44 protein-coding genes, 2 tRNA genes and 1 pseudogene are annotated in these 57,671 nt (G+C 61.0%); 17 read left to right on the top strand and 30 right to left on the bottom strand.

Annotated elements, in window-relative coordinates:
• A partial coding sequence (locus H567_RS26975; RefSeq protein ID WP_051184514.1) for a C1 family peptidase occupies positions 1 to 1,574 on the bottom strand: 1,574 nt, incomplete at its 3' end.
• 427 nt (positions 1,575 to 2,001) lie between these two features.
• Positions 2,002 to 4,059, bottom strand: coding sequence for an STT3 domain-containing protein (locus H567_RS0105575; RefSeq protein ID WP_028320645.1), 2,058 nt, complete (start codon positions 4,057 to 4,059; stop codon positions 2,002 to 2,004).
• Positions 4,060 to 4,516: 457 nt separating this feature from the next.
• On the opposite strand from H567_RS0105575, the gene H567_RS0105580 reads away from it, so the two are divergent.
• Positions 4,517 to 6,136: a hypothetical protein gene (locus H567_RS0105580; protein ID WP_153306063.1), complete on the top strand. Its 1,620-nt coding sequence runs from the start codon at positions 4,517 to 4,519 to the stop codon at positions 6,134 to 6,136.
• 38 nt (positions 6,137 to 6,174) lie between these two features.
• Here H567_RS0105580 and H567_RS0105585 read toward each other — a convergent pair whose 3' ends face one another.
• The 4 genes from H567_RS0105585 to H567_RS0105610 form a co-directional block, all read right to left on the bottom strand.
• Complete coding sequence (locus H567_RS0105585) at positions 6,175 to 6,381, bottom strand: hypothetical protein (protein WP_208598332.1); 207 nt, start codon at positions 6,379 to 6,381, stop codon at positions 6,175 to 6,177.
• 264 nt (positions 6,382 to 6,645) lie between these two features.
• Positions 6,646 to 7,377 carry a 4Fe-4S dicluster domain-containing protein gene (locus H567_RS0105595; RefSeq protein ID WP_028320648.1) on the bottom strand — a complete coding sequence of 244 codons (732 nt, stop codon included), beginning with the start codon at positions 7,375 to 7,377 and terminating at the stop codon, positions 6,646 to 6,648.
• 4 nt (positions 7,378 to 7,381) lie between these two features.
• Positions 7,382 to 10,465 carry a formate dehydrogenase-N subunit alpha gene (fdnG, locus tag H567_RS0105600; RefSeq protein WP_084516923.1) on the bottom strand — a complete coding sequence of 1,028 codons (3,084 nt, stop codon included), beginning with the start codon at positions 10,463 to 10,465 and terminating at the stop codon, positions 7,382 to 7,384.
• 299 nt (positions 10,466 to 10,764) lie between these two features.
• Positions 10,765 to 10,852 (bottom strand) — tRNA-Leu (locus tag H567_RS0105610).
• Positions 10,853 to 10,952: 100 nt separating this feature from the next.
• Here H567_RS0105610 and H567_RS0105615 point away from each other — a divergent pair.
• Positions 10,953 to 11,028: transfer RNA gene (locus tag H567_RS0105615), tRNA-Ala, on the top strand.
• Positions 11,029 to 11,294: 266 nt separating this feature from the next.
• Here the strand turns inward: H567_RS0105615 and H567_RS0105620 are convergent.
• The 4 genes from H567_RS0105620 to H567_RS0105635 all read right to left on the bottom strand — a co-directional run bounded on the left by H567_RS0105620 (position 11,295) and on the right by H567_RS0105635 (position 15,013).
• The gene (locus H567_RS0105620) at positions 11,295 to 11,867 is read right to left on the bottom strand and encodes a hypothetical protein (RefSeq protein ID WP_153306064.1); all 573 of its coding nucleotides are present in this window, start codon (positions 11,865 to 11,867) and stop codon (positions 11,295 to 11,297) included.
• Between the two features lie 212 nt (positions 11,868 to 12,079).
• Positions 12,080 to 12,463 (bottom strand): hypothetical protein, encoded by a 384-nt coding sequence (locus tag H567_RS0105625; protein WP_028320652.1) that lies wholly within the window; start codon positions 12,461 to 12,463, stop codon positions 12,080 to 12,082.
• A gap of 154 nt (positions 12,464 to 12,617) precedes the next feature.
• Positions 12,618 to 13,307 (bottom strand): response regulator transcription factor, encoded by a 690-nt coding sequence (locus H567_RS0105630; RefSeq protein ID WP_028320653.1) that lies wholly within the window; start codon positions 13,305 to 13,307, stop codon positions 12,618 to 12,620.
• Positions 13,304 to 15,013 carry a sensor histidine kinase gene (locus H567_RS0105635; RefSeq protein ID WP_028320654.1) on the bottom strand — a complete coding sequence of 570 codons (1,710 nt, stop codon included), beginning with the start codon at positions 15,011 to 15,013 and terminating at the stop codon, positions 13,304 to 13,306. The genes H567_RS0105630 and H567_RS0105635 overlap by 4 nt, the downstream gene beginning before the upstream one ends.
• 669 nt (positions 15,014 to 15,682) lie before the next feature.
• Between H567_RS0105635 and H567_RS30030 the strand changes: the two are divergent.
• Together H567_RS30030 and H567_RS0105640 are read left to right on the top strand one after the other, a co-directional pair.
• A pseudogene (locus H567_RS30030) lies at positions 15,683 to 15,960 on the top strand (type II toxin-antitoxin system RelE/ParE family toxin).
• A gap of 9 nt (positions 15,961 to 15,969) precedes the next feature.
• Positions 15,970 to 16,266: an addiction module antidote protein gene (locus tag H567_RS0105640; RefSeq protein ID WP_028320655.1), complete on the top strand. Its 297-nt coding sequence runs from the start codon at positions 15,970 to 15,972 to the stop codon at positions 16,264 to 16,266.
• A 40-nt stretch (positions 16,267 to 16,306) separates the two neighbouring features.
• Here the strand turns inward: H567_RS0105640 and H567_RS23275 are convergent, their stop codons facing one another.
• From H567_RS23275 to H567_RS0105665, 4 genes are all read right to left on the bottom strand, one after another.
• Complete coding sequence (locus H567_RS23275; protein ID WP_051184515.1) at positions 16,307 to 17,146, bottom strand: MBL fold metallo-hydrolase; 840 nt, start codon at positions 17,144 to 17,146, stop codon at positions 16,307 to 16,309.
• Positions 17,147 to 17,579: 433 nt separating this feature from the next.
• Positions 17,580 to 20,780 (bottom strand): efflux RND transporter permease subunit, encoded by a 3,201-nt coding sequence (locus tag H567_RS23280; protein WP_244155428.1) that lies wholly within the window; start codon positions 20,778 to 20,780, stop codon positions 17,580 to 17,582.
• 7 nt (positions 20,781 to 20,787) lie between these two features.
• On the bottom strand, positions 20,788 to 22,059 hold the full coding sequence (locus H567_RS0105660; protein ID WP_051184516.1) for an efflux RND transporter periplasmic adaptor subunit: 1,272 nt from the start codon (positions 22,057 to 22,059) through the stop codon (positions 20,788 to 20,790).
• Positions 22,049 to 23,701 (bottom strand): efflux transporter outer membrane subunit, encoded by a 1,653-nt coding sequence (locus tag H567_RS0105665; RefSeq protein WP_153306065.1) that lies wholly within the window; start codon positions 23,699 to 23,701, stop codon positions 22,049 to 22,051. The genes H567_RS0105660 and H567_RS0105665 overlap by 11 nt, the downstream gene beginning before the upstream one ends.
• A 299-nt stretch (positions 23,702 to 24,000) precedes the next feature.
• Here H567_RS0105665 and H567_RS0105675 point away from each other — a divergent pair, with 299 nt between their 5' ends.
• A complete protein-coding gene (locus H567_RS0105675) occupies positions 24,001 to 24,684 on the top strand; it encodes a metal-dependent hydrolase (RefSeq protein WP_028320659.1) in 684 nt (227 codons plus the stop codon).
• An 83-nt stretch (positions 24,685 to 24,767) separates the two neighbouring features.
• Here the strand turns inward: H567_RS0105675 and msrB are convergent, their stop codons facing one another.
• From msrB to H567_RS0105710, 5 genes are all read right to left on the bottom strand, one after another.
• Positions 24,768 to 25,769 carry a peptide-methionine (R)-S-oxide reductase MsrB gene (gene msrB, locus H567_RS0105680; protein ID WP_051184549.1) on the bottom strand — a complete coding sequence of 334 codons (1,002 nt, stop codon included), beginning with the start codon at positions 25,767 to 25,769 and terminating at the stop codon, positions 24,768 to 24,770.
• 447 nt (positions 25,770 to 26,216) lie between these two features.
• Positions 26,217 to 26,654 (bottom strand): hypothetical protein, encoded by a 438-nt coding sequence (locus tag H567_RS0105690; RefSeq protein ID WP_028320661.1) that lies wholly within the window; start codon positions 26,652 to 26,654, stop codon positions 26,217 to 26,219.
• A gap of 209 nt (positions 26,655 to 26,863) precedes the next feature.
• The gene (gene cobU, locus H567_RS0105695; protein ID WP_028320662.1) at positions 26,864 to 27,442 is read right to left on the bottom strand and encodes a bifunctional adenosylcobinamide kinase/adenosylcobinamide-phosphate guanylyltransferase; all 579 of its coding nucleotides are present in this window, start codon (positions 27,440 to 27,442) and stop codon (positions 26,864 to 26,866) included.
• A 130-nt stretch (positions 27,443 to 27,572) separates the two neighbouring features.
• A complete protein-coding gene (locus tag H567_RS0105700; RefSeq protein ID WP_028320663.1) occupies positions 27,573 to 28,424 on the bottom strand; it encodes an MBL fold metallo-hydrolase in 852 nt (283 codons plus the stop codon).
• 286 nt (positions 28,425 to 28,710) lie between these two features.
• On the bottom strand, positions 28,711 to 30,789 hold the full coding sequence (locus H567_RS0105710) for a hypothetical protein (RefSeq protein ID WP_028320664.1): 2,079 nt from the start codon (positions 30,787 to 30,789) through the stop codon (positions 28,711 to 28,713).
• A 515-nt stretch (positions 30,790 to 31,304) separates the two neighbouring features.
• Here H567_RS0105710 and H567_RS0105715 point away from each other — a divergent pair.
• The 6 genes from H567_RS0105715 to H567_RS0105745 all read left to right on the top strand — a co-directional run bounded on the left by H567_RS0105715 (position 31,305) and on the right by H567_RS0105745 (position 37,398).
• On the top strand, positions 31,305 to 31,982 hold the full coding sequence (locus H567_RS0105715; RefSeq protein WP_028320665.1) for a response regulator transcription factor: 678 nt from the start codon (positions 31,305 to 31,307) through the stop codon (positions 31,980 to 31,982).
• Complete coding sequence (locus H567_RS0105720) at positions 31,960 to 33,366, top strand: sensor histidine kinase (RefSeq protein ID WP_028320666.1); 1,407 nt, start codon at positions 31,960 to 31,962, stop codon at positions 33,364 to 33,366. The genes H567_RS0105715 and H567_RS0105720 overlap by 23 nt, the downstream gene beginning before the upstream one ends.
• Positions 33,367 to 33,531: 165 nt before the next feature.
• The gene (locus H567_RS0105725; RefSeq protein WP_028320667.1) at positions 33,532 to 33,858 is read left to right on the top strand and encodes a hypothetical protein; all 327 of its coding nucleotides are present in this window, start codon (positions 33,532 to 33,534) and stop codon (positions 33,856 to 33,858) included.
• 80 nt (positions 33,859 to 33,938) lie between these two features.
• Complete coding sequence (locus H567_RS23290; protein WP_161626570.1) at positions 33,939 to 35,384, top strand: Do family serine endopeptidase; 1,446 nt, start codon at positions 33,939 to 33,941, stop codon at positions 35,382 to 35,384.
• Between the two features lie 74 nt (positions 35,385 to 35,458).
• Positions 35,459 to 36,907, top strand: a complete 1,449-nt coding sequence (locus tag H567_RS0105735) for a DegQ family serine endoprotease (protein ID WP_028320668.1) — start codon at positions 35,459 to 35,461, stop codon at positions 36,905 to 36,907.
• Positions 36,908 to 37,035: 128 nt separating this feature from the next.
• The gene (locus H567_RS0105745) at positions 37,036 to 37,398 is read left to right on the top strand and encodes a hypothetical protein (RefSeq protein ID WP_028320669.1); all 363 of its coding nucleotides are present in this window, start codon (positions 37,036 to 37,038) and stop codon (positions 37,396 to 37,398) included.
• Between the two features lie 106 nt (positions 37,399 to 37,504).
• Here the strand turns inward: H567_RS0105745 and H567_RS0105750 are convergent, their stop codons facing one another.
• From H567_RS0105750 to H567_RS23300, 6 genes are all read right to left on the bottom strand, one after another.
• Entirely contained in the window at positions 37,505 to 37,876 is a 372-nt protein-coding gene (locus H567_RS0105750) for a DsrE family protein (protein ID WP_028320670.1), read from the bottom strand.
• A gap of 245 nt (positions 37,877 to 38,121) precedes the next feature.
• Entirely contained in the window at positions 38,122 to 38,571 is a 450-nt protein-coding gene (gene ahbA / locus H567_RS0105755) for a siroheme decarboxylase subunit alpha (RefSeq protein WP_028320671.1), read from the bottom strand.
• Positions 38,572 to 38,764: 193 nt separating this feature from the next.
• Positions 38,765 to 39,868, bottom strand: coding sequence for a heme b synthase (ahbD, locus tag H567_RS0105760; RefSeq protein WP_051184519.1), 1,104 nt, complete (start codon positions 39,866 to 39,868; stop codon positions 38,765 to 38,767).
• Between the two features lie 43 nt (positions 39,869 to 39,911).
• Positions 39,912 to 40,874, bottom strand: coding sequence for a porphobilinogen synthase (gene hemB, locus H567_RS0105765; protein ID WP_028320673.1), 963 nt, complete (start codon positions 40,872 to 40,874; stop codon positions 39,912 to 39,914).
• Positions 40,871 to 42,097, bottom strand: a complete 1,227-nt coding sequence (gene ahbC / locus H567_RS23295) for a 12,18-didecarboxysiroheme deacetylase (protein WP_051184520.1) — start codon at positions 42,095 to 42,097, stop codon at positions 40,871 to 40,873. The genes hemB and ahbC overlap by 4 nt, the downstream gene beginning before the upstream one ends.
• Positions 42,094 to 43,968, bottom strand: a complete 1,875-nt coding sequence (locus H567_RS23300; RefSeq protein ID WP_167330931.1) for an AAA family ATPase — start codon at positions 43,966 to 43,968, stop codon at positions 42,094 to 42,096. Before H567_RS23300 ends, ahbC begins: the two co-directional genes overlap by 4 nt.
• A 270-nt stretch (positions 43,969 to 44,238) precedes the next feature.
• Between H567_RS23300 and H567_RS0105780 the strand changes: the two genes are divergently transcribed.
• From H567_RS0105780 to H567_RS0105795, 4 genes are all read left to right on the top strand, one after another.
• Positions 44,239 to 47,235 (top strand): AIR synthase-related protein, encoded by a 2,997-nt coding sequence (locus tag H567_RS0105780; RefSeq protein WP_028320674.1) that lies wholly within the window; start codon positions 44,239 to 44,241, stop codon positions 47,233 to 47,235.
• On the top strand, positions 47,232 to 48,074 hold the full coding sequence (locus tag H567_RS0105785; protein ID WP_028320675.1) for a phosphoribosylformylglycinamidine synthase subunit PurQ: 843 nt from the start codon (positions 47,232 to 47,234) through the stop codon (positions 48,072 to 48,074). Before H567_RS0105780 ends, H567_RS0105785 begins: the two co-directional genes overlap by 4 nt.
• Positions 48,075 to 48,195: 121 nt before the next feature.
• Positions 48,196 to 48,333, top strand: coding sequence for a hypothetical protein (locus H567_RS28400; protein WP_153306067.1), 138 nt, complete (start codon positions 48,196 to 48,198; stop codon positions 48,331 to 48,333).
• A 465-nt stretch (positions 48,334 to 48,798) separates the two neighbouring features.
• A complete protein-coding gene (locus tag H567_RS0105795; protein ID WP_028320676.1) occupies positions 48,799 to 50,049 on the top strand; it encodes a thiolase family protein in 1,251 nt (416 codons plus the stop codon).
• A 43-nt stretch (positions 50,050 to 50,092) separates the two neighbouring features.
• On the opposite strand, the gene H567_RS0105800 is transcribed toward H567_RS0105795, so the two are convergent.
• Positions 50,093 to 50,332, bottom strand: a complete 240-nt coding sequence (locus H567_RS0105800; RefSeq protein ID WP_028320677.1) for a hypothetical protein — start codon at positions 50,330 to 50,332, stop codon at positions 50,093 to 50,095.
• A gap of 48 nt (positions 50,333 to 50,380) precedes the next feature.
• Entirely contained in the window at positions 50,381 to 52,048 is a 1,668-nt protein-coding gene (locus tag H567_RS23305; protein WP_035253511.1) for a (2,3-dihydroxybenzoyl)adenylate synthase, read from the bottom strand.
• A 724-nt stretch (positions 52,049 to 52,772) separates the two neighbouring features.
• Between H567_RS23305 and H567_RS0105815 the strand changes: the two genes are divergently transcribed.
• Positions 52,773 to 53,933: a two-component system sensor histidine kinase NtrB gene (locus H567_RS0105815; protein ID WP_244155429.1), complete on the top strand. Its 1,161-nt coding sequence runs from the start codon at positions 52,773 to 52,775 to the stop codon at positions 53,931 to 53,933.
• 1 nt (position 53,934) lies between these two features.
• Positions 53,935 to 55,296: a sigma-54-dependent transcriptional regulator gene (locus tag H567_RS0105820; protein ID WP_028320679.1), complete on the top strand. Its 1,362-nt coding sequence runs from the start codon at positions 53,935 to 53,937 to the stop codon at positions 55,294 to 55,296.
• A gap of 30 nt (positions 55,297 to 55,326) precedes the next feature.
• Here H567_RS0105820 and H567_RS0105825 read toward each other — a convergent pair whose 3' ends face one another.
• From H567_RS0105825 to H567_RS0105840, 3 genes are all read right to left on the bottom strand, one after another.
• The gene (locus H567_RS0105825; RefSeq protein WP_028320680.1) at positions 55,327 to 55,842 is read right to left on the bottom strand and encodes a response regulator; all 516 of its coding nucleotides are present in this window, start codon (positions 55,840 to 55,842) and stop codon (positions 55,327 to 55,329) included.
• Positions 55,843 to 56,165: 323 nt separating this feature from the next.
• A complete protein-coding gene (locus H567_RS0105835) occupies positions 56,166 to 56,876 on the bottom strand; it encodes an ABC transporter ATP-binding protein (RefSeq protein WP_028320682.1) in 711 nt (236 codons plus the stop codon).
• Positions 56,869 to 57,621, bottom strand: a complete 753-nt coding sequence (locus tag H567_RS0105840) for an ABC transporter ATP-binding protein (protein ID WP_028320683.1) — start codon at positions 57,619 to 57,621, stop codon at positions 56,869 to 56,871. Before H567_RS0105840 ends, H567_RS0105835 begins: the two co-directional genes overlap by 8 nt.
• Positions 57,622 to 57,671: the final 50 nt, after the last annotated feature.

Genomic DNA, 57,671 nt, shown 5'->3' on the forward strand with positions numbered 1-57,671 from the left:
AAAACCTCCGATTCCTGAATATCACGAACACCCCATATAAATGTCTGAGAATATGCGTTGCGCACCGTCAATACGTTTGCAGCACTGTCGCTCACGTAGCTATCCGGAAGCGTGATATATTTAATCCCGCTCCAGCTGTTATTTCCCGTCCGCGGTGCATACCCCACCGGTTGGCCATTGATCAGAATCTCGATCTCATCCCCGTAATCCGCATCGTAAAATTCGCATTCTATTACGACATCCCCCGTTCTGCCCCCAAACCAGAAATCCACTGATGATTGATTCGTCAACACTCCGGGGGCCTTATAGCCGTAAGATCCGGCAGCCGGCAGCTCGATCGCATCCGGGGGTACCAAAGGCGGAGGGGGAGTGGACTCGGCCACTGTAATATAATCCGTCTTGACGATTATATCCGTACTGTCCGGTCTTGAAGCTTCCAGGGAGACTGAGTAGGTTCCGGGACTCGCATAGGTATGGGATGGATTTTTGAGCGTGCTGGTCTGTCCGTCGCCAAATGTCCAAAACCATGCTGTCGGATTTCCGGTGGAATGATCTGCAAACTGGACCGTCAGCGAATCGGTTCCCGTGGTGGGATCGGCGCTGAAATCGGCCTGTACGGGGGGCGGATCATATACCACGTAGGAGGCACCGTAGCCCACCCGGGAGGCCCCGTACTCTATCTTCATGTAGCCGTTTTCACCCCATCCAGTCCCCCAGGAATTCCTGAGTATCCACACTCCATTCGCACCCTGGTTGTCATCCCAGCCGACCAAAACGATGCCGTGGTTGACGGCAGCATCTATGTTTGTGTTGAAGACACCGCTTCGATAATACTGAAAGGCGCTTCCCACGTAAACCGCTGCCGTGACCGGGCCATATGTCATGATAGCGCGCTTGATATCCTCTGTCGGAGGAATACCAAAAGGCGAGCTGACATAGGCCCAATCCGTGATTTTGTAGGGATGATCATAGGGGCTGCCGCATGCCGTATCCCGTGCGGTATAGGCAAAGTCAGCTTCCAGCACAGCACCGGCCTCAGTCTCCGATGCATTGTATTTCCACTCATGGTAATCGTGTGCCCACCAGCCGCCCCCGCAGCTCCATCTGTTCACATTGCAGGAAACCAGGTATTGCTCGGAAAGGTCTACAGATTTTCCTTCGTAAAGCAGGATGTTGCTCTCTAACGGCCCCACCGTCGCGAAGGCCCAGCAGGAACCGCAGGAGCCCTGGTCCCTGATCGGGGGGCAGGCGCCTTGTGAACACCAATTAAAAGCGGAGGGCAATGCCACCGTGCCGGAAGCGCCTCCTATCGGATCCTGTGCATGCGACCGGAGCCGGTATGCCATTTCAGGAGTCCACCGGGTGGGGGCCATCAGGCCGCACAGTTCGCGCAATGAGCGATCGGTAGCCTGGTTGGCGCCGATCTCATAGGTCGCGCCACCCGCCTGCAGTTGATGTTTTAACTGCAGGAATTCAAGCGAACCCAGCTGCGCATTCACGGTTCCGCTGAAAACCAGCAGCAGGATCAACCCATGCCCTAGAAAGGTGAGCGCCTTCCATCCGCCTTTAGACATAACCAACCCCCTTTTCAAATCATGTCTTTACAACTATTTGATTTATATTATTTTTTTAAATAGAGATTCGATTCGGCCCTTTTTGGGCACGATGTTCGTTCTAGATTTATGCAAGAATAAAACCAGGGTGACCATGGGGGAGAGTCGTGTGCCGGTTCGGCTAAGGTGGTATTCAGCGGGGAGCCTGCAATACAGGCCCGCGGGGGGTAACGGTTGGCTCCAGGGGTCTTCCGGCTCCTTTCGATCTGGCTCCATTGGCACCAGGCACCTGGTGCCAATGGAAACAACGGCCACATGTCCCTGCGGGTGAGGCCGGCTGAGGGTAGGCTCAGTTACGAGTTGAATGGATCATCTGGTGGCTTGCGTTACAGAATGGTAATTGCGAGCGGAACAGAACTAGAGCGGGGAAAAGGGGGATGCCTTTCGATCAAAGCTTCAGTTTATAGACGCGGACATCGGGTGCGCGATTCAGCACGAGCTCGAAATAGAGCTCAAAATCAGCCGGATCCCCCAGCAGCAGTTGCACCAGGTTGGATCGATACGCTCTCTCTTGCATCAGAACGGTGATCCCTTTTTGGGTGTCGATCACGGCGAAAACCCCGGAAGTGGCTCCATAATCCAGCTGCTCGATTCCATTCTCCGTGACGAGGGTGAGACCGGAGAGCCAAACGGCCTGGTTCCGCACCGTCACAGTGCCCGCCACCTTGTTGAACTCGAGGACTTCCTGGTGCAGTTCGAAGGGCGCCTGTTCACCCTCGCCCGCCGAGAAATCCCATGTGCCCAACCGCAGGATGGCCGGGGCTATCTTGACATGATCCCAGGACAGGACCAGATACTGCTCAGGCAGGGGCTTCTTCTCAGGGAGAGGAAGATCGGCGATCCCATCGAGAAAGGATTGCACCTCTGAAGGGGCTTTTTTTCGGAATATCCAGGCAAAGGAGTTCCGGTAACTGGGCAGCTCCGCACACCTGACGCGATAGGGCCGGGCCTTTTGCGCGGCGTACGCCATCAGATGAACAGCATATGCGGGGGAGTCGGACGCATAGATCCGGGCCAGGGGAACCGCATATTCCGCCCTCACATGCCCCCCGTCCGAAAACGTGCCCGCTCTCGCATAATACTGGGCCGTGTAACCATAATCCCACCAGATCCAGAACTGGGCGCCCGGGGTTATCTTGCCGCGCATGTCGTTCAGCGCTTCGATCGTCTCCGGAGCGGCGGTCGTCATGGGGGCCTTGTTTCCCAACAAGGGGACCGCTGTGACGACCAGAAACACCGCCAGCAGCAGGACTTGACACACGAAGCCGACGCGCCGCCACCCGAGCCAGCGCCGCAAAATCTGTGTGAGTCCGAACCCGAGCCCCAGCCCGATGACGACTCCGCCATACATCGTAAAGCGCTCGCCCAGGCGAAGAGAGGCCAAACCCAACAGGAGAAGGGGCAGAAAGACCCAGGCCGCCGGGCGGCGCCAGAGCAGCGCAGCGTATCCGCAAACCCCCAGCCCAAAAAGAAGCCACCCACCGGAAATGGCATGAAAAACGGAGCGTAGATCGATGTCTTTCGCTTCGACAACGGTGTCCAGGACGGCGGGATGCAGGACATCGGGCCCGCGGGCAGCCCATCCACCATACCTGGCCACCTTTCTCAAGGCTCCGCTCACCCAGCTCTCGACCCCCGAAAAGGTGAACACCGCCGCGCCTGTAACCAGCAAAGCCAGGACCAGGAACAGCGGATGCGAGGCCAACCAGTCGTAATAACGAGGCTTCAAGAACCCGACCAGACAGAGGCCCGCACCTGAGGCAAGGCCGATCCAGCCGCCGGAGGCCGCCAGGACCACGATCGCAAGACCCAGGATCACCAACAGGCGCCCGCCCCTGGATGCCGTCAACAGGCCGAGGATCCCCGCCGTGGCGAGGATGGCCAGAAGGATGGCCGAACCCTGCGGGTAGAGCAGCAGATAGAGTTTGCTGATCAACCCCATACCGAGGGGCCAGAGGAGGGTCCATCCGTGCGTGAGGCGGCGATCACTTCCCCACGGTGGCCGCATCCGGCCTTCGAGCCAGCAACAGAGAAGGACACAGATCAAAACGGGGAAAAACAGGGCAAAGAGATCGGTGTCGAAATAGCCGAGCCGGGTGCGCCACAGGAACCCGGGCGCAGCACCCGCCAACACACCGGCGGCCACCGTCCCCTCCGGGAGGCGCCAGCGGGCGCCGAGCCATGCGAGGGGCACAGCCACAAGGGGAGCCATGATCATGGGAAGCCAGAAGGCGATGTCGGCCAGGTTGAACCCCGTAGCGGTGTGCAGGAATCGCAGGAAGCCGGCGACGGGGGAGCAGCTCTTGTAATTGACGCGGTCCGCGCCCGCCAGCCAGGCGTAGGCGTCATGGGTGGCGAGGACCCTGTGGCCGTCCACCAGAAAAAACTTTTCGGGGGCGTGGATCAGGTCGACCAGGCGAAGGGCGGCGCAAACGAAGACCGCCACGGCGCACGGCACTATCCAGTCCCGGTGTCTGAAAGCAACGGGGGGCGGGGGCTCAGGCGTAGAATGGTTGTCTGGAAGATGGTCCGGTTTTCTCTTTGCTGGTCTTTTGGAACGCTTCACGATGATCGCTCGAGTTGGATGTCTATTACCGATGGGCGCCCTCTGCCCATGACGGTCAGTCAGGCGGCTTCCACCCGGATCGAACCAGGCATCACGGCGCGGCACCGAGGCCCACGAACGGGACTGCGATGCACCGCGGACCGGATCTTGCAGCCGTGAGGCAGCCGCAGGGCCAACATATAAAGAGCCGGCGCATCGAGTCAAGTGAAAGAAGGCCGGCGAAGCCGCAAATGCGCCGGAGGAGCCTTCATGGATTTTTCATTGACCCATCCAGTGATCTTTATTAAGCTCGCCTCGGTGCCACCCGGACTACATTTTTCTGCGAAGGAGTCAGCGATTGAGTACGATGGATGCACATCAGCGGCCGCAGCAGGACGAACGGTTTTACGAAGACTATGACAGCATTTCCATCAAGGAACTGATCCTCACCATCTGGGGGTTCAGACGGTGGATCGTAATCCTGGGGTTTGCAGCGACCCTGCTGGTCGTCGGGGTGGGCGCGGTCCTTTATCTCTCGCAGGAGAAGTATCCGGTCACCAAGCTGTCCTTTCAACTGGAGTTCGACAGCGCGGAAAAGGGGCAGTACCCGAACGGAACGCCGTTCAGTTCATCGGACATTCTGGTGACGCCCGTGCTGAAGGAGGTCTACCAGACCAACGGCCTCGAAAAATACATGAGCTTCTCGAACTTCAAAGGATCGCTGTCGGTCATCCAGCGAAACGACGAACTGCGGCTCCTCGAGTACCGCTATGCCGCCAAGCTGGAGGATCGCAAACTTTCCGTGGAGCAGAGGGAGCGCCTCGAGGCCGAATTCCGCGAAAAGAAGAAGAGCCTGATGACCGCCAACTACGAGCTTGTGTTCGCCGGGGATGAATCCATTACACCCTTACCGCCGACACTGCGGGCGAAGGTCCTGAACGATCTGTTGAGCACGTGGGCGGAGTACGCCCAATCGGTCAAGGGAGTCACCCAGTACGATATCGCGCTGGTCTCGAGAGACATTCTCCGCCCCGAGGACATCGAGACCGAGGATTATCCCGTGGTCATGGACATGCTCCGGTCCACACTCAAGCGTGTGCTCGACGACATCGACAAGGTCATGAAGGTCCCCGGCGCTTCGGTTTTCCGACTGCCCGAAAGCGGCCTGTCGCTGCTCGATCTGCGCTACCGCACCCTCGACATCGAAAGCTACCGGCTGAATCCGATGCTCGCCATCGTGGGGGCGGCCTGGGCAAGCGGGAACGGACGACACACCGGGGAGTATCTCCGGCACCGGATCACCGAACTCAAAATGAAGGCCCAGGGCGCCGACACGCGCATCAAGGTGTACGAGAAGGCGCTGAGGACCTACGTTCAAGGGGGCGGCATCGACGCCGTCGGCAGTGAGATCGCGGGGGCCTTGCAGGCGCCGCCTCCGGGCGCCGGCGTGCAGCCGTTCGGATCGAATGTCATGCCGCAGATCGGTGAATCCTTCCTCGACAACCTCATCAGCATAGTCAAAGCGAACCTGGACATCGAGTTTCGGCGTAGCCTGACGCAGAAGACCATCGAGGTCGGGCTTGAAAAAGCCATGGCCGACTCGGACCTGAACTATTATGCGCAGATACTGAAAAACATCGAGGAGGCGGAAAAACTCGGGCCCGGGAAGCTTGCCGCCGACGGCGCACGGCAGGAGATCCGAAGGAGCATCGCAGCGATCTACGACAACCTCATGCAGACCATCAGCCAGATCAGGGCCATCTACGAGGGGTTGAGCCAGGCCAACCTCAATGCGGCCAGCACCCTCTACGGCCTGACGAAGCCGGTCTATTTCACGGTCGAGAAGGCGCTGACGACCCAGAGGCTGATCCCCTACCTCGTGGTCGCCTGGGTGCTGCTCCAAGGCTGCATCCTGCTGGGCGTCCTGATCGCCAGCGCTTTTATGAAACCCGGGGGAAAACAGCCGGCAACTTTATAGGAGGCGCAACGTAAAAGGAAGCTCTGGTCCTTTCTTGGTTACTCATCTTGCGATCCAAACACCTCGGCAAAAAAGACCTCTTTATCTAGAGCTTTCTGCCATTTTCTATGCCTTTGCACACCTTCTTCACGCAAACCCCTCGGCATGGAAAGAAATCGGATAGCGTCAGTAGACCCAAGTTCTCTAAACAAAACTTTTAATCCTTTTTCCATAAGATCTTTATCGTTCATATCTTTTAACATCATTATTTCAAATCCTCCTTATCACAGAGTGCGATAGGATTTCCTGACCATATTTCCAAATTCATTTTTAAGCATTTTTTGATTAGTTTGTCGTCACAGCTAATAAAATCCGCGTTCACTGCTTCAGCAAATGCAACATGAGCAGCATCCGCAGGAGCCATTTTTTCATTTCAATCGAATATTCCTCCTACAAATCCTTCAGAATTCGTAGCGCAATTGTGCCTAAATTGAGAAAGGAAATACGTTTCGGCAACATAATAGCACATATCAACTCCAAAAGGACGATGAACAAATGGACCGCAGGATGCGGCGGAGGGCGAGGCTGCGGGTGAGGCCGTGGTTGACTCGGGCGACGGCGTTTTCGTGGTATCTTTGAGGGTCGTCGACGACGACGAAGATCACGCGGACGTAGTCTTCATCGAGGAGGCGGGTCTTGGGGCAAGCCGGTTTGAGGGCGTCGACGCGTGCGTGGCCCAGGCGAAGGATCTCGTCCCGGTCACCGAAGCGGATCGCGCCCGTGGGGCAGGCAACGGCGCAAGCAGGGAGCAGGCCGTTGGAGATGCGGTCGATGCAGAAGGTGCACTTGACGATGCGCCCGTCGGCGGTCCGGCGGGGGATGTCGTAGGGGCAGACGTCCCGGACATCCTGGAATGCCGCCAGACGGGCCTTTTCCGTGTAGACCACGGCGCCGGTCTCCAGGTCCTGGATCACGCCGCCCGAGACATACCCTTCAATCGCGTCCTTGCAGTCCGGTGAGAGGCAATGCCGGCACTGGTCCGAAAAGAAGTACCAGACGGGCGCGCTGTTGGGCGCCTCGGCCGGACGCTCCTTGAACCGCACCAGTTTGAAGGTCTGGCCGTCCAGGTCGCCCGGGTTTTGATGGCTGCCGCGGTTTGAGGGGCTATCGGCGCCGTTCTGGTTCCAGCTCTTGCAGGCGACCTGGCAGGCTCGGCACCCGGTGCAGCGGGTCGTATCGATCAGCATAGCCTTCCCATCCATTGCATCAACCGTCCTTTCGCTGCAGACTCACCATGAAGGCCTTGGTCTCCGGGATGCGGGTGTTCGGATCCCCGGCCGACGGGGTGAGGAGGTTGGCGCTGTCTCCGCCGGCATGGGGCCAGAGCCAGCCATAGTGCCAGGGCAGCCCCACCACATGGACCTCGGCGCCGTTCACCCTGAACGGCCGGAGGCGCGAGGTCACCATCGCGACGGCCTCGAGCGAGCCGCGGGCCGAGGCCACCACCACTTTTTCCCCATTGCGGATGCCCTTTTCCCGGGCGAGTTCCCGGCTCATCTCGACGAACATCTGCGGCTCGGCCTCGAGGAGCCAGGGCATGGAGCGGCTCATGGCGCCGCTCTGCCAGTGCTCGGCCACCCGGCAGGTGGTGGCGACGATCGGGAAGCGCGGATCGGCGGCCGGCCGCCGCAGCCCGCCGAAATCGCAGGCGCGCAGAAGAGGGTTCACCTGCTGAGTGTTTAGCAGGTTGGCCGCGGCCGGTCCTTCGACCGGTTCATAGTGCTCGGGAAAGGGCCCGTCCAGCAATCCGGGGCCGAAGATGCCCCCAAGGCCATCGGCGCGCATGATGAACGGGTAGCGGCTGTCGGCACGCGACGACCCGTCGGGGTTCTGCATGGGAAACCAGCCGCCGTCCGGCACATCCCCCTCCCATTGATTGGCGACGTAGCGGCCCCCTTCACTCGCCCCGGCAAACCGGATGACGGGCCGCTGCCGGTCCCAGGGGCGGCCCTGCAGGTCAACGGCGGCGCGGTTGTAAAGGATCCGCCGGTTCATGGGCCAGGACCAGGCCCACTGCGGATAGAGGCCGATGCCGGTTGGGTCTTCCCTGCCGCGGCGGGCCATCTGGTTGCCGTCGGCGTTGTAGCTCTGGCAGTAGAGCCAGTTGCCGCTTGCCGTCGAGCCGTCCTCCTGGAGGAGTACGAAGGAGGGCACCGGGTCGCCCTTTTGAAAGGCCTCGCCCTGGATCGTTGCATCGCTGGTGAAACAGCCGTTGATGCCGCGCGCCACCTTGTGGGCATCGAAACGGCCGTCGGTCCGGTAATCCCAGGCGAGATGGGTGATGGGCTCGGGGAAGACGCCGCCCTCGCTTTGGTAGAGCGCACGGACAGCGGCGAAGAGCTCGGTCAGGATATCCCCGTCGCTGCGGGCCTCTCCGGGCGGCTCCTGGGCCTTCCAGCGCCACTGGGCCCAGCGGCCGCTGTTGGTGATGGACCCCTCCTTCTCCATCGAGGCCGCGCAGGGGAGCAGAAACACCTCGGTTCGAATGGTGCGCGGGTCCATACCCGGACCTTTCCAGAAGGCGGCGGTCTCGGTCTCGAAGAGATTCGCCGACACCATCCAATCGAGCTTGGCCATGGCCGCGCGGGTGCGGCCGGCATCCGCCCCGCTGCAGGCCGGGTTCTGGCCCCAGGCAAAGAACCCGCGGAGTTCTCCCCGGTCCATGGCGTCGAAGAGGTCGAGCCAGGTGTATGTCCGGTTGTCGGCGAGCTTCGGAAGCCAGGCATAGCAGAAGCCGTTTTCGGGGGTGGCCGCCTCGCCGAAGAGGGCCTTCAGGAAGCTGACCACGTATTTCGGGCGGTTTTGCCACCAGTTGGCGCTGAGGGGATCGGAGGAGGACGGCGTGTTCTCCTTCAGGTAGTCGGAGAGGGTCGCCATGGTGGCCCTGGGGACCGGAAGGTATCCCGGCCAGTCGCCATAGAGCAGCCCGTGGTCCGTGGAACCCTGCACGTTCGACTCCCCGCGCAGGGCGTTCACCCCGCCGCCTGCCATCCCCATGTTGCCGAGGAGGAGCTGGATGATCGACATGGCGCGGATGTTCTGGACCCCCACCGTGTGCTGGGTCCAGCCCATGGCATAGAGGATGGTGCCGGCCCGGTCCGGCCTGCCGGTGGCGGAAACGCATTCGTAGACGCGGAGCAGATCCTCTCGGGGGGTACCGGTGACGGCGCTCACCTTCTCGGGCGTGTAGCGCGCGAAATGGGTCTTCAGGAGCTGGAAGACGGTGCGCGGATGGGATAACGAAGGGTCCTTCCGGACGGCGCCGCCCGCGTCCGTCTCGTAGGCCCAGAAGCTCCGGTCGTAGGCGCGGGCGCGGGGGTCGAAGCCGCTGAAAAGGCCGTCGTGGAACGCGAACTTTTCGCTGACGAGGCAGGCGGCATTCGTGTAGTGGGCGACGTAATCCCGGAAGCAGCGGTTTTCGGAAAGGATGAAGCGGATCATGCCGCCGAGGAAGGCGATGTCGGTCCCGGGGCGGAGCGGGGCGTAGATGTCCGCCTTGCTGGAGGTCCTGGTGAAGCGCGGGTCCACGTGGATCACCGTGGCGCCCCGTTCGCGCGCGGCCTCGACCCATTTGAAGGCGACGGGATGGTTTTCGGCCGGATTGCTCCCCATGATGAGGATGCAATCGCTGTTGCGGATGTCGATCCAGTGGTTCGTCATGGCGCCTCGTCCGAACGACTCTGCCAGAGCCGTCACCGTGGCGCTGTGTCAGATTCGGGCCTGGTGCTCGATGTAGACCAGGCCGAGGGCGCGGAGCATGGCCTGGTAGATCCAGCACTCCTCGTTGTCGAGCGCGGCGCTGCCGACCGAGGCGATCGTGGCGCAGCGGTTCACGGTCCAGCCGTCGGGGTCGACCGATTCGAAGCCGTCGTCGCGGGTCTTCTTGATCCGCCGGGCGATCGTGGAGAGCGCCCAGTCCCAGTCTTTCGTCTCCCAGTGGTCGCTGCAGGGCGCCCGATAAAGGACGCGGGTCAGGCGGCGCTCGTTCGCGGCCAACTGGTCGAGGGCGGCGCCTTTCGCGCAGAGCGCGCCCGCGTTGATCGGGTGTTCGGGGTCCCCTTCGGTGTAGACCACCCGGCCGGTTTGAGGATCCGTGTGGCAGATCACCCCGCAGCCAACGGCGCAAAAGGGGCAGATGCTGAAGGTCGCCACCGTTCCCGCAGTCCGGTCGGGCCAGTCGGCGGAGGCGGATGCGGGCTGCTGCGAACCCAAGGCCTTGCGGCCGCCCATCGCCACTCCAGCCGCCACAGTCCCGCTCAACTGCAGAAACTTGCGTCGCGTTACGTCCATAGCTCACTCAGCGATATGATTTCTTGCACACGGATGCGGCTTTGCCCAAGCCGGCAAATGCGAAAAAGGATCATCAGGGTATTTCAGATCGGGTTCACTGGTTTTAGGCCCATTCGCAACACCTTCAAACGTAGAAAATGATTTGAAAAATTTTTCGCCAAGACCGGTTGGCGTAAATGAATAACAGAAGAACCCGGGCAGAACAATAGTATATTTCAGAAGCCTATTTGCAGGGATGTCTTTGCACTTCCAAAAACACAAAAAGGGTTCAAGCACATAGCCCAAACCCTTGAGTCTACTGGTGCCGGAGGTCGGAATCGAACCGACACGGACGGGAAGTCCACTGGATTTTGAGTCCAGCGCGTCTACCAGTTTCACCACTCCGGCGTTTTGGAGGAATGATAGGGATTATAGGGAAAATGCCCCCGGCCTGTCAATATGATATTGACAGGCCTTTGCGGCCTTTGCTATAGTCTTTCAATCCTTTGGGGCTGTAGCTCAGTTGGGAGAGCGCATGACTGGCAGTCATGAGGTCGTCGGTTCGATCCCGATCAGCTCCACCAGAAGAAGATAATTATTAGAGGGGCTTACCGGTGTGCTGGGAGCCCCTCTCGCTTTTCAGGATGTCCCGGTGCGTGACTTTTCGCCATGTCGATTCCGCGCCGCCTCGTAAAAAGATTGAAAACAAAAAAGGCAGGACCATAAATGAACCTGCCGGTAAATTGCACTACGAGTGTTTATATCACTTTACCTTTTTTTCCAATTATTGTTTCGGATTGCCTGTATCTAAAGACAGGCAACCCGATTTATAAGATTTCATTTATGGTTATTATTCCGGCAATGGAGTTACGACCAAGGGAACTCTCACTTGCAAAGCACCCCCTATCTCATAGGTTGTAAATTCAGCAGTGCTCAAATTCATTGGTAAAACCTCTCCCTCCGCAATATCAAAATGGTAGTAGATGACAGCTGTGTCGCAGTTAGAGACGGTCAGGTCATCAAAATCTTTTAGCATGGCGACTCCACTAACCCTAATGGTGCATCCTATACTCCCATCAGCACGATTAATGGCATAAGCATACCATGTATAATCATAATCGCCATCACCATTCAATTGCCAGACACCATGCCCCGGAGTTAGCATATATCCAGAATTAATACTACCAATAAAACTAGATTTGATATAGGTCCAGTTCATTATCATTTCGCCCTTTGTAGGGTCCAAACTGTCTGATGTGTGAGTTGCCAACCAATGTATATCACCCCCTGCAGCACCAACCCATGTTCCTGTCAACCCAGCAGGGCAAGCCGTTTTTACCTTTTTTGCCCACGCGGTGGTACTAAATACTGCAATAGAGAGCAATGCAATTATCGCAATAGTGAAAGTTTTTTTCGTATTCATTTTTTGACCCTCCCCCATTAAGTGTTTTGTTATTACTACCTCTTCCACAATTTATTGTTCACACCAAGTTGCAATTGTTATTAAACCTCATTCGTGGACGTGACTAGCCCTGCATTCCTATTTTTTCGAGCGTTTGTGGCCACCCCCTTTTTTTTTCTTTAAATCTTAGGACGTAAATGTGCGGCTTTGGATAGATTTGCGTTGTTTGTAAACTACCTTCCACTAGGACGAACTTCATTGCCACCTGGTTCGACCGGCGAATCCTTTGCCTCGCTCGTTATCATTTTAAGCAAATCCTCCATGGACACCTCTCGCAATTCCCTGATAGACCAGACCTTAACCAGATTGATGCCCGGGCTGATGCCAATCAACTGAAGCTTGGGATTCGTTTCCAGCCATGATAAAACAGCTTCAGGATGGGTGGTTTCCAAGTCGAAGAAAAGGATATCCGTTTTGGCGGCATCAGACATTTGCGTTTCTTGCAGCGGAAGGGCCAGTTTCTTCACTTCAAACTGCGAACAGAGTCCCAGGCTGATCCCAAGCGTTCCAAGAATGACCGAATTGCCGTAAAGGAGAATCCGCTTGTTCGTTTTCATAAAATCCTTTCCCTTTTTGGAACAATTGTAGTGGGGAAAAAATCTCTGCGCAATGTCCCCAAGGACAGTTAAAGTACAGTCTATAAAAAAAATGACGGCACTGAGGGACAGTGTGGGAGACTGACCTTAGGGACAGTGCAGGTGGCAAAAAGCGTTATTCGGTGGGTTTGTAGGACGTCAATCCCATGCGCCCGGCAAAGGCCAGAACCTGCGCACGGTTTTCCAGGTGCAGCCGGTGCATGATCTCTCCCATGTGGTATTTGATCGTACGTTCGCTCAAAAACAATCGTGCCCCGACTTCTTTGTAGGAGAGCCCCTCTGAGATGAGCCTCAGCACTTGCATTTGCCGGGCGTTTAATCTGCCCCAGGATGGAGCTTCGTTCTTTTCCGCTGAACTTTTTGAGGAAAGGGGTTCATTGGTGGGATTGCTGACACGCTTGAACTCCTCCAGAAGCTTGACGGCCAGTCCGGGAGAAAAGGGAGGCGTCCCCTGCCGGGCTTCATGGAGGGCCTGCACCAGCGCATCCGTGTCAATGCTCTTGAGCAGGTAGCCGCAGGCGCCTGATTTAATCGCCTCAAACAGGTCGTCGTCCTCGGTGGAAGTGGTCAGTATGACGATCTTTGCCGCGGGGTTTTCCGCCTTGATCAGGCGGGTGGCGGTCAGGCCGTCACAGCGGGGCATGCGGATATCCATCAAAATCACGTCGGGTTCAAGCTCCCGCGCCATTTTGACGGCATCCAGGCCGTCATGGGCAACACCGGCCACTTCGATCGTGTGGGCATCGAGCAGGTTGTGCAGACCTTCCAGCATCAACCGGTTGTCATCAACCAGCAGTACTTTCATAGGGAGTCCTCCGGTTGTTTCCGGATCGGCACATCCAATTTCAGCATGGTGCCGCTTCCAGGGATCGAGTCAATCGTCAGAGAACCGCCGATCTGCTCCATTCTCTCCCGCATGAATCCCAGGCCAAAATGACCGCTCTGTCCCTGTTCAAACTGGCCGGCATCGAATCCCTGTCCATCGTCGCTTATGGTGACGAGTGCCCTGCTTCCGGCCAACGCGATGTCCACTTTCAAACTATGGGCACCGCTGTGCTTGCGGCAGTTGGTCATGGCTTCCTGGATCACGCGGAATACTTGAACTTCTGCTGCGGGAAGGAAGGTCGTGTCTCCCATCCTGTCGGAAATCGAGAGCTCGGTTCGAATGCCGTAGTTGGCCTGGAATCTGTCGATGTATTTTTTGAGAGCAGGAATCAAAGACCAGTTCTGGTCGGGGCCGATCCGCAGGCTCAGGATTGATTCCCGCACTTCGGCATGTGCATCCTTGGATACTTCCGCAATCCGTCCCAGGAGAGACTCGGCTTTTTCCTGGTTGCCGTCACGGAGCCATTTGCGAGCGGTTTGTACCTGCATGCTCACATAGCCAAGGATCTGACCGATCCCGTCATGGAGCTCGCGGGCCAGATGATCGCGCTCTTGCAGTGTGGCGACGACTCTTTGCTGGTCCAGGAGATTGGCTTGCGCTCGCTTCTGCCCGGTCACATCGCGTAACAAGAGCAACTGGCCAATGACCTCTCCCTGTCGCCCTTTCAAATTTGTCAGATTCAGGTGGTAGTGCCGCGCAGATGCATCCTTTCCCACGATTATTTCTGTCGAGCCTCCTTCCTCATTTTCCGGCTGTTTCAAAAACCCCGGATCGACCGGCATGACCTCTGTGAGGGGCTTTCCCCGCAGAGTGCGCTCAGGGGTTCCCAATATCGCTGCGGCCATGGGGTTCACGTCCACGATACGTCCGTCCAGATCGAGCACGAACAACCCTTCGTCCATCTGGTGAAGAACGGCGTTCCGCGCCGCTGCAACCGGATCGATTGCGTGGAACCTCAGAAAGGCCAGAGCATACGCCACCGACGCCACCCCCACCACGAAAAACACCGACTCTCCCGGCCCGATCAGACTAGAAGAATCAAGCTTGTCCAATGTATATGCGAGGCGTCCTATCATTTGGCCCGCGAGCATGATTGCCACCGGCCAACGGTGCCCGGGTGAACGAATGGCCAGCCAGACAAGAACCGCAACATTAAAGAGAACGATAAGAATGCCGTAACTGACAAAAATCCAGAAAACTTCGCCGGGGGACACAGTGACATAGCCGTTCAACCTGAATTCGGTCCAAATGAGGTGGTGGAGATTGTTGGTCACCATCATCAGGACACACAGCAAAGGAAACAAGAATAGAAGAATATAATTGCGACGAGTTAACCATCGTCCAAGGCCCGCATATTGCAGAACAAAACAGATGATCGTAGCTGCAACCGGAAGTTGCCAGACTGCCTGGAACTTTACCCAGAAAACCTTCGACGAAAAATCCACTGCTGAGAGTTCCAGGATTGTCCCAAAAGCCCAAAGGGCACCTAGAAAGCATGCCACGGTAAACGGCCTGGCGGCAGGTATCTCACGGCGGCGCCAACTGTACACGCCGAGATAAACCACCAGGACGAGTGTCGTCACTGCCGGCCAGATATCCGGACGGTAAGAATAGGTGCCAATCATTGTCTGGTCACCTGGATCGCCACTGAATCATTATCTGATTAGAAGTCTCTTTTTCGAGGATGAAATAAATCGAAAATCAGTCGTGTCCGGTCAAGTCCTGCCGGCGATTGATTTCGCCAGGTGTTTGCGGCCCCTTGGATATCGATGGAGCCTTCAGGAAGATTCGAATTCGGAAGACTGTGAATTTTGGCCATTTGGACCAAAGGAAATGGGCCTGAATCATCCATTTCAGGTGAGGCCAAACTCAGTTTATACGTGGGACGATCTCTGGACTATAACAGAGTTCCGACTTGTAAGGAAGTCCCGCCGATATTCCTCCGGGCACGTGGACAGGCGTTCACACGGGGATTTTTCCTGCTGCCACTCCTGGGAATCGCTGCATGCTGCCTTGTCAATGGACCGGCTTGTCATCCATCTTGCTGAAGCCCGACGGAACGGTGTCCTGGTCATCGGCCGCCGCAACAGCGGCTGCCAGGTTCGGGCCATGCTCTTCATCAACCGCATCGGACCCGCTCCTCATCAGGCTGACGAAGTCCGGCCTGTGCCAACCCGTGGCGGCAGCGGCAAACCGGCAACGGACCAGCTGTTACCCAAGTTTGCAAAAAATGAGTTCTTTAGAGGGGCAAGACCTTTGGTGCATTTTTGTATTCTATAGGATACTCTCGATTCATGATCGAAGTCCGCGAAACCGATGAGCAGGCTGAATGGTTCAAGCGCCTGCGAGATCGGCAAGCGCGGGCTCGGATCAATACGCGCATTCGTCGATTGACATCGGGCAACCCCGGTGACGTGAAACCAGTGGGAGAGGGCGTCTCGACTACGATCCCGGCTATCGAATCTATTGTACCCGGCACGGAGAGACGGTTGTGATCCTGCTCGCCGGCGGCGATAAGCACAGTCAGAATCGAGACATCAAGACAGCGTTGGAACAGGCAAGAGAACTTTAGGAGGCTGGTATGCCCAAGAAAACCAAAACGCGACCCTGGGATGCTGCAGAACATTTAGAAAGCAAAGAGGACATGGCCGCCTATCTGGAGGCTGCCCTGGAAGACGGTGACCCTGCCCTTGCTGCGGCTGCTTTGGGGGACATCGCGCGCGCCAAAGGAATGGCTGATATCGCACGTGAGACGGGACTTGGCCGCGAAAGTCTCTACAAGGCATTGTCGCCCGAAGGGAACCCCGAATTCGCCACGGTCATGAAGGTCGTCAGGGCGCTTGGCCTGAAATTGTGCGCCACGACCGGTGAACCCTGAGCCCGGCTGAACGGACCTTGCAGCCGACTTCCCTGGTTCTTTAAAAGTCGAAGACGCGCCCTACGGCGGCGATGGTGAAGCGGTCGCCGAGGAGGCGGGCCAGTTCGAGCGTTGGGCCGAGGCCGGTGCAGTGCGAGACCGCCAGAAGGGACACGGAAAACTGTCGGATCCTTTCGGCGAAGGCCGGGACCATCTCGGGCCCGTAGAACATAAGGTGGGTGCCGCCGAGAATGGCGTGGAGTTGATGGATCCCCATGTCATGCTCCAGGTAATCGAGGATGTTGAGCACCCCGGCATGGGCGCAGCCGAGCAGCAGGATCGGGCCCGTGTCCGTCTGGATCAGGAGGCTTGCATCGTCCGGGATGAGATCGGGGCCAATCCCGCCTTCCTGTTCGAGGAGGAGCCGGTCGTCCTTCGGCCGCCGCTCGACCGGCGGGTTCAGTCCGGCCAGGAACCAGATGCCGGGGGCCGCTTCCTCGGTGTGGTCCAGAAAGCGGAATCGGGCGCCTTTCGCCTCCAGGCTCTCGCGCGTGAACGGGCAGCCGATGTAGCGGGGTGCGGTGTCGCCGCGAGACGGGTCCTCCACCATGTGGCGGGCGAAGACATCGGGGTGCGCGACGATCTCGACGGGTCCGGCCTGGCCGACGGCGTATTCGAGCCCCCCCGTGTGGTCGTAGTGTCCATGGCTGATGAAGATCCTGGAGAGGCCTTTCAGGTCGGTCTTGAAGCGCTTCAGATTGAGGGGCAGCGAAAGGCCCGGCCCCGTGTCGAAGAGGGAGCGTTCCCCGTCGCGTTCGATCAGGACGCTGAACCCATGCTCCCCAATGAAGCCCGAGCCCAGGATGCAATTGTCACAGAGGATGGAGAGTCTCGTTTTCATGGCTTGTCCCTTTCTTTTCCAACCGTGTCCCTCCGGATATGTATATCGAGCATCGACAGATAATCAACCTGGAAAATGTGATTCGTGTCCATCAGCTTCCCCTCCCAGTCCCATCCTTGCGGGATAGATCCTGATCCTTTCACACGCGGCGGCTCCCGCTCCGGTCGCATTGCAGGAAATCGTCCTTCCGTGTGGAGCCAACCTCACAGACCGCCGTGCAGGCAAACGTCCAAATCCATGTCGATACCGGCTGGGAAACCTCTTGCCGGATGGAAACCGGCAACGATCGGGGGAATCCGCTGATTTATAGACCGACGCCGCGGGTCCTGTCCAGGCAAGAAATTCATCACTGGGGAACCGAACCGGCAGGATCGATGGGAACAGTGCGGCGGACCGGTGTCGTTCGGCGGCGGGCTCAATTTCGACGAATGTGCTACGCGCCCAGCCCGGGGCGTGAATCCGCAGGGGACTCGGGCTCGAGGCGCCCTTCCGGTGCCCGGCGCGCCGGGCTGAAAAGCCGGACCACATCATCGACAATCATATAGAGGCAAGGCACCAGGATGAGGGTGATGAACGTCGCGAAGACGATGCCAAACCCGAGAGAGATGGCCATCGGTATCATGAAGCGAGCCTGTCTGGAGGTCTCGAAAATCATAGGGGCCAAACCGCCGAAGGTGGTCAGCGTCGTCAGGAGGATCGGCCGGAAACGCTGGATGCCGGCCGCCTGAACCGCGTCATGGGCGGATGCCCCCGCCCGGCGCAGCCGGTTGGTGTATTCGATCAGAACGAGGGAGTCGTTCACGACGACGCCCGAGAGGGCGACGACGCCGAACATGCTCATGACGCTCAGGCTGTAGCCCATGAGCATGTGCCCCAGCACCGCCCCGACGATGCCGAAGGGGATGCTCACCATCACGATCGCCGGCTGGACATAGCTCTTGAACGGGACGGCAAGGAGGGCGTAGATCGCCAGCATGGCCAGCAGCAGACCCTGCACCAGGCTCTGCATGCTCTCGGTCATGTCCGCCTGTTTTCCCTCGAGGCTGTAGCGCAGCCCTGGATACCGGTCCATCAGCATCGGCAGCGTATCGGCCTTGACGGCGTTCAGGACCCAGCCCGCCTGGCTCTGCGGCTCCACGTCCGCCGTCACGTAGATCACACGCCTACCGGCGCGCCGGTCGATCTCCGTATAGGCCCGGCCGCGCTCGACGTCCACCGCCTGGCGAAGGGGCACCTCGGCGCCGCCGTTCGGAGTCCGCAGCATCAGTTCCTCGATGTTGTACTCCGAGACGCGCTCCTCGAGCGGCAGTCGCACCATCACCTTGACCTCGTTCCTGCCCCTCTGCTGGCGCAGGACCTCGGCCCCGTAGAAGGCGTTGCGCACCTGCCGGGCCACTTCCTGGGCCGTCAGACCGAGCGCTCTCCCTTCCGGCCGGACCGTGAAATCCAGCTGCTGCTTCCCGGGCGAAAACCCGTCATCGATGTCCTTGACGATTGCGAAACCCTGCAGGGCGTCCGCCAGGTCTTCCCCGGCCTTTTCGAGGACCCCGAGATCCGGGTGGGTCAATTCGACGGTGAGGGCCGCCCCCGAACCGGGCCCTCCCCGGTCGGACTGGAGGGACAGGCTTTCGAGCCCGGCGATCTCACCCACCTTCTTCCGCCACTCTTCGATGAACCGGGCCGTCGAGATCGGGCGGACCTCGGGGTCCGTTAGATACACGCGGACCTGGAGCGAATGTCCGCCGCCCACGCCCTCGTCGCTGCTGCCGATCTCGGCATAGATCCCTTCCACGAGCCGGTCGCCGCCATTTTCCTCCGCCACCTCGCGCGCCGCCCGAATCAGGTGGTCGCGCACGGCCTCGGTCCGCGACACCGCGGATCCGTAAGGCAGCGCCGCCTCAACAAAGGCGTAGTCCGCTTCGATCTTGGGGAAAAGGGTCATCCCCATCCGCCCGCTCATGATATAGCTGACCGTCAGCAGGAGAACCGCCGCCCCGACAGCCAGCGTCAGGTAGCGGTTTCTCAGGGCCGCGTCCACAAACGGCCCGTACCGGTCCCGCACATTCCTCGAAAACCACGCGCTGAAGCCCTGCTGCCGGTCGTGAAACCACCCGAAGAAGCCTTTCGGTGCGCGCTGACGCTGGTGGCCGAGGTGGGCCGGCAGGATCAGCAGACTCTCCACCAGGGAGACGATGAACACCGTGATGACGACAAGCGGAATCGTCATGAAGATCTTCCCGATGATACCCGGGACGAAAGCGAGCGGCAGAAAGGCCACGACGTTCGTCAGGATGCTGAACGTCACGGGCATGGACACCTCCCGCGCGCCTTGGACCGCCGCCGCCATCATGGGCATCCCTTCCTGGCGGTTATGGTAGACGTTTTCCCCGACAACGATCGCATCGTCCACCACAATGCCCAGGGCCACGATGAACGCGAACATGGACATCATGTTGATGCTTACGCCCAGGGTCGGCAGAAACAAGAGGCCCCCCAAGAATGAGATCGGGATGCCCAGCGCCACCCAGAAGGCCAGGCGCGCCTCGAGGAATACGCCCAGCAACAGGAAAACCAGGCTGAGCCCGATCAGGCCGTTGGTCAGAAGCAGTTCGAGGCGTTGACGGTAGATGTCCGAGCGGTCATTGAGGACGGCGATGGAAAGGCCGGGCGCGAGGCTGGGACGATAGCGGTCCAGAAAGCTGTTCACAGCCGAGGAGACGCTGATCGGCGTCTGGTCCCCCACGCGGTAAGCGGCCACCATGATCGCCGGTTTCCCGTCGTAGGTCGCGTAATAGTCGGTGTCCTCGAAGCCGTCGATGATCACGGCGATGTCTTCGAGCCGCACCTGCGTCCCGTCGTTGGTGGTGATCACGGGGATGCGGGCAAACTCGCGCCCCCAGTCGCGCCGCTCCTTCATCCGGACGAGGATCTCGCCCCCTTCGGTCTTGACCCCGCCGCCCGCCACCTCCACTGCGGCCGTTCGCACCCGGCGGGCCACCTCCTCCAGGGTGAGGTTGTAGTTGCGCAGGTTCTGCTGCGGGACCTCGATACTGATCTCGAGATTGCGCGCGCCCGAAAGCTCGACCTGGGTGATCCCCGGCTCCTGCAGGAGACCGTCCCGAATCTTCTCGGCCGCATCCCGAAGGACGCGCTCTTCCTGCTCGCCGTATATGATCAGGGTGACGACCTCACGGCGCCGGGTGGCGATTTCCACACGCGGCTCCTCGGCCTCCTCGGGGAACGACGTGATGCGGTCGACCTCGTTCTGGACGTCCTGGGCAAGTTTCTGGATGTCGGCACCCACGAGGACCTCGATGGTCACCGTGCCGACGCCCTCCCGGGCCGTGGCCGTCACCTTGTCGACCCCGTCGAGCCCGAGGACCGCCTCTTCGACTGCAAGAACGATCCCCTGTTCGACCTCCTCGGGGCTCGCACCGGGATAGAGCACGCTCACGGTCACGATGTCCAGATCGAAGTCCGGGAAGACCTCCTGCTTGATTTGGCGGCCCCAGATCAGGCCGCCCACGAGGAAGACCACCATCAGCAGGTTGGCGGCGACATGGTTGTGCGCCATGTAGGCGATCGGGCCGCGCTTCGTCGTAGGATCCAGGTCTTCCGTCATCTTCGGACTCATCCCGGCGTCATTCCTCGCTTCGAGCCTTCCCGGAGGCATCCCCCCGCCCCTCTTCCACCCTGACCGCCATCCCCGGCACCCCGGAGGCCAAGTCGGAAACGATCAACCGGCCCCCCTCGCTCAAGCCCCCATCCACCAAAACGAAGTCGGCCTCGCGCCAGATCGTCCGCACCCGCCTGACCTCCATCAGCCCGTCCTCGCCCACCAGCCACACCTGATCCCCGTCCCGCAGGGCGGACCGGGGGATGCGCACGACCTCCGCAAGCTCATTGCCGACAATCTCGGCCCGCACGTACTCCCCGATCAGAAGAGGCGGTCTGCGCTCTGCACCGCCCTCCAGGTCGAGGGGATCATGGACAACCAGCAGAACGCGCGCCATCCGGCCCTCGGCGTCGAGGTCGCTCAGAAGCCGGAGGACCCAAGCCTCCCGCTCGTAGCCGCCCGAATAGCTCACTTTGGCCGCAGACCCACGTTCTCTGTCCTTCCCCGGAAAGTCGATCCACTTCAGCCGGTCGACCGGAACCGAGACCTGCACCCAGTAGACATCCGTCCCGACGAGCCGTGCCAACTCCTCCTGCGCCGACACCTGCGATCCAATGGAGACGCTTCTCGCACGGACCACCGCATTGAACGGGGAGCGGACGACCGTCCGCTCCAGGTCGAGCTTCGCCTGGGAAAGCTCCGCCTCTACAGCCTCGAGGTCCGCCTTCGCCTTCGCCAGGTGCGGTTTCCTGAGCGCCAGCTCCTCGTCCAACGGCTCCGCCGGCCGGCCCTGGTTGAGGATCTCCCACTCGCGCCGCGCCACGGCCTGCCGCCCTTCCTCGACCCGCAGCTGATAGCGCGCATCGACCACGGCGCTTTCCCTGCGGGCCACGGCAAGCTTGTAGTCGGTCGCATCCAGCCGCAGGATGACGTCCCCTTCCCGGAAGCGCCCCCCCTCGACGAAGTTCGGCGCCACGAAGACCACTTCGCCCGCCACGCGGGCCTCGAGGGAGATCTCCCGCGCCGGGATCACGGTCCCCATAACGGGCAGGATGACCGGTTCGCGCGACGGCTTTACATCCATCACCTGCACCAGGGGCGCATGCGCTTCTGGCGGCTTCCTGGGCGCCTTCGGTGCGGTGTTCTTGATGTAGGTCGCGCCCGCAATCCCGGCGGCCAGGATCAGAAGCGGCAAAAATACCCGGATCGCCAGCCGCCCCCGCGACCCTGCAGCAGCCTTGGACGCCCCCGGGGCCGATGCGCCCCGATCCTCCCCGGATGTCGGTTCAACTCTCATGCCTGTCAACCTTTCCAGCGCCTTGCGTTCTCAACCCCTCGTCAGGGTCGAGGTCCGTCGTCCAGCCCCCGCCAAGGGCGCGATACAGATTGACCCTTGCCGTCAGAAGTTCGCTCCTTCGCCTAATCAGATTCAACTCGAGCTCCTGGGTGCTCAGGATCTGCGTCAAAACGGGCAGATAATCGCTCAACCCTTTCCGGTAACGCTCCTGCGCCTCCCTGAGAGCGCGCTCCGCCGTCACGAGCTGTTTTTCCACCGCGCCGATGTGCTCCCGCAGGGCAGCCTCCGTCACGAGCGCGTCCTCGACCTCTCGGACGGCCGTCAGCACGACCTCCCTGTGCCGGGCGAGCGCCTCCTCGACGACCGCACGCGTGCGGTCCACTTCAGCTGCGCGGCGCCGTCCGTCGAGGATGGGGGCCGCGAGGTCCGCCGCCAGGCTGAAAAGCCATTGATCGAAGAGCCGGTTGAGGTCGTCGGAACCAAAGGTGAAGTCGGCCCTCAGGGTCAGGTTCGGCAGCCTGTCGGCGCGCGCGGCCGCCACCTGCCAGTCCGACGCTTCGAGCCGCAGCATGGAGGCGCGGACATCCGGGCGCGCCGCCAGAAGATCAGCCGGTAGCCCGGTGGCCGGGACCGAAGACGGCGCGGGCAGGCCCTTGCGGCCGATCTCCATCGCGGCACCCGGCGCCTTTCCGAGGAGCACCGCCAACTGGTTCAGACTCAAACGCTCCTGCTCTTCCACGAGCGGGATCTCGGCCCGGACGCGATCGATGATCTGCTGCTGCTGATAGACATCGAGGGCGGAACCGAGCGCCATGCGGAAGCGCAGATTCACCAGTTCGAGATAGATCCGGTTAATCCGCAGCTGCTCATCGAGAAGCTCCCGCTGCATCCGCTGCGCAATCACGGCCGCCCAGAGCCGGGTCACCTCCGCAGCAAGCGTCATGGCGGCCGCGTGGACATCCTCCCGTGTCGCATCCACCTGCAGGAGAGCGGCTTCACGCTCGGACCGGATCTTTCCCCACAGATCGACCTCGTAGCGGCTCATAGCCCCGAGGGAATAATCGTCGCCGCTGGTGCGCAAGGCGCCGCTGCGCTCGCCGTGGGCATGGGAATACCCGGCGCCCGCACTCACCGTCAGGTCCGGGTAAAGGCTGGAGCCGGCCTGCACCGCCACCGCCCGGGCCTGATCGAGCCTCGCCCAGGCCTGCCGCAGCGTCGGGTTCGCGGCCAGAGCCCCTTCCACCAAGGCGTTCAGTTCAGGATCCTCGAAGCTCTCCCACCAGCGGCCAGGCAGCGCTGCGACGGCCTCGCCGAGCGTGTAGCGCTCCGGCAGAAGCCCGCTTTCAGGCGCCCTCGGATCCGGGCGGAAGGGTTGGCAGGCCGCCAAGGCGAACAGGCAGCAGAACCACGCCAGGACCTCGGCCGCCCGCGTCGTCCAGACCTTCGAACCCTTCGACATCCTGTATAGCGCCTGCGGCATCGACCCCTGCTCTATCCGCGTTTCCGTGCGGTCCGGCCTGTCCCGGCGGCTCCCGAACCGTTTCCACCCGCGCACCCGCCGAAAACCGAGGGCAGCCCCTCGATGCCTCTCCGCGCTTCCGGCGCTCGAGAGGCACTCCCGTTCATGGAGCAGTCCAGGCAAGCGGTTTTCCAACCCTTCAATCGAATCAGTCTAAACTTTCCCCGACGGCAATTCAACCGGCTTTCACACGGCGGCCGCCGGTGGAGAACGACGATCATCCCTTGCCGGAGCGGCAACCTTCCTCCGCCGCTTGAATCAAAACCGCTGCTGGTGTATCTTCAATCGGGGTGCCGTTTCCGATCTCACGCCCGGGCCCCGGGGCCTTCGGCATTCTGGAAACGCGCCGAGCGCAGCGCAAGGCGAACGCGGCAATGAAAACCGATTGGGCGACCAATCCTTGACGATCAGGAGGTTTGAAAATGGCCATCAAAGTGACCTGGTACGGACATGCCTGCTTCATGATAGACACCGGCGACGCGAGACTGCTCATCGATCCGTTCATCACCGGCAACCCGACAGCCCCCGTCACAGCGGACCAGCTGAACCCGGACTTCATCCTGGTCTCGCACGGCCACGGCGACCATGTGGGCGATGCCGTGGCGATCGCGAAACGCACCCAGGCCACGACGATCTCCAATTTCGAGATCCAGAACTGGCTCTCTTCCCAGGGCGTCGAAAACACGCACCCGATGCACATCGGCGGAGGGTTCGACTTCCCATGGGGGCGCGTCAAGTTGACGATCGCCCACCACGGCTCCGTTCTGCCGGACGGCACCTACGGCGGCAACCCCTGCGGCTTCCTCCTGATCATTCAGGGCAGGAAGATTTACCATGCCTGCGATACGGGTCTTTTCTACGACATGAAACTCATCGGCGAGGAGGGCCTCGATCTGGCCATCCTGCCGATCGGAGACAACTTCACCATGGGGCCCGACGATGCCCTCCGGGCGGTGAAGCTGCTCCAGCCGAAACGGGTCATCCCCATCCATTTCAACACGTTCGACGTGATCCGCCAGGACCCGCAGAAGTGGGCCGAGCGGGTCAAACGGGAAACGGCCACCGAAGCGATCGTGCTCGAACCCGGCCAATCCATCGAACTGTAAGGGTTCGAACCGGCCCCGAAAACCGGTTCGGGGCCGGTCCTCGACATTCGGGAACCCCCCGCGAATGGGCGGAAAAAGGGTTCTTATTCGTCGAAGAGCGGCAGAAATGCGCCGTACCCTTCCTTCTCGAGATCCTCGACCGGGATGAACCGCAGGGCCGCCGAATTGAGGCAGTAGCGCAGACCGGTCGGCGGAGGGCCGTCCGGGAACACGTGCCCGAGATGAGAGTCCGCCCGGCGGCTGCGCACCTCGGTCCGGACGGTGAACAGCTTCCGGTCTTCCCTTTCCACAATGTTCCCGGGCGCCAGGGGCTGTGTGAAACTGGGCCACCCGGTGCCCGAATCGAACTTGTCGCGCGAGCTGAAGAGCGGCTCGCCCGAGACGACATCGACATAGATCCCCTCGCGGTGATTGTCCCAATAGGCGTTGTCGAACGGGGGTTCCGTGCCCTCTCCCCGGGTGACCGAGTATTGAAGGGGCGTGAGCTTCCTCCGCAGCTCGGCATCGCTCAAGGGCGCGGGGTCCCCGCCCCAGACCTCCTCGAGAAATGCGTCCCGGCCCGATCCCTGGCGATAGTACCGGTAGTGGACCGGGTTTTTCCGGTGATAGCCCTGGTGGTACTCCTCGGCCGGGTAGAATTTCCCGGCGGGCAGGATCGGCGTCACGATGGGCCTCCGGAAGACCCCGCTCCGCTCCAGTTCGGCCTTGGATGCCTCCGCCGCCCGCTTCTGGTCTTCATCGTGATAAAAGACGGCCGTCGCGTAGTGCGGCCCGCGATCGACGAACTGGCCCCTGGCGTCCGTGGGGTCCACCTGGCGCCAGAAAACTTCCAGGAGCGTCTCGTAGGAGACCACCGCCGGATCGTAGAGCACCTCGATCACCTCCAGGTGTCCGCCCTCGGCATAGGTCTCGTAGGTCGGATCCTCCGTCGTGCCGCCAGCGTACCCCGGCATGACGGAGGCGACTCCGGGCAGCTCCTCGAAGGGTTTTTCCATGCACCAGAAGCAGCCGCCCGCGAAGGTCGCCCTCTTCAGGCGCTCCGACACGCCCCCCGCCAGCCCCGGGCCGTTCGCCAGCAACACCATGCAAAGCCCCGCAAACAGGCTCATGATCAGGTACCATTCCATGCCTTTCATACGATCACCCTCCCGAAAGGATAAAGTCGCCGCCGGGCGGCGGCGCTCCAGTGGTTTCGAAAATCCATGCCCGTGGTCTTCCGGATGCGACCAACTCGCATCTATCCGAAAACGATCCATCGCCATCGGGTTTCCCATCCGGAAATGAGGACTTTCCCTTCACACGCTTCGCGTGCCCGGCCCGCCTTTTCGCGGAGGGATCCCGGTTTTTTTCAATATCAAGGAAATCAAGCGCTGGCGGTCAGGCGGCCAACCGGCCGCCCCGCAAGTGAACACGCGCTTGGATGCCGAGATCGGCCAAAAAGGCGCTTTCCGGATGGGATCAAGGTAAGCATGCAGGGCATGGAAGGCAACAACGTCGCAGGAGGGTTCTGCAGGCGGGACCGGCGCCGTCCGCTATTCCAGCAGACCGCTGGCGTGATTGAAGCGCTTCGAAAAGACGGCGCCCTTGCCGCTGAACATGCCGCACTGCGTGAGAATGTACTCGGATGTCTCAGCCCGTTTGGCATCGTCGAGGCTGTTGAAGGCCAGGATGAAATCCTCCTCGCCCGGCATCTTCGAGAGGGCGGCCCAGATCTTTTCAGGGGGATCCTGGGGATTCAGCCCGGCCGCACCGCTCTTGGCCGCGCCGGAGAGGAACCGCGTGCCCTCTTTGAGAAGCCCGTCCAGCGCATCCTGGAGGGCCTTGATCTCGGCGGCGAAAGACCGCTCGTCAAAACAGGTCTCGGTGCAGGGGCAAGGCATCGCCTTTCCGCCCACCGCAATATCGATGTCGATCCGGAGACCGGGTTTCCGTTCCCCGCCCGCCTGATCCATCCTGATCAATTTGAACATGGTTCCTTCCTTTCGTTTTTAGCCGGGGGTTCACCGCCCCGGCTATCAGACTCTCCATCCAAGGATGGATGTTTTCTCCATGCCGGCGCCGAGCTGCATACCGGCGCAAGGCAGGCCCGCCCGCAAGGCCCCCTCACAAGAGAGCCGATGGACACCTGCATTGCAGGCGCAACGTCAGGGACGGAAGAACCGCCCCTTCCGTCCCGCGTTCAACGGTCTCCAAGGCCGAAGGGCGGCGGAACGGCCACCTTGCCGGCCCCTTTGAGCACCAGCGGCAGCCCGGCCACCGTCAGCACCACCCGGTCGGCCGCCGCGGCGACGCGCTGATTCAACCAGCCCGCCAGGTCCCGGAAAAGACGCCCCAGGGGGTGCGCGGGCACCACGCTCATCCCCACTTCGTTTGCAACGGCCGCAACGAGGCAGGACCGCTCCTCCAGGGCCTGCATCAGCCGGGCCTCGTAAGCCGGGACTGCATCTTCGCCCTTCTTGAGGAGGACGTTGCTGAGCCAGACGGTGAGGCAGTCGATCAGGATGCCGTCGACCTCCGGCGGCGCCGAACGGATCGCCCGTTCGAGCTCCAGCGGCTCTTCGATCAGGCGCCAGCGGGCGCCGCGGGCCTCCTGGTGCAGGCGGATGCGTTCGGCCATCTCATCGTCGGACACCTCGGCGGTCGCAATGTAGAGCGGCGCCCTGGAACAGCTTTCGACGTGCCCCTGAGCCCACCGGCTCTTGCCGCTCCTCGCCCCGCCAAGAACAAGGATCAGATCCCGCGGTCCACCCTCAACCAAGTCCCCTTCACCTCCATCCACCTCTTCAAGATGGCGTTCATCCGGACCTGTTCATCCAGCGCGGACACGTCTCCCGAACCCGGTGACGCACGCCCTTCACAGACCCGGCCCCGAAGCAGCCGAGGAGGCTCTACACCCCGACCCGCACGTGCGCGCCCTCTCTGGCGGCGTCGATTTCAGTGCCGGCCCCCCGGTCGCGGAGGAAGCGCCGGGAATCATCTAAAATCGCTGACAACTCCGCATCCGCCCGTCCGGGATCGTGATGAAAGAAAAGCAGCCTCTTCGTCCCGGCCTCTATCGCAAGGTCGACCACGGCGGCATGGTCCGAATGCCCCCACCCGCAACGTTCCGCATGCTCGGCCGGTGTGTACTGGGCGTCATGAACCAGCAGATCCGCCTCCCGGCAGAAGCGCACATAGTCGGAAGGCTTCCTTCCTGCCCAGGCGTCTTCGCGCAGTTCGTTGTCCGTCAGGAAGACAAAGCTCCGCCCGTCCTCCCTGAACCGGAATCCCACGCCGCCCTGCGGATGCTGAAGCGGCATGGCATCGATCACCACGTCATCCCACACGAGAGGCCCCTTGCCAATCCGGTCGATGAAGCGGATGTCCGCCTTCAACGCCTCGAAGGCGATCGGAAAGAACCCGTCGCCCATCCGGTTGTCGAAAATGGCCCGCAGCCCCTTCATGCAGGAGTGGAAACCGTCCACCCTGATGGTCCACTCCTTGAGGTAGGCCGGCTTGAAAAACGGAAACCCCTGAACGTGATCCCAGTGGTTGTGCGTCATCAGAAGAAGGACTTCATGCCCCCCTTCCCGGGAGGCAAGCTTCTCCCCCAGGGGCCGGATGCCCGAACCGGCGTCAATGACGATAGTCCGCCCGCCGGCCGTGGTCACTTCCACGCAGCAGGTGTTGCCTCCAAAAACGACGGTATCCCGGCCGGGCGCAGCGATGGACCCCCTCGTTCCCCAGAATGTGATTTGCATGGTTCTCCTTGCAGACCAACGGACAAGAAGGGGCCTTCACGCCCCCAGGCAAACCTTCGAACCCTCGGCCGACCGCTTGAAGCGCCGCGTCGACACCGCCGCCGCCGCATCCCGCATCGCAGGATCGCCGACGGCCTCCACGGACACAATCCCGTCTCCATCCGAAGCCCGGATTTTACGGGAAAACCCTTATGAATGGACACAATCTACGGAATCCGCCCGGTTGTGTCAATCCTGAAATACAAGTAAATCGGAGATGATAGCGAGGGGCCGCACCGTCCGGCCGCTACGCCCGCAGCTCGCACCCTTCCATGATCCTGCGCGCCTCCGCCTCGAGACGGTGCGCAAAAGGATCCCCCTGCTCCAAGGCCTTCTCGAGCGCATCGAGGAGATCATAATAGTCGTTCCAGGCGCGCCTCTCCGTCGCAACCCGCTCGGCAAGGAAGTTTCGCCCTCCCCCGGGCGGATCCCCCATCCATCGGGCGAGGCGGGCCGCACCGCCCTCGAGGAGCTCGCAGGCGGTCCTCGCATCCCCCTCCGTGAACATCCGCGCAGCCTTCAGGGCCAGCCGCAGGACGGCCGCCGTCACGGGGATCCGGGATATGAAACAGCCCGTAAAGGGGTCCACCACGCCCTTGGTCTCTTCCACCGGCCACGGAAGCGCCCTCGCGTATTCCGTGAAGAGCAGCATCCGGATGTAATCGCCCACCTGCTTGCCGGCAGCCGCGGCGCGAACGGCCTCGGCGGCAAAGACCGCTTTGTCGTGGCGCATGATGAGACCCGGCTTGTGGACATAGCGGAGAAACTCCCCGCCTGATGCGAAAAGGCAGGACAAGAGATAAGCCTGGTCTTCCGCCCTCCCGATGAAGGTCGGCGTAAAGGGACGGTGGCGCCGCAAATCCTCGATCCATGCGCCGCAGGTCCCGCCGGTCACATGGATGCGCTGGATGCAGGTTCTGCGGCCGTCGAGGTCCTCCCGGTCATAGCGCGCCAACATCTCAGCCCGGGTGGACACGGCCTGGGGCAGGGCGCTGCAGAAGATCCACTCGTCCCCTCTCAGGGCGGATGTCTCCGGCATGGGCACATCGGGCTCGAAAAGCGACCGGTGGGCATCCTCGGCATTGACCAGGGCCCCGGCGATCAGCCCCAGGCGGACCTTCTCCCCCCGGGCGTCGATGCCCGCGGCGCCCCACAGGGGGGTCTTCAGGTGGGCGAACGCCGAGCATCCGGTCTCCCTGAGCAACTGCTCCTGCGGGAAAACCTGGTCGAGGTCGATCTTGAAGGTCGCCCTCACGCGGCGATCGATGAGGACATGCCAGAAGGCCGCCAGGGCGCGCAGAAACGTGTAGTGGCGGCCGTATTCGCCGTTCACCCCGTAAACCGCCCGCAGGGCATCGAGATCGGCGCCCCCCCGATACCGCTCGGCGGCCGGCGCCAGGACCGCTGCAAAAAGCCTTTCGGCGTCCGCCTCCGTCAGGGCGTAGACCCGGAGATGCGGCAGCCCGTCGAGGCCTTCCCGCAGTGACTCTTCGAGAACCTCCCGCGCGAGCGAGGCGAGCCCCTCGTGGGTCACGGAAACCGAAAGGACACAGCTCAGGCGTTCGTCGGGCGAGGCGACCCCCTGCCCCTTCTCGAAGGCCACGGCCTGGTCGAGCGCCCGAAGCCCGTAGATCACCTCGCTCTGTTCAGGATCGACCCCGATCGGCATGGGATGATCGTACCAGAAGAGCTGCGGTTCGTCCCGGAGCTCCGCCAGCCGCTCCCGGATCCGGGCGCTGCAGTGCGGCTCCCCCGATGGCCTTGTCAGAAGGACATTCGAGGCGAAGAGGACCTCGCTCACCGGACGTTCAATGGGCCGTTCATTGAGGCCGGTCAGGGCGATCGTCCGCACCCCGCGAAGGTCTTCGACGGCGCGCGCCGCGTCCTTCAGCGACTCCACCCCCTCAGGAAAAAAAACCCGCCAGCATGCCTCCAGGGCATCGAGGCCGCTGAAGGCCTCGCCTGCATTCGCGGCCAGGCCGTTCAGACGGGCGATCTCCTCTCCGAACCCTCCGCCGCTGCGCCGGATGGCATCGTCGAGTTCGAGGGGGAGCCGCTTCAACGCCTTTTCGTAGAAGTCCGCGACGGGCGCCCAACGTGGATCCCCGGCAAGCTGCGCAAACCAGGCGCGTGCGCGGCTGCGCTGCGGCTCTCCCTGCCTTCCGCAGAGGCGGATCAGAAAAGCGGCGTTTAGATTCCTGCCCGCCGCCTCCGCATCCCGCTCCTCCGGCCTGAACTGTGCGTCTGCGTCGATGCCGCTCAGCGGCGGCAAGGCGCCTGTCCGCCGGTACAGACGGGAAAGGATGAAACCAAGCCTCTCTCTCACGATCAGAACTCCCCGATTCTTGCAAAAGGCCCAAAAATGCCCCGGAACGGCCTACCGCATCCGGGACCCGAGATAAAGCGGGGTGGATCTCTATCCACGATTATTTGTATTGGATCTTGATCCTCGATCATTTGTAATTAGTTTAACATATAAAATTCCTTTTTCCTTTCGATCCGGAAAAGGGAGGCGGCTTCATCCGCTGCGATGCCCACCCCCGGTGCTGCGCGGCGGACCCGGCGCGGCCGCTGTGAAGCAGATCGGGCGCCTGCCCGGAGTCGGTCTGCAGGTCGGCCCACAAGCGAGGCTGAAGTTTGACACCGGGATCGGCGGTAAGATCGTTTCCCTATCGGAGACGGTCCCGAGCGGTTCGCTTCTTGTCATGAATACCACACATCCCCCTCCAAAGGCCACCTCATGAAGAGGTGTCTGCAGGGGGGGCCATCCTCCAAACCGTGCGCCTCCATGCGCCGGGAATCGGGGCAGGCCCCTGGAGGGATGCACAGCAAGGACGGTTCATGCGCATACTGGTCGTTGAAGATGATGAAAAGATCGCCGGCTTTATCGCCAAAGGATTCAAGGAAGCCGGGTTTGCAGTGGACACGGCGCCCGACGGCCTGGCCGGGCTCGATCTGGCCCTGACCGAAGACTACGATGCCGCGGTCATCGATATCATGCTGCCGCACCTCGACGGCCTTTCCCTGATCGAAAAGATCCGCGCGGAGGGGCTCAACACCCCTGTCATCATTCTAAGCGCCAAGCGCTCGGTGGATGACCGCGTGCGCGGGCTGCAGACCGGCGGCGACGACTACCTGACCAAACCCTTCGCCTTCACGGAGCTCCTCGCCCGGGTGCAGGCCCTCCTCCGGCGGGCCGGCGGGCATTCGGAGGCCTCTTCGCTCTCGATGGGCGGGATATCCGTGGACCTCCTCAAACGGGAGGTCTGCCGCGACAACCAGAAGATCGACCTTCAGCCCAGGGAATTCAGCCTCCTCGAATACCTCATGCGCAACGCGGACAAGGTAGTCTCCAAGACCATGATCCTGCAGCACGTCTGGGACTACAGCTTCGACCCCCAGACCAACGTGGTCGACGTGCTGGTCTGCAGGCTGCGAAACAAGATCGACAAGGATTTCCAGAAAAAATCGATCCAGACGATTCGGGGCGTAGGCTATGTTTTTAGACCGGATGCGTAGGATCACCCGGACGATCGGCTTCAGGCTGACGGCCTGGTATTCGACCGTCTTCATCCTGAGTTCCTTCTGCCTCTTCGTGCTGACCTATTTCTTCCTGAATGCCAGCTACCGCGCGCAGAACCAGGCCTCCATCAACTCCCAGATGCTCAAACTGATTTCCCTCTATCAAGCGGGAGGCGCGACCCTCATCGAGCAGGAAAACCGCGTCGAAAAGAAATTCGCGCAGGAGGACCGGTTTTTCATCCGCATCGCCGACCCGCGGAACACGACCCTCTTTCTGAACATCCCCTATCAGTGGGCCGATTTCGACATCAAACGGCTCGAGAGCACCGATCCCTCCTCGATCGAGGAATGGTTCCGCCTGCCTCCATCCAGCGGCGGCCCCAATTACCTCGAGCTCGCCCGGGTGCGGCTCCCCGACGGGAACTGGCTCCAGGTCGGGAAGACCGCCGAAGAGCAGGTCAAACTGCTGCAGCGCTTCCGCAAGACCTTCATGATCGTCGTCGTCCCGTTCGTCCTTTTCGGCCTGATCGGCGGCGCCGCCTTTTCCTTCAGGGCGCTCAGGCCCATCCGCCACCTGATCCAAACGGTCCGCTCCATCGACCTCGACACCATGACCGCCCGGGTGCCCAGTCCCCATTCCAACGACGAACTCGACGAACTGGTGCGCCTCTTCAACGAAATGCTCTCGAGGATCGAGGCGCTCATCCTCGCGATGAGGGGCTCTCTCGACCATGTGGCGCACGACCTGCGCACACCGATGACCCGGCTGCGGGGCATCGCCGAGATGGCCCTCCGCCGGGAGACATGCGACCCCGACATCCTGCGCGAGGCCCTGTCGGACTGCGTCGAGGAGTCGGAAAAGGTGCTGACCCTGCTCAACACCCTGATGGATATCTCCGAGGCAGAGACGGGCGCCATGGCGCTCAGGAAACGCTCCTTCAGTGTGAACGAACTGATTGAAAGGATCGTGGAACTCTATGAAGTCGTCGCAGAAGAAAAAGGCATCGAGGTAAGCGTTTCCGCCCCGGAAGACCTCGTACTGACCGCCGACCCGACCCGGGTCGGGCAGGCCCTGGCGAATCTCCTGGACAACGCCCTCAAGTACACGCCCGATGGGGGGAAGATCCACCTGGAGGCCCGGGTCGAAAACGATGAGATGGTCATCGGCATCACGGACACAGGCGTCGGCATCCCTGAGGAAAACCTCTCGAAGATCTGGGACCGCCTCTACAGAGGAGACAAGAGCCGCTCCCAGAAAGGACTCGGACTGGGGTTGAGCCTCGTGAAGGCCATCGTGGAAGCGCACAAGGGACGGATCCAGGTCGACAGCCGGACGGACAAAGGGTCCTGTTTTACGATATCTCTGCCCATCCGTGCCTAACCCCTGGACTTGAACGCGCGCGTCATCGGCGGACGGGAGCAAAGAAATGGCCATCCATAATGGAATATTACACTATTGTAATTTTTCGGCAATCCAGCTGAAATACTCCATCTGTATACTGTCTCGCGAAAGATAGGCTTTCACCTCGAAAAAAGGAGGAGCAACATGTCGGCAGTCCGCAAATCCGTTTTGGAACAAGGCCCATACCAGCTGGAAGTGATTCAGTGCACCCGGCAGCCTGGGAGCCTGCGCATTACGAAGCGGGCTTGCGCCCTGCGTTATCGCATGGCGCAGAAAGACGATCTGAAGATCCCCAATGACGAATACGGGATGGCGCGCCGGAGCGGTCTGGATATATGCCGCAAGTGCCCGATCGGCAGACGTTTTTCAAAGACGCTGGCCAACCAGCTGGACAGCGAGGAGTCGAAGCGCCGCGTAGCCATCCCCTTTCAGAAAGAACCGTTCGACATCCCGCTTGAGGAACTCTCCTGAGCATTTCGGTGATGCCCGGACGGTCTTTCGGATATCGGGACGATCAGATGATCGAGGATCGAGGATCGAGGAAAAGAACGATGGTAAACGCGCGCTCCGTTTGTTTCGGCACTGTCTGCCTGCTGGTCACATGCCTTTCGACGGCTGCATTTATGGCGGCACCCGGCGGCGTTTCAGCGGAAACGGCGATCATTTCCAGCCCAATAGACTTCTGCAAGGCCATCTCCGCCGTCGCCAAACGAAACATCCCGGCGGTGGTGCACATCGAGGTGGTCCAGCGGCAAAGCATTTCCAACCCGTTTTTCCCCTTCGAAGAAGAACCTTTTTTCCGGTTCTTCTTCGACCTGCCCCGCATGCCGCGTGAATTCAACCGGGAGTACAAAGGAATCGGCTCAGGGATCCTCATGGATGCCGACGGGCACGTCCTCACCAACAACCACGTCGTTTCAGGGGCGACCGAGATCAAAGTCCTGATCGCAAGCGGCGAATCCTACCCCGCCAAGCTGATCGGGACCGAACCTCAGACAGACCTGGCCGTACTCAAGGTCGAGGCCCCGAAGCCTTTCACATACGTCACCTTCGGCGATTCGGACAAGATGGAAGTCGGGGACTGGGTGGTGGCGATCGGACATCCCAGGGGACTCGACCACACCGTGACCCAGGGGATCATCAGCGCCAAACACCGGCGCGGGATTCTCAGCCCCAGCAGCTATCAGGACTTCCTTCAGACGGACGCGGCCATCAACCCGGGCAACAGCGGCGGGCCGCTCCTGAACCTGCAGGGAGAAGTGATCGGCGTCAACGCCGCCATCGTCTCCCAATCGGGGGGATTCGAAGGCATCGGCTTCGCCATACCGAGCAACATGGCACTGCATGTCGCCCGCCAGCTCATCTCACACGGCAAGGTCTCGCGGGGCTGGATCGGGTTGAGCCTTCAGGATATCACCCCGCTCCTCGCCCAGTCCTTCGACCTGCCTCAATCCAAAGGCGCCCTCGTCGCCGATGTGGCCGAGAAGAGCCCGGCCGGCGTGGCCGGCCTCAGACGCGGGGACGTGGTCCTGAGCTACAGCGGAAAAGCTGTCACCGATTCTGCAGACTTGAGAAATCTCATCGCGGGCAGTACAATCGGGTCGACAGTCCAACTGAAGATTTGGCGGAACGGCGAGGAAATTCCGATATCGGTGCCGGTGGGCAACCTGCAGGAGGCCCATGACATGAAATTAGTGTCCTTGCGCGCCAAACTCGGAGTGGACCTGCGCCCCCTCAGACCGGAGGAGAGCCGCAAATACGGGCGGAAGATCCGCCAGGGCCTCGTGATCGAGTGGATCGATCCGGCCGGCCCCATGGGGCAGGCCGGCTTCGAGGTGAACGATGTCATCCTCGAGGTCAACGGGAAGGGCGTAAGGAGCCTCGAAGCGCTTTGGGAAGAACTCAGCGCCACCCATCCGCGGCACCGCCGGATCACCTTTCTGGCGATGGACCATCGCAGCGGGCGCACCGGGTACGTTCAACTCCCGCTTAACTGAAGTTGACCCTGGAAGAAACCGGTCAGAAGTCTGGTCCAAACCTCAACCCCTATGAATCGGAGGAGAACAAAACCATGATCCATCCTGTAAAAATGCGTATCCGCGCGGTCTTACAGTTGTCTCTCGCCCTTCTCGCAACGGTCTTCCTTGCCTCGCCCTCGAGCGCCGCCTTCCCCGGCTTCGGCAGCAAGATGCCGACCTCCTTCGCGGATCTGGCCAACGAAGTCAAGAGCGCCGTCGTGAACCTCTCGACCACCCAGGTGATCAAGGAATCCCCTCTGCATCCGTTTATGGGCCCGGACTCCCCCTTCCGCGAATTCTTCGGGGACGAATTCTTCAAACGCTTCTTCGGCAATCAGGGCGACACCGAATTGAAGACCCACGCCCTGGGCTCGGGCCTCGTCATCAGCGAGGAAGGCTATATCCTGACGAACAACCATGTCGTCGAGAAGGCCTCGGAGATCAAGGTGAAGCTGGAAAACGGAAAGGAGTACGACGCCAAGATGATCGGCCGCGACCCGAAGACGGATCTGGCCCTGATTCAGGTCACGCCTGACGGCGACTTTCCGAAGCCGGCGCGCCTGGGGGATTCAGACAAGATCCGGGTCGGGGACTGGGTGATGGCCGTGGGGAACCCCTTCGGCCTCGGGCATACGGTGACGACCGGCATCATCAGCGCCAAGGGGCGCGTGATCGGGGCCGGTCCTTATGACGACTTTCTGCAGACCGACGCCGCGATCAACCCCGGCAACAGCGGCGGCCCGCTGTTCAATATGGACGGAGAGGTGGTCGGAATCAACACGGCCATCGTAGCCCACGGGCAGGGCATCGGCTTCGCCATACCGGTCAACGTCGCCACCGCCCTGCTGCCGCAGCTCAAAACGGGCAAGATCGTGCGCGGCTGGCTCGGCGTCATGATCCAGGACATCACCCCCGAACTCGCCCAGTCCTTCGGGCTTCAGAATACGACCGGCGTCCTGGTCTCCGACGTGCTCGCCGACAGCCCGGCCGAGAAGGCGGGCCTGAAGCGCGGGGATGTGGTCCTGCAGTTCAACGGCAACAATGTCCTGGACGCCAATGCCCTTTCGCGGGCCGTCGCGGCCACCGCCCCCGAAAGCAAGATCCCCATGCAGATCGTCCGCGGCGGGCAGCAGAAAAATATCGACGTGGTGATCGGGACCATGCCGGATGGCGAGCAGGGTGAACCGGTCAAGGAAGGGCAAACGGAAGAGACCCGTTGGGGCATCACCGTTCAGGAGGTGACGCCTGAAATCGCCAGGCATCTCGGGCTGGACCCCCAGGAAGAAGGGGTCGTCATTTCGAACGTGAAGGGCGGCAGCCCGGCACAGGAGGCCGGCCTTCGGTCAGGCGACCTCATCAAGGAAATCAACCGCAAGCCGGTCAAAAACCTGAAAGACTACCAGGAGGCCCTCGAAACGGCCACCCGGGAAGCGGGTCTCCTCCTGCTGGTCAAAAGGAGCAAAGGAACGTTTTATGCCGTCCTGAAGCCGGCGAACAACTAAGGCTGCATCCGTCCGGCGGCAGCGATCAGGGCGACGGGAATCTTCTGCCCGGAGGTGATGCCTCGGCGCAAACCGGGTGCTGCCTGATCCGCCGTTTGCTCCATCAAAACCCAAATTGGAGGGTTGCCATGACAAAGCAGATCTCCTTCACCAAATACGAAAACCTGGTCCTGCCCCATTTCAGGGACAAATTGAACAAGGCGGAATCGACCGAAGACGTGAAGAAGTTTTTCGTTCAATCGGCCGCCGATCTGATGGACAAGATTTTGGAAGGGGCGGTCGAACTCGAGAATGAAGACATCGCCCTGCTGCCCGACCAGCCGCCGCATTACAAGATCAGCAAGCGTCTTTTATCGTTTGCGCCCTTCAAGGATATCTGGGGCGAATCGGACCTCGCCCGCGTCTTCGAACGGCTGAGTGAATCAGCCATGAACCGTTACCGGCATCTGCAGAAGCATCCCGAAAAGACCGATTCCAAGATCAGGATGTAGCGGAACCAGGACAAAAAAACAAAGGCGCCCCGCTCTCCCGCAACGGGAAAACGGGACGCCTTTTTTGCTTCACGAAAAGGGCATCGCTGTAAGGGAGAGAGGCCGGCTAATACACCACGACGTTCTTGGCATCCAGCATCCCATCCACGAGGGTCGCGCCCGCCACCACTTCCGCCCCGTCGATCAACTCCTCCGGCGAGATCTGCCTCGCCTGAATACAGGGATCGCAGACCCACAGCTTCCCCCCGTGCTCCAGGAACAGGTCCCGCAGATCCTCTAGCGCCGGGAGCCCCGACGCCTTGACATGGCGCGCATACTGCTTCATCGCCAGGTAGACACCCATCGACTGGAGCACGACGATCACCTCCACATCCATCGCGAGCGCAGCGTTTCCAAGCACAAACGGGAGGGTGGCCTTGTCCGGGTTTTCCTCTGCGCAGGTCGTAATAAACAGCAGCCTTTCCTTTTTCTCCGTCATCAGTCCGTCTCCTTTTCTCTGATTATGATGCGTCTCGATCAAACAGAACGACTTCTCACGCCGCTTCAAATGAGGCCGTCAACTGAAATACATTTGTCATAAAAGAGCCAGTTTGTGCTGAAAGGTTACTGGAAAGGGGAGGAAAAGTGAAGCGGAGAAGGCGCTCAAGCCCCTGCCAAGAGGCCCTCGGCGTCAGGAGGGGAAACGGGCCCACCCTTATTCGGGAGCGAGGAATTCGGCAGCCGCTAATTGATCTCGAAATCCACTTTGATCTTGAACATTTTTTTGGCAGGAAGGTTCAGGATCTCGACCCCGCCGGTCTCGGCCGATATCTCGGCCAGCGCCTGCTCGATGCGATCCATGTCCTCGGCGATGAAGGTGAACCAGATATTGTAAGGATGGTTTCTCAAGTAGTTGTGGGTCACCCCGGGGTAGCGGTTCACCACGTCCACGAACCGCTCCACGTGCTCGGCCGGGACCCTGGCCGCGCAGAGGGTGCTGGTGAAATGGAGCCGGTTCGAGTGGAAATTGCCCCCGATCCTGCGGATGACACCGGCTTCCTTGAGCCGTTGTACGCGCGAGATGACTTCTTCCTCGCCCAGATTCAATCGTTCGCCGAGGTCCCGGTAAGGCCTTGATGTAATCGGAAAATCAGACTGAATCTCGTTTAAAATCGCCTTGTCGGTGTCGTCCATGTCCGTTCCACGAACCCGTTGGCTTTCGTCCGAAACCGGAGAGCCCTTGTTTCACCGGCCCCATCGCCGGGCTTTATCCTCCAGCCGGCCTCCCCTCTGTCGGGGCGTTTGGACAAGAGCGCAAGATGACGCAAAAGGCCTCCGTTCATGAGAAGGAGACGATCGGGGTTGACATCTCTTTTCCGGGTGAAAATCAATCGTGGGGCGCAGCCCCTGCCGAACCGGTGCGGGCGGGCGGCTGGTACGCGCAAAGCGGCTCCTCGGCCAGGAAGTTCCCCGTCGCCTCGTAGGCCCGTGCGCGGCAGCCGCCGCAGACCCGCAGATATTCGCAGCGGCCGCATTTGCCCTCGTAGGCCGAAAAATCCCTGAGCTTCAGGAATACGGGCGAATGCTGCCAGACCTGCTCGAAGGACGACTGCTTCAAATCCCCGCAGTTCAGCTCCAGATAACCGCAGGGCTGGACGATGCCGTCGTGCGAGATGAAGCAGAACGCCGTCCCGCCCAGGCACCCGCGGGTCACGGCGTCGAGGCCGTACGTCTCGAAATTGACGGTCTCACCCCGGGCATGCGCCTCCTGGCGCAGGATGCGGTAGTAGTGGGGCGCGCAGGTGGCCTTCAGATGCAAGGGAACCTGGTCCCGCATCCGGTAGAACCAGTGCAGGAGTTCCTCGTACTGGTTGGCCTCGATCTCCTGGTTGACCATCTCCCGCGCGCGACCGGTCGGCACCAGCAGGAAGATGTGGTGCGCAGCCGCGCCCAGCTCGACCGCTAGATCCAGGATGCGGTCGATCACGTGGACATTGTGGCGGGTGACCGTCGTGTTGACCTGGAACTCGATCCCGCCCTCCCGCAGATATCGGATCCCGCGCAGGGCCTGATCGAAGGCCCCCGGCACCTGGCGGAAGGCGTCGTGCTCGGCGGCGGTGGCCCCGTCCAGGGAGATGCTCACCCGCTGGATGCCGGAGCTGCGCATCCGTCCGACCATGGACGGGTCGAGCAGGGTCCCGTTGGTTGCCATGACCATCCTGAGCCCCAAGTCGGTGCCTTCGCGCGCGAGGTCGAAGACATCCTCCCGCATGAGCGGCTCCCCGCCGGTCAGGATGATGATGGGGCTGCCCACTTGGCTGATCTGGCGCAGAAGGTCGCTGCAGGCCGCATGGTCGAGTTCCCCCCCGTAGGGGCCGCGCTCGGCCGAGGCCCGGCAGTGGACGCAGTTCAGGTTGCAGCGCCGTGTGATCTCCCAGGCGACCAGGCGCAGCTGGGACCCGGGGCCGGCCGGCCTTTGCCCGGCACGCATTTTCTTTCCGTGGGATGGCTTATCCGGATGCATCGCGGCAGCCTCAGCGCATCAGCACGGCGGCGTCGCGCGCAAAATAGGTCAGGATGATGTCGGCCCCCGCCCGCTTGATCGCGGTCAGGCTCTCGAACATGACGCGCCGCTCATCGAGCCAGCCATTGGCGGCCGCCGCCTTGATCATCGCGTATTCCCCGCTCACCTGATAGGCGGCAAGCGGCAGGTCGGAGATTTCGCGCACGCGCCGGATAATATCGAGATACGCCAGGGCGGGCTTGACCATGATCATGTCCGCCCCCTCCTCGATGTCGAGCCGGGCCTCTTTGAGGGCCTCCCGCGCGTTGGCCGGGTCCATCTGGTAGGTCGTCCGGTCGCCGAACTGCGGCGCCGAATCGGCCGCCTCGCGGAACGGGCCGTAGAAGGCGGAGGCGTATTTTACCGCGTAGGAAAGGATCCCGGTGGACTGGAAGCCGGCCTCGTCCAGGGCGCGGCGGATGGCCGCGACGCGGCCGTCCATCATGTCGGAGGGGGCGACGATGTCCGCGCCCGCCCGAGCATGCGACACGGCCTGCCGGGCGAGCAGGTCCAGGGTCGCGTCGTTGTCGACCCCGCCCCCGCGGATCAGGCCGCAATGCCCGTGGTCCGTGTATTCGCAGAGGCACACGTCCGTGATGACGACCAGGTCGGGCAGGCGCTCTTTCAAGGCCCGCACGGCGATCTGCACGATCCCGTCATCGGCCCACGACCGGCTTCCCGTCGCATCCTTGTTGTCCGGCAGTCCGAAGAGGATCACCGCCGGGATGCCAATCTCCCAGAGGGCTTCCGCCTCGTCTACCAGGGCGTCCACGCTGAACTGGTACTGGCCCGGCATCGATCGGATCGGGTCGCGCACCCCCTCCCCCGGTTTGACGAAAAGCGGGGCGACGAGGTCTTTTACCGAGAGGGTCGTCTCCCGCACCATGTCCCGCAACGCGGCCGATTTTCTCAGCCTCCGTGGTCTTACGATCATAACGCTCTTTCCGTTCCTGTCGCCCGCACGCCGGTCTCAGCCGCGGGGGCGATCTCTTCGTCCGTCAGGTAACAGGCCGGATCCTCCGCCCAGACGTTCCCGGTGACCGCCTCGGCCCGCACCCGGAAATTCCCCCCGCAGATGTCCAGCCACCGGCACCGGGCGCACCGCCCCTCGACATAGCGCTTCTTGTCTTTGAGCCTCGCCATGAGGGGGTTCGACAGATCCGACCAGATCTCGCTGAAGGGCCTCTCGCGCACGTTGCCGAAGGAGTGATGCCGCCAGAACTGGTCCGCATACACCTCGCCGTCCCAGCTCACGCACCCGATGCCCCGCCCCGAGCTGTTGCCCTCGTTCATCTCGAGCAGCCGAAGAACCTCCGGGGCCCGGGGGCTTCCCTCCCGCAGCATCCGCAGATAGAGGTAGGGGCCGTCGGCGTGGTTGTCGACCGTCAGGACCTCCTTTTCAAGGCCACGGTCGAAGAGGTCGCGCGTGCGGTCGATGATGAGGTCCACCGCGCGGCGGGCCTCGCTGCGGTCGAGATCCTCCTCGACCAGGTTCGAACCGCGCCCGGCGTAGACGAGGTGGTAGAAGCAGACCCTCGGGATGCCGTGTTTTTCCAGGAGATCGAAGATGGCGGAGATCTCCTGGACATTCATGCGGTTGATCGTAAAGCGCAGCCCGACCTTGAGGCCCACGTCCTGGCAGTTCCGGATCCCCTCCATCGCCGCCCGGAAGGCGCCCGCCTTGCCGCGGAAGCGGTCGTTGACCTCCTCCATCCCGTCCAGACTCACGCCCACATAGGACAGTCCTACATCCTTCAGCCGCGCCGCCTTTTCCTTCGTGATCAGCGTGCCGTTGGTGGAGATCACGGCGCGCATCCCGCGCTTGACCGCGTACTCGGCCAATTCGGCCAGGTCGGGGCGCACCAGCGGCTCCCCGCCGGAAAAAAGCAGCACGGGCGCGCCGAATGCCGCCAGGTCGTCGATCAGGGCCAGCCCCTCGGCATGCGACAATTCCCCTTCGCGCCGGCTGTCGACAGCCTTTGCGTAGCAATGGACGCACTTCAGATTGCAGGCCTGGGTCACATTCCAGACGACGACAGGCTTCTTGTCGGCTGAAAACTGCAGCAGGTGCGACGGCAGATCCTTTGAGCGCCGTCCGTAACGCAGCGCATCGGAAGGCTCAACGCTCCCGCAGTAGAGCTTCGATATACCGATCATCTCTCGTCACTATCCTCCTCGGAACCCGCTGCGCGATCGCGAACGGCGTTTCCGGGGATCTCCGTCTCATCCGGCGATCCCGGTTGAACCGATGAGCACGAACGGCTGTAGGTCCTCTTGATCAGGTCGTTGATGAAGCCCTCCATATCCGTCACGGCCTCGCGTGTCAACGTGAACCGCGCCATGTCCGAGCGGTCCCGAACGAGCTTCAGACCGTATTCCAGCCGCTTGGCGAGCTGGAATGCCAGCGGACCGACCTCCTGACCGGAGGCGATGGCCTGGAGAATGATCTCATCCACCGCACCCTCGTCCAGTTCGAGGCCGACCTCGAGCTTCTCGTGCCAGTGCGCCTCCTCGTCCCGAATCTCGCTGACCATCTCCACGAACGCCTCGACGGCGCTGTTTATATCAGAGAGCGTCTCGAAATACAACGCCGCGATGACCCCGGTCCGCGCTTCGGAGATGCTCAGCCCGGTCCGGACGCCCAGTTCGTCGGCGCGCCCCATGATATAGTTCTTGATCTCCTGGAGTTCCCTCTCCCGCGCACGGTCATAGCGGTCGCGCACGGCCTGCTCGTGCGGGGCCGCCAGCAGCTTCCGGAGTTCGGCCTCAGGGTCTGTCACCACCTCGGACGTCACCAAAAAACGCTTCAGGCCGGTGGAGGGAAGCCGCTTTTCGAAAGGGATCAAGACCTTCTCGATGACGCTCACCAGGCCGCGCGCGCCGGTCTTGTGGGCGGCGGCCATCTCGGCGATCTTCTCGAGCGCTCCGGCCTCGAAGGCGATGTCGATACCGTAGGATCGGAAATCCAGCCGCTTGCTGATGATAATGGGGTTGTTGGGGTTGTTGAGGATCTCGACCAAATCGGGCTTCGTCAACTCATCGAAGACGACGATCACCGGCAGACGCCCTACGAATTCGGATTCGAAGCCGAATTCGATCAGGTCCTGGGCCGTCACCTCCTTGAGGATCTCCCAGGGCACATCGGTCGGAGAGACCTTGGCCTCGAACCCCAGCCCCTGCTTCTGGAGGCGCTTCTTGATGATCTGAGCGAGGTCGCCGAAGGCGCCGCTCATGATGAAGAGGATGTTCCGGGTGTTGACGACCTGCTTCTCCTTCTTCCCGGTCTTGCGATACTGCTCGATCGCCTGGATCTGGCTGATGGGGTCGTGCGGGACCTTGAGATCGACGTCCGTCTCCTCCATGGGTTTGAGGAGCGCGCGCTGGACCCCGGTCCGCGATACGTCGTGCCCGATGATGTTCCGGGATGAGGCGATCTTGTCGATCTCGTCGACGTAGATGATCCCGTTTTCCGCCAGGGCGATGTCCTCCCCGGCTTCGTAGACGAGATCCCGCACCAGGTCCTCCACATCGCCGCCGACATACCCCGTTTCGCTGAATTTGGTGGCATCGCCCTTGACGAACGGGACCCCGAGTTTTTCGGCGATCAGCTTGACGATATAGGTCTTGCCGACGCCCGTCGGGCCGATCATGAGTACGTTGTTCTTGATCATCCCGACGCGGGAGGATTTCCCCCCCTTGCGAAAGGCGGTGTGCTTGATGCGGTTGAAATGGGTGCAGATCTTGGTGGCCAGCACGGACTTGGCCTGCGACTGCTTGACGACGTAGCTGTCGAGGTATTCCTCGAGATCCTCCGGAAGCATGTTGAACTGCCCTTCACGATCCGGCCCGAAGCCGACCGGGGTCTGATCGGTGCGGTCCTCGCCGGGCCGTGGAAAAACCAAGGGGGACACGATCTTGATCCTGCTCCCGTATTTCTTGGAAAGGTACTCGCTCAACTCCTTTTCGAGTTCCTTCTGGTTCGGCACCTTTCCAGTGTCCTTCTCCGCCTGTCCCAATGTATCATCCATTTTCATAAGCTTTTCCTGTAGGTTCGGACCCCGATCCACAGGGGTCCTTATTCATGCCATTTTTTTCCTAAAATAATTTATTCATAATATATCCATTACCCGGACCATTTCAAGCGCCGCCTTCAGAAAGGAATCGGTTGACGGGCCGGGCCGTTTTCATTAATGTCACCGGTAAGCGCAGCCGGCGCCCTTCGAATGAGAGCAAGCGGGATGCCGGCGGATTGTTCGCTCGATGAAACGCATCAAACCTCTCCTGTTCAGGAAGATCCCATGGTCAGCAGACTCGAAATCAGACTCAAACCGGAATTGACCGACGCCGAGGGGGAAAAGATCCGCCGAAAGGCCCGCGCCTACTTCGGATACGACGTCGCGGATGTCCGGACCATCCGCGTCCTCACCTGCACGGCAGACCTCTCCCGGGATGCGCTCGAGCGGGTACGGACGGAGATCTTCACCAACCCGGTGACGGAGGAATCCGCTTTCGCACCGATCGCGCGCGGCTTCGACTGGCTGATCTGGGTCGGGTTCCGCCCCGGGGTCCGCGACACCGCCGGCAGCACCGCCATCGAGGCGATCGAGGACCTCCTCGGCATCCGGTTCGGCGAGGGGGAGGCAGTCTACACCTCGACCCTTTACGAGCTCCGCGGGAGCCTTCGGGCCGGGGAGGTCGACCACATCGCCGAGGGGCTTCTCGCCAACGGCATCATCCAGCAGTGGCGGATCTATTCGAAGACGGAGTGGGACCCGTCGGAGGGCATCGGGTTCCCGGTCCCGCGGGTCCTGCTGGACCACGAACCGCAGGTGGACGTGATCCCGCTCGACAGCGACGAGACCCTTCAGCGGATCTCGGATGCCCGCAATCTCGCCCTCAACGCCAAGGACATCCCCGTCATCCGGCGGTATTTCCTGCGGGAGGACGTGCGGGCCGAGCGCGCCTCGGTGGGGCTCGACCTGCCGACCGACGTGGAGCTCGAGTTCATCTCCCAGGCCCGCAGCGACCACTGCAACCACAACACCTTCCGCGGACGTTTCCACTATAAGGATCTGGCGGCAGGAACGACCGAGGTCGTCGACAACCTTTTCAAGACGTGCATCGAGGCCCCCACGCTCGAAATCCAGAAGCGGAAGGACTGGGTCGTGTCCGTGCTCTGGGACAACGCCGGGGTCGGCCGCTTCGATGCCGATCACAATTACGTCATCACGGGGGAGACCCACAACAGCCCGTCCAACATGGAGGCCTACGGCGGATCCTTGACCGGGATCGTGGGGATTTACCGCGACCCCCTCGGCACGGGAAAAGGCGCCAGACTGATCCTCGGGATGTACGGATTCTGTGTCGGTCCGCGCGACTACGCGGGCGAACTCAAACCGCACCTGCACCCGAGGCGCCTCCTGGACGGCGTCATCGAGGGGGTGCGCGACGGCGGGAACAAGAGCGGCATCCCCACGCCATACGGCATCCTGCTCTTCGACGAGAGCTACCTCGGAAAGTGTCTCGTCTTCGTGACGGCGCTCGGCATCATGCCCGCCCTGGTGGCCGGTGAGCCTTCCCACCTGAAGACGACCGAACCGGGCGATCTGATCGTCATGTCCGGGGGGCGTGTCGGGAAGGACGGGATCCACGGTGTGACGGCCGCCTCCGAGAGCTACAGCGAGCACACCCCCGCGGGCCATGTGCAGATCGGGGACCCCTACACCCAGAAAAAGATGCACGACTTCCTGCTCGAAGCGAGGGACGAAGGGCTCATCGCCTTCATCACGGACAACGGCGGCGGCGGGCTGTCCTCATCGATCGGGGAATCCGCCCGATTCAGCAACGGGTGCCGGGTGGATCTCGACAAAGTCCCGCTGAAATACGCGGGCCTCGATCAGTGGGAGATCTGGGTGTCCGAATCGCAGGAGCGGATGACCATCGCCGTCAAACCGGAGCGCATCGACCGCTTCATGGAGCTGTCGGCCACCCACGCCGTCGAGAGCACCGTGATCGGGGAATACAACGACTCCGGCTACCTGCGACTCGATTATCACTCCCGCCCCTGCGCCTACGTCCGGCTGGACCTGCTGCAGGAGGACTTTCCCCAGTGGGAGTTCGAGGCCGAGTGGATGCCGCCCGAGCAACGGGGTCTTTTCGAGCCCGTCATCACCGAACCGCAGCGGCACGGGGCGCTGTTGAGGGCCCTTCTGGCGCGGCCGAATCTCTGCGCCCGCAACTGGATCCCCAGGCAGTACGACCACGAGGTCCAGGGCGGGAGCGTCATCAAACCCCTGCTCGGCGTAAACGGCGACATCCCGACGGACGCGGCCGTCGTCCGGCCGATCCTGGACAGCCCGAAAGGGCTGGCGGTCGCGCAGGCCCTCCATCCGACCTATGCGCCCATCGACACCTACCCGATGGTGGCCGCCACCATCGACGAGGCGGTCCGGAAGGTCATCGCGGTCGGGGCCGACCCGGAGCAAATCAGCGGCGTCGACAACTTCTGCTGGCCGACGGTCCAACACCATCCTGTGGACAACCCGGACGGAAAATACAAGGCGGCGCAGCTCGTGCGCGCCAACCAGGCCCTCCGGGACACCTGCCTCGCCTACGGGATCCCGCTCCTCTCCGGCAAGGACAGCATGTACATCGACGGAAAGCTGGAGGGCCCTTACGGGGAGCGGCGCAAGGTCTCCGGCCTCCCCACCCTGCTCTTCACCGCCTGCAGCGTGGTGGAGGATGCGGCGGCCTGCGTGACGATGGACTTCAAGGCCGCGGGCGATTTGATTTACCTGATCGGGCGGACCGCCGACGAGCTCGGCGGAGGGGAGTTCTATCAGATGATGGGGACCACAGGCCTGCACGTCCCCCGCCTCGAGGCAGCCGAATCCCTGGAGGCCTACCGGAGGCTTCACCAGGCGATCCGGGAAGGGCTCGCGGCCTCCTGCCGCGCAGTCTCGCGAGGCGGGCTGGCGGTGCATCTGGCCCTCTGCGCCATGGCGGGAGGCCTGGGGCTCTCGCTCGATCTCGCGAAGGTCCCCGCCGCCGGTGAGGTTGCACCTACCCAGCTTCTCTACTCGGAATCGTGCGGCCGCATGATCGTCACAGTGGCGCCCCGGAACCGCGAGCGTTTCGAGCGCTGCCTCGGCCCCGGGGTTCCGTGGTCGCCGGCGGGTCAGGTCCAGGAAGACCGCCGGATGACCGTAACGTGGAAGGGTGAGGCGATCGGCCTCGACGAACCGCTCGAGGCCCTTTACGAAAGCTGGCACAGCCCGTTCAAGGATTTGCGATGAATACGGTAAAAGCGCTGGTTCTGACCGGCTACGGATTGAACTGTGACTACGAGACCCACTACTCCCTCCAAAGGGCCGGTGCCCAGCCCCACCGCGTGCACATGAACCGGCTGATCGGGAATGCCCCTTCCGGAGCGGAAGTGCGGCTGGAAGACTATCACATACTGGTCCTCGGCGGAGGATTCAGCTGGGCGGACGATCACGGGGCCGGCGTCTTGATGGCCGCCAAGCTCCGCAACCACCTCGGCGGGCAGATCCTGCGGTTCGTCGCGGACGGGCGCCTCGTGATCGGGATCTGCAACGGCTTTCAGGCGCTCGTCAACCTCGGTCTCCTCCCCGCATTCGATGCCAATTACCATGAGCGCAGGGTCGCCCTCATCTCCAATGACCGGGGCAACTTCATCGACACCTGGGTCAGGCTCCGGGTCGACCCGGATTCCCCCTGCGTCTTCACCCGGGGAATCGACGCCATCGAGATGCCGGTGCGCCACGGCGAAGGCAAGTTCTACGCGACCGGGGAGGATCTCGAGAGGCTCAGGGAAAACCACCAGATCGTCCTGCAATACAGCGGCCGGGACGGGCAGACGGCCGATGGTCGATGGCCCCTCAACCCGAACGGCTCCCTGATGGACATCGCCGGCATCTGCGATCCCACCGGCCGGGTCTTCGGGCTCATGCCGCACCCCGAGGCCTTCAACCACTGGACCAACCATCCCCATTGGACCCGCTCGAAAGAGGAGCGCCTCAGGCGCGGAGAAACGCCCTGCCCGAATCCGGACGGCGACGGGATCCGCCTGTTTGCGAACGCCGTGGCCTATATCCACGAGGCCTTCGGTTGATGGATTTCTCCAGAGGGAACCGGCCTCCGCAACCCGCCGGTCTCGCTTTCCACTTGACAAAGGCAAAAATTTGCGGCTAACTAGATCGTTGAATGTTTCACTGAACCTAAGGAGCGCTGTCATGGCATCGAATTCGAAAAGAACATCAAGCATCCGCAAGAAAAAGGACAAGCCCAACAAGAGAAACATGAAGGCCGATCAGAAAAGGCTTCAGGAAAACGCCAGGCGCCTGAAGGAACTGGCCGCCGACCAAGGTTGAACCCGCTTCGATCGCCGGCCTCTTTCAAACAGGAGCTTCCCCCAAAAGCTGGTTCACCGCGGCATCGGACCGCAGCACCAATCCGGGCCTTCGGCAGGGGAATGGGCCTTCCGCGCGGCCGAGCGATTTTTAGGATGCTGACTGAAGCAGGGTCCCCTGCTTTGCCTCTCCCCTCAACCCGCTCATTCGGCGGGTTTTTTCTTTACATCATATCCAGATTCATCTATATAGAGAATGAATGTTCATTCACCTCCAGCCGCCGGTCTGCTGGAGGCCTTTTGTTCCCGGATTTCCCCTCGGAGGTGCGAAGGGCTTGCAGCGTGCATCTCTTGGAGCCGGGGACGCACCTTCGGGTTCTGAGGGGCCGTCCCCCGGAGAGGCAGGGTCTGGGGCCACCCACCCGATGACGAAACGCCTGGCGGCTTTGACCGGGCAAACCACACCTTACAACCAGAGGAGCTGTTTATGAAAGACGTTGTCATCGTTTCGGCATGTAGAACGGCCATAGGGGCCTTTGGCGGCACCCTGCGGGACATGAATGCAGCGCATATCGGGGCTGTTGCCATGCGGGAAGCCATCAAGCGGGCGGATATCGACCCCGCCCAGATCGACGATGTCCGCTTCGGATGCTGCCTTGAACCGGCCGATGCCCTGAACGTCGCCCGCGTGTGCGCCCTGATGGCCGGCATCCCGGATCACGTCACGGCGGTGACCATCAATCGGGTCTGCATCTCGGCCATGGAGTCCGTGATCTCCGGCATGGCCATGATCCAGGCGGGCATGGCCGACATCATCCTCGCCGGCGGGGTCGAGCACATGTCGGGGGTCGCCTACACGGTTCCAAGCGCCCGCTGGGGATGCCGGCTCCAGGACCAGGTCTTCGTGGACACCATGATCCACGCCCTCCACTGCGGATCCCATCTGATCCCCGGCCCGGAATCCGGCCCCCTGAAGGAAGGCATGCCCCTCGAACTCTTCAAGGGCAAACCCTACATCATGGGTCACACGGCGGAGTTCATCGCGCAGATGCACGACATCTCCCGCGAGGAGATGGACGAGGTCGCCCTGCGAAGCCACAACAACACCGAGCGGGCCACCCTGGAGGGGGATTTCAGGGAGGAGATCGTTCCGATCGAGGTCCCGCAGAAAAAGAAGCCGCCGATCATCTTCGACAAGGACGAACATTTCAGGCCGGGCCTGACTATGGAGGCCCTCGCGAAGCTGCCCCCGGCATTCATCCCGAAGATCGGCAAGGTCACGGCGGGGAACGCCTCCGGCATCAACGACGGCGCAAGCGCCATGATCATCATGAGCGCCGAGAAGGCGAAGGAACTCGGCAGGCAGCCGATCGCACGCATCCGGGCCACCGGCCGGGGCGCCTGCCATCCGTCGGTCATGGGACTGAGCCCCGTCCCGGCGGTGCGGAACCTGCTCGACCGGAACCCCGGCATCAAACTCGCCGATTTCGAGCTGATCGAACTGAACGAGGCCTTCGCCGCCCAGTACATCGGGTGCGAGCGCGAACTCGGCCTCAACCGCGAGATCACCAACGTCAACGGCTCGGGGATCGGGCTCGGGCACCCCGTCGGGTGCACCGGCGCCCGCATCATGGTGTCCCTCCTCTACGCCATGAAAAAGCGCGGGAAGTCCTTCGGCCTCGCGACCCTGTGCGGCGGAGGCGGGGTCTCCATGGCCTGCGCGCTCGAAATGCTCTAGGGGCTTCAAGGGGGACGCTCCTCAGGGAGCGTCCCCCCCGCCCTTACAGATTGCTGTCGACGGCCAGGCCGCCCCATGGGAGGCATTCCGGAAAAAGATCACGCGCCTCCAGCAGGCCGGCCACATCGGAGCAGAGCGCTCCGCTTTCCTTGATCATGGCACCGTCGGCCCCGATCCACCGCAGGAAGCAGCCGACGGCGGCCCGTTCAATCAGTTGAATCGTCACATCCTCCTTCTTGGCCTCTGCCAGCAGGACCTCTTCGCTGCCCGGAGCCGGCTTCATACTCCATCCTTTGCACACGGCGCACCCTTCCGGATCCGGGGCGCTCGCTCATCGCGCGGCCTGCGCCCCCTCCTTCTCGATCTGTTCGGTTATCGTGTTCCGGAGGACTACTTTATTCACCTTGCCGACGTTGGTCAAGGGAAGGGCGTCAACGAGTTCGAGCCGCTCAGGGAGTTTGAATTTCGCTATCCGGCGCTCCTCGAGGAGAAAACGGTTCAGCTCCGCAAGGGTCAGCGCCTGCCCGGGCTTGGGGACGATAAACGCGCACACGCGTTCACCCAGGAGCAGATCGGGCATGGCGACGCAGGCGCAGATGTCGACCGCCGGGTGGGCCAGAATGTGGTTCTCGATCTCCTCGGCGCTGATCTTTTCGCCCCCGCGGTTGATGCAATCTTTCAGCCTTCCCTCGACGACCACATTGCCGCTCGTATGGAGCCTCACCAGATCGCCCGACTTGTAGTACCCGTCCGGGCTGAAAGCCCTGGCGTTGTATTCCGGCGCCCGGTAATAGCCGCGGATCGTATAGGGGCCGCGGCACCAGAGTTCTCCCATCTCCCCGGACTCAACCTCTTCACCTGTAGAGGGGTCCGCTATCTTGAAATCGTCGCCGGGGGATTGCGGCCGCCCCTGGGTCCCGAAGCGCACCTCGTCGGGGTCATCCAGCCGCGTCCAAAAAAGCGGCCCTTCCGCCATTCCGAGACACTGTTGAACATCGCAGCCAAGCTCAGGCCGAACCCGGAGGGCCACCTCGGGATTGAGCTTCGATCCCCCCGTTAGGATAATCTTCAGGGATTCCAAATGGTAACGACTTCGATCCGGGTGGTTGAGGACCGCGATGACCATGGCCGGCACCGCGATCCAATGGGTCACACGATACTTTTCGATCACTTCGAGGGCAGCGTCCGGGGACGGAACGGCGCTGAGGACCTCGCAGCCCCCGGCTGAAGCGACCCCCATGAACCCGGGGCAGGCCAGCGCAAAATTGTGCTGCTGGGGAATCGCAAGCAGAAGAACGGTGTGTCCATCGAGCCCGCAGACCCGGGCGTTGCAGAGGAAGTTGTAAATATAATCGTTGTGCGTCCTCGGGATGAGCTTCGGGATCCCTGTCGTCCCCCCGGAGAGCTGCAGCACCGCAGGCAGATCGGGATCGGGCCTCGGAAAGGAAGGGTCCTTTATCCGCTCTTCGATCGGATCGGCGAACAGGGCGTCCAGGGAATAATATCCCGGGCGCGGCTTCCCGCCGCTCACCAACACCATATCGAGGGATGGCGCTTCCTTCTGGATGTTTTCCGCCATCTGCTGTTTGTCCGCCTTGCGGAAAACGGCCGGGATAACCAGTGCCCTGGCCTCGGCCAGTTTGGCAAAAAAGCCGATCTCGGCCTCCTGATGCGGAGGGAGGGCCATGATCGGGATCCCGCCGGCTTTGAGGATCGCCAGATACGTGATGAGCACCTCGGGTTGATTCGGGAGCTGCAGGATCACGCGGTCATAAAGCTTGAGCCCGAGGGACTTGAGATGCAGTGCGAGCCGTGTCGCCAGACGGCCGCATTCCTGGTAGGAGTAGACGCGCCCGTTTTGCGCCGCGACCAGGAGGGGATTGGATGCAAAGCGCTCGAAGCTTTCCTCCATGACTTCCGTGATCGTCTTGTCCAGCCAATATCCCTCCTGACGGTAACGACGGGCGAATTCCGGGGGCCAGGGAACAAATCCTTCCATTTTCTCCCTCCTTTGATGGGGTTCTTTCTCGTGAGCGATCTGAAATTTCCGCCCGGACCCACCCCGCAGGGGTAGGACTGAGCAAGGGAAACGAGTTTCTACCAGGAAATCCTTTCCGGATGGAAACAGCTCTATTTCAATCACTTCGGAGAGCAAAAGCTGTGCCACAAGATTTTTATTGCATATCAATAGGTTGGATAACTGAGAAGGTCTTTCTTGCAGAATATTTTCAGTCTTGGTTGAAAGAAAATTGCAATGCTGACCGCTATACACCTTGCGGAAGGACCTTTTTCGAGATAAACTGATTGAGATAACTGATTCAGACAAGAAGAGGTGCGAGTCCCATAGCCTTTGAAACCAACCGCCAGGGGGTTCAATGGATGCAAAGCAATTTTTCCACGAGCGACATGAAGAGATCGTATGTTTATGGTTTGACATACTTCATAACGATCCGTCCACGCGTTACCATCGGGAACCGCCCCAGGATCTCCGCAGATTGATGAACTATGGAGCCCTTGCCCTCCGCCGCGTGATGCTGGAAGATGATTGGACCGACCTGAAGGAGTTTATCACCCATATCGCAAAAAAACGCTTCAGTCAAGGCTTCCAGGTTTCAGAGCTTCAGATGGCCTTCGAATTTTATCGTCAAGCGCTAACTCCCCTACTATTTGCGGAGATCAATTCGCCAAAATTAGAACAGCTGATAATGAAACTCCAGGAATGCATGATTTTCTCCCTCACTAAATTCTCTGAATTTTTCCAAGGCATCCATGAAAATTTTCTGCGGAACCATACCGAAATCCTGGAAAATCAGATCAAGAGTCGCACCCGTGAACTGGCCGAGTCCCGCCAGAAATACAAAACCCTTGTAGAGGAAATCAACGAAGGCTTCTTCGTTCTGGCGGAAGGCCTCATTGTCTTTGCCAATCGTATGTTCGCCGAGATGCACGGATGCGAGCTGACAGACGTTCTCGAGAAAAAATATCTAGACTTCATCGCAGATGAGCATAAAGAGAAGATCCGAAACGTCTACAAACTGAGCCAGAGAGAGCCCCATGTGCCAGTCAGAATGGAGTACCTGCGCTTGTGTAGGGACGGCCGAAAGTTGCCGACGGAAATCTTGGCCAAGCGGACGATATTCGGACATCACACAGCCAATATCGGGATTTGCAGCGATATCGGCGAGCGGGTGGAACTGGAGAAGAAGACGCGGGAGGCTGAAAAACTGAAGGCCCTGGCTCAGCAGGCCGCCTCTCTGGCCCATGAAGTGAGAAACCCGCTTTCCACAGTGCGGATCAATCTCCAACTGCTGTACCGAAACGCCACCAAGCCGGAGCAGATCGGCCTTTTGCAGGCGAGCCTCGATGAAGTCGTTCAGATCGAACGGACCCTGCAGGAGATGATGGATATCAGTTTTCCGGTGAGGTTGTCACTCCAGCCGGTCCATCTCAGATCGTTGCTCCAGCACTGTCTCAACAGCATGCGGCAACGCCTGCTCAACAACCAGGTGAAGACGTTCCTCCGCTTGGAACGGGGTGCCGAGGGCATCCACGTGGACCCGCACCGGATGGAGCAGGCCCTGGTCAACCTGCTTTTCAACGCCGTCGAAGCGCAGCCTTCCGGAGGCAAGGTAGCGATCTCCGCCCGGCCCCTCACCAAAGGGGCGGACCCGTGGGTGGAGATCCTGATATCGGATCAGGGCCCCGGGGTGCCCAAGGAGATCCTTCCTTACATCTTCGACCCGATGTTCAGTCAGAAGGCGATGGGAACCGGATTGGGGCTGCACAACGTCAAAAGGATTGTCGAGGCGCATGGCGGCTCGGTGCGTGTCAAGCTGAACCGAAAGCGCGGAATGAGCTTCTACTTGAATCTACCGGCGAGGTGAAATGGTGATCACACGTGCGCTGATAATCGATGACCAGGATTCGCTCCTGAATTCCCTGAGGATCTTTTTCGAGCTGCGGGGATGGGAGGTAACCACCGCCTCGACGGGACGGGAAGGGTTGAAAAAGGCGCGCACCTTGCAGCCCTCCCTGGTGATTCTTGATTTGAGGCTGCCGGATATGGACGGGCAAGAAATTCTGGAACGGCTGCGCCATGAGATGCCCGCAACTCAGGTGATTGTCGTGACCGCCTTCCAGGATATGGACAATACGATACGCTGCATCAAGCTGGGCGCTTTCGACTTCATACACAAGCCGATCGATATCGACGAACTGGAAACGGCCTTGAACCGTTTCAGCAACGTGAGCAAGGCCCAGGGGGCGAAGCCCCCCATCGAGGCGCCGCTGCACTCCGTTTCCTGCGAAGATTCGCCATACATCGTCGGAAAGAGCCAGGCGATGAAAGATGTCTTCAAGAAGATCGCGATGGTATCCGATTCCAGGGTCACAGTGCTCATCCAGGGAGAAAGCGGGACGGGGAAAGAACTCGTAGCTCGGGCGATACACTATCAGGGGGCCTATCGGAGCCATCCTTTCATGGTGGTCGATTGCTCGATACTCGTGGACACACTGACTGAAAGTCAGCTCTTTGGATATGAAAAAGGCGCCTTCACCGGAGCCGAAATGATGCGCAAAGGGACGCTCGAGTCGGCCGGAGAGGGGACGATCTTCTTCGACGAAATCGGCGAACTGCCACTGCGGCTGCAGAGCAAGCTCCTCCGGTTTCTCCACGAAAAGGGATACACCCGCGTAGGAGGCACTCAGCCGATGCACTCCGAAGCACGCATCATCGCTGCAACCAATCGAAATCTGGAGCAGATGGCATCGGAGGGGCGAATGCGTACCGATCTTTTTTATCGGCTGCAGGTGGTGACGATCTACATGCCGCCGCTCAGGGACCGCCGCTCTGACATCCCGCTTCTGGCCTCCAGCCTTCTCGAAAAGATAGGACACAAGTTGAGAGTACCGATCAAGAGCTTGACCAACGGGGCGATGCAGGAACTGGAGAGCTATTCCTGGCCGGGCAATGTCCGGCAGCTTGAAAACACCCTGACCAAAGCAGCGGTTTTAACCAAGTCTTCCGTGCTGGACAAAGAAGATATCATTCATGCAAATGCGCACATCGACCGGTCCTCCCCCGAAAAGGGAGGGGTGGACAAGACACTGGCGGAAGTCGAAAAGGAGCACATTCTGCGGGTCCTCAACGCAAAAGAGGGGCATCTCGGGCAGGCGTGCCGGACGCTTGGAATCAGCCGGCCGACGTTGAGAAGCAAGCTGAAGCAATACGGGGTGAACCAGACTTGAAAGGCCCGAACTGCAGGCGGTCGCCGGAGGTCAGTGCTCCGAGCCGCCTGTTTTTTCGGACTTTTTCAAGGCTGATTCGAACTCTTTGAAAAATTGATCTTTTTCGCGCCAGTCGGGGCCGAACTTGCTGTTGAAATAGGCGCCCAGGCCCGAGAACAGTTTCGACCAGACGGATTCCTTCCTGCCGAGGACGACCTCTTCCAGGAACTCAGGCAATTCCCGCATCTTCTCTTTGGGCAGAAACGACACGGCACCCAGCTTGATGGCCTTCTTCAGGGCCTCGGGCGTGAGGGCGTGGGCCGTCAGCATCACCGTCGGGAACCCCATGGCGACCGACGTCCTAAGGAGTTCGAAGCCGTTGACACCCATGATATCCAAGATCACGATGTCGTATGTGTAGTTGAGGAGATACTGCGTAGCCGTGTCGAAGTCGCGTGCTTTGTAAAGGATGCACATGTTCAGGATCTCCTCGATGGTTTCAAGGACATCCGGCTCATCGTCGACCGCAAGGATCACCTTGTCTTTCAGTACGCTGCTGTCCATCATCTTGACGTATTTCCTCTTTTCCAGTCTTTGAAACAACGGTTTTCCGGTTATATTAACGGCTTCGAGGAGCGTTGCCCAGCAAAGATCCTCAGGCGCGGGAAACCTCCGGGAGCGGCCTTCCGGTGATCGAGTTCGAACTTTCCCTCGATGAAAACATCCGCTTGGTTTCCACCCGGAAATGGTGGTTTTGGCCGATCCCGGCATCCACATCTGCCCGTTCGCTTGTGCGGCGACCCGCAGACCGCCTCCGCGCAGACGCTTGATTCCCTGGATATTGGCCAAACCGGGACCCGCCCTTAAGGGGGTGGGACTGAGACCACCCCTTACATCCCCAGGTACCGGGATTTGATCTCCTCATTTGCGACCAGTTCCTGCGGGGTGGATTCATGGACGATATTTCCGCGGCTCATGACGTAAACGTTGTCGGCCAGGCGGGTTGCCATCTGGAAGTTTTGCTCGACCAGGACGAGCCCCATTCGCTGTTCCCGCAGTCCGGAGATGACGTCGCTGATCTCCTGGACGATCAACGGGGCGAGTCCTTCAGACGGTTCATCCATGAGGAGGATCTTGGGCCCGCTGACCAGGGCCCGAGCCATGGCCAGCATCTGCTGTTCCCCACCGCTCAGGAAGCGCGCCTTTTGCCCTTGCCGGGTTTTCAATATCGGGAAGATGCGGAAGACCTCCTCCATAGCCATCGGTTTGATCGCCGTTTCATCCCCATAGCTGCAGCGGAAAGGAACGACCAGATTTTCGAGGACGCTCAGGGATGGGAAGATCCGTCTCCCTTGCGGCACCAGGGCGATGCCGGAGCGCATGATCTCTTGCGTCGTCTTTCCCATCAGTTCGGCGCCTTCCAGGAGGATGCTCCCCTTTCTCGGTTTGACGAAGGCGACGATGGAATGGATGAGCGTGGTTTTCCCCACCCCGTTGCGGCCCAGGACGGCGACGATGTTCCCTTTCGGGACCCGGATGGAAACGCCCTGCAGAATGTAACTGTCCCCGTAGTAGGTGTGCAAATCAAGAACTTCAAGCATGATGGTCACCCATACCCAGATAGACTTCCGCTACGTCCCGATTGCCGCGGATCTCAGACTCCGTGCCTTCCGCGAGGATCCTCCCCTGATAAAGGACGGAAATCTTGTCCGCTATCTTGAAGGCCACATCCATGTCGTGCTCGATGAAGAGGATCGTCGTTGCCGGATCGATCCGGTTGATCATGGGGACGACCAAGGCGGTCTCGGCGGGCGACAGGCCCTGGGTCGGCTCGTCGAGCAGGACGACCTTCGGTCTCCCCGAGAGCGCCAGGATGATCTCGAGCTGTCTCTGCTCGCCGTGGGAAAGATTTCTCACCTGCTGATCCTTCTTGTCCCAGATGCCCCAGTCTTTCAACTGCGCCTCGGCATCCTCGATCATCTTCCTTCGGCTGGACGTTCGACGGTAGAACAGGTATTTGGTGGGGGTCAGCGCCTGCACGCCCATGAAGACATTTTCCCATACCATCAGGTTCGGGAAAAGATTCGTTATTTGAAAAGTCCGCGCCAGGCCTAAAGCTGCAAGTCTGTGAGCCGGGTAAGCGGTAATTTGCTGATCGAAGAGGCGGATATCGCCGCCGGTCGGCTTGAGGACCCCGCTGATGATGTTGAAGAGGGTCGTCTTGCCTGCCCCGTTCGGGCCGATGATCGCCCGCTTCTCGCCTACACCGACCCTAAAGGAGCAATCGTAGAGCACCTTGACCCCACCGAAGTTGACGCTGATCCTGTTTACTTCCAATGCATTCACGGTCGCTCCAGAGTGTTCCGAAAAAATGGGGGTTCTTCGACTCCCGGAAA

Origin of the sequence: Desulfatiglans anilini DSM 4660 (genome assembly GCF_000422285.1) — a bacterium.
Classification (GTDB): Bacteria; Desulfobacterota; DSM-4660; order Desulfatiglandales; family Desulfatiglandaceae; genus Desulfatiglans; species Desulfatiglans anilini.

Bases quoted from the DNA above. Each gene is read 5' to 3' on its own strand.
- H567_RS0105780 (WP_028320674.1), top strand. From the start codon at position 44,239: ATGGTCAGCAGACTCGAAATCAGACTCAAACCGGAATTGACCGACGCC.
- H567_RS0105595 (WP_028320648.1), bottom strand. From the start codon at position 7,377: ATGGATGGGAAGGCTATGCTGATCGATACGACCCGCTGCACCGGGTGC.
- H567_RS23300 (WP_167330931.1), bottom strand. From the start codon at position 43,968: ATGGATGATACATTGGGACAGGCGGAGAAGGACACTGGAAAGGTGCCG.
- H567_RS0105700 (WP_028320663.1), bottom strand. From the start codon at position 28,424: ATGCAAATCACATTCTGGGGAACGAGGGGGTCCATCGCTGCGCCCGGC.
- H567_RS0105720 (WP_028320666.1), top strand. From the start codon at position 31,960: ATGTTTTTAGACCGGATGCGTAGGATCACCCGGACGATCGGCTTCAGG.
- H567_RS0105745 (WP_028320669.1), top strand. From the start codon at position 37,036: ATGACAAAGCAGATCTCCTTCACCAAATACGAAAACCTGGTCCTGCCC.
- H567_RS0105835 (WP_028320682.1), bottom strand. From the start codon at position 56,876: ATGCTTGAAGTTCTTGATTTGCACACCTACTACGGGGACAGTTACATT.
- msrB (WP_051184549.1), bottom strand. From the start codon at position 25,769: ATGGTGTTGCTGGCGAACGGCCCGGGGCTGGCGGGGGGCGTGTCGGAG.
- H567_RS0105750 (WP_028320670.1), bottom strand. From the start codon at position 37,876: ATGACGGAGAAAAAGGAAAGGCTGCTGTTTATTACGACCTGCGCAGAG.
- H567_RS23275 (WP_051184515.1), bottom strand. From the start codon at position 17,146: ATGAAAACGAGACTCTCCATCCTCTGTGACAATTGCATCCTGGGCTCG.
- H567_RS0105675 (WP_028320659.1), top strand. From the start codon at position 24,001: ATGGCCATCAAAGTGACCTGGTACGGACATGCCTGCTTCATGATAGAC.
- H567_RS0105630 (WP_028320653.1), bottom strand. From the start codon at position 13,307: ATGAAAGTACTGCTGGTTGATGACAACCGGTTGATGCTGGAAGGTCTG.
- ahbC (WP_051184520.1), bottom strand. From the start codon at position 42,097: ATGATCGGTATATCGAAGCTCTACTGCGGGAGCGTTGAGCCTTCCGAT.
- H567_RS0105795 (WP_028320676.1), top strand. From the start codon at position 48,799: ATGAAAGACGTTGTCATCGTTTCGGCATGTAGAACGGCCATAGGGGCC.
- H567_RS0105800 (WP_028320677.1), bottom strand. From the start codon at position 50,332: ATGAAGCCGGCTCCGGGCAGCGAAGAGGTCCTGCTGGCAGAGGCCAAG.
- H567_RS0105690 (WP_028320661.1), bottom strand. From the start codon at position 26,654: ATGTTCAAATTGATCAGGATGGATCAGGCGGGCGGGGAACGGAAACCC.
- H567_RS0105735 (WP_028320668.1), top strand. From the start codon at position 35,459: ATGATCCATCCTGTAAAAATGCGTATCCGCGCGGTCTTACAGTTGTCT.
- H567_RS23290 (WP_161626570.1), top strand. From the start codon at position 33,939: ATGGTAAACGCGCGCTCCGTTTGTTTCGGCACTGTCTGCCTGCTGGTC.
- H567_RS0105660 (WP_051184516.1), bottom strand. From the start codon at position 22,059: ATGAGAGTTGAACCGACATCCGGGGAGGATCGGGGCGCATCGGCCCCG.
- H567_RS0105815 (WP_244155429.1), top strand. From the start codon at position 52,773: ATGATTTTCTCCCTCACTAAATTCTCTGAATTTTTCCAAGGCATCCAT.
- H567_RS0105825 (WP_028320680.1), bottom strand. From the start codon at position 55,842: ATGATGGACAGCAGCGTACTGAAAGACAAGGTGATCCTTGCGGTCGAC.
- H567_RS28400 (WP_153306067.1), top strand. From the start codon at position 48,196: ATGGCATCGAATTCGAAAAGAACATCAAGCATCCGCAAGAAAAAGGAC.
- H567_RS0105585 (WP_208598332.1), bottom strand. From the start codon at position 6,381: ATGATGTTAAAAGATATGAACGATAAAGATCTTATGGAAAAAGGATTA.
- H567_RS0105640 (WP_028320655.1), top strand. From the start codon at position 15,970: ATGCCCAAGAAAACCAAAACGCGACCCTGGGATGCTGCAGAACATTTA.
- H567_RS0105785 (WP_028320675.1), top strand. From the start codon at position 47,232: ATGAATACGGTAAAAGCGCTGGTTCTGACCGGCTACGGATTGAACTGT.
- ahbA (WP_028320671.1), bottom strand. From the start codon at position 38,571: ATGGACGACACCGACAAGGCGATTTTAAACGAGATTCAGTCTGATTTT.
- H567_RS23280 (WP_244155428.1), bottom strand. From the start codon at position 20,780: ATGAGTCCGAAGATGACGGAAGACCTGGATCCTACGACGAAGCGCGGC.
- hemB (WP_028320673.1), bottom strand. From the start codon at position 40,874: ATGATCGTAAGACCACGGAGGCTGAGAAAATCGGCCGCGTTGCGGGAC.
- H567_RS0105635 (WP_028320654.1), bottom strand. From the start codon at position 15,013: ATGATTGGCACCTATTCTTACCGTCCGGATATCTGGCCGGCAGTGACG.
- H567_RS0105715 (WP_028320665.1), top strand. From the start codon at position 31,305: ATGCGCATACTGGTCGTTGAAGATGATGAAAAGATCGCCGGCTTTATC.
- H567_RS0105620 (WP_153306064.1), bottom strand. From the start codon at position 11,867: ATGAATACGAAAAAAACTTTCACTATTGCGATAATTGCATTGCTCTCT.
- H567_RS0105625 (WP_028320652.1), bottom strand. From the start codon at position 12,463: ATGAAAACGAACAAGCGGATTCTCCTTTACGGCAATTCGGTCATTCTT.
- H567_RS0105820 (WP_028320679.1), top strand. From the start codon at position 53,935: ATGGTGATCACACGTGCGCTGATAATCGATGACCAGGATTCGCTCCTG.
- ahbD (WP_051184519.1), bottom strand. From the start codon at position 39,868: ATGCGTGCCGGGCAAAGGCCGGCCGGCCCCGGGTCCCAGCTGCGCCTG.
- H567_RS23305 (WP_035253511.1), bottom strand. From the start codon at position 52,048: ATGGAAGGATTTGTTCCCTGGCCCCCGGAATTCGCCCGTCGTTACCGT.
- H567_RS0105725 (WP_028320667.1), top strand. From the start codon at position 33,532: ATGTCGGCAGTCCGCAAATCCGTTTTGGAACAAGGCCCATACCAGCTG.